The sequence below is a fragment of the Actinopolyspora mzabensis genome (assembly GCF_900101095.1).
In the GTDB taxonomy this organism is placed as follows: Bacteria; Actinomycetota; Actinomycetes; order Mycobacteriales; family Pseudonocardiaceae; genus Actinopolyspora; species Actinopolyspora mzabensis.
In genome coordinates this window covers 173,015-230,444 of the sequence record NZ_FNFM01000004.1, presented here as the reverse complement: position 1 = coordinate 230,444, position 57,430 = coordinate 173,015, and the positions used below count along the sequence as shown (strand labels likewise).

56 protein-coding genes and 2 riboswitches (2 of these 58 cut by a window edge) are annotated in these 57,430 nt (G+C 67.1%); of the genes, 20 read left to right on the top strand and 36 right to left on the bottom strand.

Going from position 1 to position 57,430, the window contains the following annotated elements; genetic code table 11:
- From BLR41_RS08230 to BLR41_RS08215, 4 genes are all read right to left on the bottom strand, one after another.
- Positions 1-219 carry the beginning of an alpha-ketoacid dehydrogenase subunit beta gene (locus tag BLR41_RS08230; protein WP_092627400.1) on the bottom strand. 774 nt of this gene lie to the left of the window's left edge, so the window shows 219 of its 993 coding nt (coding positions 1-219); it begins with the start codon at positions 217-219; its stop codon lies off the left edge, out of view.
- Positions 220-359: 140 nt separating this feature from the next.
- Positions 360-1,481: a pyruvate dehydrogenase (acetyl-transferring) E1 component subunit alpha gene (pdhA, locus tag BLR41_RS08225; RefSeq protein WP_092627399.1), complete on the bottom strand. Its 1,122-nt coding sequence runs from the start codon at positions 1,479-1,481 to the stop codon at positions 360-362.
- 149 nt (positions 1,482-1,630) lie between these two features.
- Positions 1,631-3,091: a dihydrolipoyl dehydrogenase gene (gene lpdA / locus BLR41_RS08220; RefSeq protein WP_092627398.1), complete on the bottom strand. Its 1,461-nt coding sequence runs from the start codon at positions 3,089-3,091 to the stop codon at positions 1,631-1,633.
- Between the two features lie 304 nt (positions 3,092-3,395).
- On the bottom strand, positions 3,396-4,640 hold the full coding sequence (locus BLR41_RS08215; protein WP_092627397.1) for a PucR family transcriptional regulator: 1,245 nt from the start codon (positions 4,638-4,640) through the stop codon (positions 3,396-3,398).
- Between the two features lie 277 nt (positions 4,641-4,917).
- Between BLR41_RS08215 and BLR41_RS08210 the strand changes: the two genes are divergently transcribed.
- From BLR41_RS08210 to BLR41_RS08185, 5 genes are all read left to right on the top strand, one after another.
- Positions 4,918-5,604 (top strand): GntR family transcriptional regulator, encoded by a 687-nt coding sequence (locus BLR41_RS08210; protein WP_092627396.1) that lies wholly within the window; start codon positions 4,918-4,920, stop codon positions 5,602-5,604.
- Between the two features lie 381 nt (positions 5,605-5,985).
- Positions 5,986-6,720: a DsbA family protein gene (locus tag BLR41_RS08205; protein WP_092627395.1), complete on the top strand. Its 735-nt coding sequence runs from the start codon at positions 5,986-5,988 to the stop codon at positions 6,718-6,720.
- Positions 6,717-7,364 (top strand): vitamin K epoxide reductase family protein, encoded by a 648-nt coding sequence (locus BLR41_RS08200; RefSeq protein WP_092627394.1) that lies wholly within the window; start codon positions 6,717-6,719, stop codon positions 7,362-7,364. The genes BLR41_RS08205 and BLR41_RS08200 overlap by 4 nt, the downstream gene beginning before the upstream one ends.
- 402 nt (positions 7,365-7,766) lie before the next feature.
- Positions 7,767-8,243: an ATP-binding protein gene (locus BLR41_RS08190; RefSeq protein WP_245694000.1), complete on the top strand. Its 477-nt coding sequence runs from the start codon at positions 7,767-7,769 to the stop codon at positions 8,241-8,243.
- A complete protein-coding gene (locus BLR41_RS08185) occupies positions 8,240-9,052 on the top strand; it encodes an RNA polymerase sigma factor SigF (protein WP_092627392.1) in 813 nt (270 codons plus the stop codon). Before BLR41_RS08190 ends, BLR41_RS08185 begins: the two co-directional genes overlap by 4 nt.
- 285 nt (positions 9,053-9,337) lie before the next feature.
- Here the strand turns inward: BLR41_RS08185 and BLR41_RS08180 are convergent, their stop codons facing one another.
- Together BLR41_RS08180 and BLR41_RS22425 are read right to left on the bottom strand one after the other, a co-directional pair.
- Positions 9,338-10,285, bottom strand: coding sequence for a M23 family metallopeptidase (locus BLR41_RS08180; protein ID WP_092627391.1), 948 nt, complete (start codon positions 10,283-10,285; stop codon positions 9,338-9,340).
- A 224-nt stretch (positions 10,286-10,509) separates the two neighbouring features.
- Positions 10,510-10,815, bottom strand: a complete 306-nt coding sequence (locus BLR41_RS22425; RefSeq protein WP_143013024.1) for a hypothetical protein — start codon at positions 10,813-10,815, stop codon at positions 10,510-10,512.
- Positions 10,816-11,003: 188 nt separating this feature from the next.
- Here BLR41_RS22425 and BLR41_RS08175 point away from each other — a divergent pair, with 188 nt between their 5' ends.
- The gene (locus tag BLR41_RS08175) at positions 11,004-11,474 is read left to right on the top strand and encodes a DUF6069 family protein (RefSeq protein WP_245693999.1); all 471 of its coding nucleotides are present in this window, start codon (positions 11,004-11,006) and stop codon (positions 11,472-11,474) included.
- A gap of 140 nt (positions 11,475-11,614) precedes the next feature.
- Here BLR41_RS08175 and BLR41_RS08170 read toward each other — a convergent pair whose 3' ends face one another.
- Complete coding sequence (locus BLR41_RS08170) at positions 11,615-12,784, bottom strand: NAD-dependent epimerase/dehydratase family protein (protein WP_092627389.1); 1,170 nt, start codon at positions 12,782-12,784, stop codon at positions 11,615-11,617.
- Positions 12,785-13,107: 323 nt separating this feature from the next.
- Between BLR41_RS08170 and BLR41_RS08165 the strand changes: the two genes are divergently transcribed.
- Positions 13,108-13,584 carry a GtrA family protein gene (locus BLR41_RS08165; RefSeq protein ID WP_092627388.1) on the top strand — a complete coding sequence of 159 codons (477 nt, stop codon included), beginning with the start codon at positions 13,108-13,110 and terminating at the stop codon, positions 13,582-13,584.
- On the opposite strand, the gene BLR41_RS23100 is transcribed toward BLR41_RS08165, so the two are convergent.
- The 10 genes from BLR41_RS23100 to BLR41_RS08125 all read right to left on the bottom strand — a co-directional run bounded on the left by BLR41_RS23100 (position 13,553) and on the right by BLR41_RS08125 (position 24,078).
- Entirely contained in the window at positions 13,553-14,398 is an 846-nt protein-coding gene (locus BLR41_RS23100) for a glycosyltransferase family 2 protein (protein ID WP_218120005.1), read from the bottom strand. The two genes, BLR41_RS08165 and BLR41_RS23100, sit on opposite strands and share 32 nt — an antisense overlap.
- A 28-nt stretch (positions 14,399-14,426) precedes the next feature.
- Positions 14,427-15,860, bottom strand: a complete 1,434-nt coding sequence (locus tag BLR41_RS23095) for a hypothetical protein (RefSeq protein WP_218120004.1) — start codon at positions 15,858-15,860, stop codon at positions 14,427-14,429.
- Positions 15,857-16,870 carry an NAD-dependent epimerase/dehydratase family protein gene (locus tag BLR41_RS08155; protein WP_092627387.1) on the bottom strand — a complete coding sequence of 338 codons (1,014 nt, stop codon included), beginning with the start codon at positions 16,868-16,870 and terminating at the stop codon, positions 15,857-15,859. The genes BLR41_RS23095 and BLR41_RS08155 overlap by 4 nt, the downstream gene beginning before the upstream one ends.
- A 197-nt stretch (positions 16,871-17,067) precedes the next feature.
- Entirely contained in the window at positions 17,068-17,517 is a 450-nt protein-coding gene (locus tag BLR41_RS08150; RefSeq protein ID WP_092627575.1) for an SRPBCC family protein, read from the bottom strand.
- A gap of 195 nt (positions 17,518-17,712) precedes the next feature.
- Positions 17,713-18,582 carry a phosphoenolpyruvate hydrolase family protein gene (locus BLR41_RS08145; RefSeq protein WP_092627386.1) on the bottom strand — a complete coding sequence of 290 codons (870 nt, stop codon included), beginning with the start codon at positions 18,580-18,582 and terminating at the stop codon, positions 17,713-17,715.
- Positions 18,575-19,777 carry a Tm-1-like ATP-binding domain-containing protein gene (locus tag BLR41_RS08140; protein ID WP_092627385.1) on the bottom strand — a complete coding sequence of 401 codons (1,203 nt, stop codon included), beginning with the start codon at positions 19,775-19,777 and terminating at the stop codon, positions 18,575-18,577. Before BLR41_RS08140 ends, BLR41_RS08145 begins: the two co-directional genes overlap by 8 nt.
- Positions 19,778-20,030: 253 nt before the next feature.
- Positions 20,031-20,192, bottom strand: coding sequence for a hypothetical protein (locus tag BLR41_RS22815; RefSeq protein ID WP_176797882.1), 162 nt, complete (start codon positions 20,190-20,192; stop codon positions 20,031-20,033).
- 188 nt (positions 20,193-20,380) lie between these two features.
- Entirely contained in the window at positions 20,381-21,559 is a 1,179-nt protein-coding gene (locus tag BLR41_RS08135) for an acyl-CoA dehydrogenase family protein (RefSeq protein ID WP_092627384.1), read from the bottom strand.
- A gap of 105 nt (positions 21,560-21,664) precedes the next feature.
- A complete protein-coding gene (gene fabG / locus BLR41_RS08130) occupies positions 21,665-22,432 on the bottom strand; it encodes a 3-oxoacyl-ACP reductase FabG (RefSeq protein WP_176797881.1) in 768 nt (255 codons plus the stop codon).
- 11 nt (positions 22,433-22,443) lie between these two features.
- Positions 22,444-24,078, bottom strand: coding sequence for an AMP-binding protein (locus BLR41_RS08125; protein ID WP_218120003.1), 1,635 nt, complete (start codon positions 24,076-24,078; stop codon positions 22,444-22,446).
- Positions 24,079-24,252: 174 nt separating this feature from the next.
- Here BLR41_RS08125 and BLR41_RS08120 point away from each other — a divergent pair, with 174 nt between their 5' ends.
- From BLR41_RS08120 to bioB, 4 genes are all read left to right on the top strand, one after another.
- A complete protein-coding gene (locus BLR41_RS08120) occupies positions 24,253-24,885 on the top strand; it encodes a TetR/AcrR family transcriptional regulator (RefSeq protein WP_092627382.1) in 633 nt (210 codons plus the stop codon).
- A 163-nt stretch (positions 24,886-25,048) separates the two neighbouring features.
- A riboswitch (glycine riboswitch) is annotated at positions 25,049-25,187 on the top strand.
- Positions 25,188-25,284, top strand: a riboswitch (glycine riboswitch).
- Between the two features lie 34 nt (positions 25,285-25,318).
- Entirely contained in the window at positions 25,319-26,422 is a 1,104-nt protein-coding gene (gcvT, locus tag BLR41_RS08115) for a glycine cleavage system aminomethyltransferase GcvT (protein ID WP_092627381.1), read from the top strand.
- Between the two features lie 50 nt (positions 26,423-26,472).
- Positions 26,473-27,753: a serine hydroxymethyltransferase gene (glyA, locus tag BLR41_RS08110; RefSeq protein WP_092627573.1), complete on the top strand. Its 1,281-nt coding sequence runs from the start codon at positions 26,473-26,475 to the stop codon at positions 27,751-27,753.
- 208 nt (positions 27,754-27,961) lie between these two features.
- Positions 27,962-29,023: a biotin synthase BioB gene (gene bioB / locus BLR41_RS08105; RefSeq protein WP_092627572.1), complete on the top strand. Its 1,062-nt coding sequence runs from the start codon at positions 27,962-27,964 to the stop codon at positions 29,021-29,023.
- 128 nt (positions 29,024-29,151) lie between these two features.
- Here bioB and BLR41_RS08100 read toward each other — a convergent pair whose 3' ends face one another.
- The 3 genes from BLR41_RS08100 to BLR41_RS08090 form a co-directional block, all read right to left on the bottom strand.
- Positions 29,152-29,829, bottom strand: coding sequence for a DedA family protein (locus tag BLR41_RS08100; protein WP_092627380.1), 678 nt, complete (start codon positions 29,827-29,829; stop codon positions 29,152-29,154).
- 205 nt (positions 29,830-30,034) lie between these two features.
- A complete protein-coding gene (gene dacB / locus BLR41_RS08095) occupies positions 30,035-31,627 on the bottom strand; it encodes a D-alanyl-D-alanine carboxypeptidase/D-alanyl-D-alanine endopeptidase (protein ID WP_245693997.1) in 1,593 nt (530 codons plus the stop codon).
- Between the two features lie 109 nt (positions 31,628-31,736).
- Positions 31,737-32,345: a LysE family translocator gene (locus tag BLR41_RS08090; RefSeq protein ID WP_092627379.1), complete on the bottom strand. Its 609-nt coding sequence runs from the start codon at positions 32,343-32,345 to the stop codon at positions 31,737-31,739.
- Between the two features lie 100 nt (positions 32,346-32,445).
- On the opposite strand from BLR41_RS08090, the gene BLR41_RS08085 reads away from it, so the two are divergent.
- A complete protein-coding gene (locus BLR41_RS08085) occupies positions 32,446-32,946 on the top strand; it encodes an Lrp/AsnC family transcriptional regulator (RefSeq protein ID WP_092627378.1) in 501 nt (166 codons plus the stop codon).
- Between the two features lie 120 nt (positions 32,947-33,066).
- Here BLR41_RS08085 and tesB read toward each other — a convergent pair whose 3' ends face one another.
- Together tesB and pyk are read right to left on the bottom strand one after the other, a co-directional pair.
- A complete protein-coding gene (gene tesB / locus BLR41_RS08080; RefSeq protein WP_176797880.1) occupies positions 33,067-34,011 on the bottom strand; it encodes an acyl-CoA thioesterase II in 945 nt (314 codons plus the stop codon).
- Positions 34,012-34,119: 108 nt separating this feature from the next.
- Complete coding sequence (pyk, locus tag BLR41_RS08075; RefSeq protein WP_092627569.1) at positions 34,120-35,541, bottom strand: pyruvate kinase; 1,422 nt, start codon at positions 35,539-35,541, stop codon at positions 34,120-34,122.
- A gap of 75 nt (positions 35,542-35,616) precedes the next feature.
- On the opposite strand from pyk, the gene BLR41_RS08070 reads away from it, so the two are divergent.
- Both BLR41_RS08070 and BLR41_RS08065 read left to right on the top strand, forming a co-directional pair.
- Positions 35,617-36,060: a VanZ family protein gene (locus tag BLR41_RS08070; RefSeq protein WP_176797879.1), complete on the top strand. Its 444-nt coding sequence runs from the start codon at positions 35,617-35,619 to the stop codon at positions 36,058-36,060.
- 20 nt (positions 36,061-36,080) lie between these two features.
- The gene (locus BLR41_RS08065) at positions 36,081-38,474 is read left to right on the top strand and encodes an ATP-binding protein (RefSeq protein WP_092627377.1); all 2,394 of its coding nucleotides are present in this window, start codon (positions 36,081-36,083) and stop codon (positions 38,472-38,474) included.
- A 41-nt stretch (positions 38,475-38,515) separates the two neighbouring features.
- On the opposite strand, the gene BLR41_RS08060 is transcribed toward BLR41_RS08065, so the two are convergent.
- A complete protein-coding gene (locus BLR41_RS08060; RefSeq protein ID WP_092627568.1) occupies positions 38,516-39,223 on the bottom strand; it encodes a FadR/GntR family transcriptional regulator in 708 nt (235 codons plus the stop codon).
- A 339-nt stretch (positions 39,224-39,562) separates the two neighbouring features.
- Here BLR41_RS08060 and BLR41_RS08050 point away from each other — a divergent pair, with 339 nt between their 5' ends.
- The 4 genes from BLR41_RS08050 to BLR41_RS08035 all read left to right on the top strand — a co-directional run bounded on the left by BLR41_RS08050 (position 39,563) and on the right by BLR41_RS08035 (position 45,296).
- Positions 39,563-41,857 carry a HelD family protein gene (locus tag BLR41_RS08050; RefSeq protein WP_092627567.1) on the top strand — a complete coding sequence of 765 codons (2,295 nt, stop codon included), beginning with the start codon at positions 39,563-39,565 and terminating at the stop codon, positions 41,855-41,857.
- 409 nt (positions 41,858-42,266) lie between these two features.
- Complete coding sequence (locus BLR41_RS08045) at positions 42,267-43,223, top strand: ABC transporter substrate-binding protein (RefSeq protein WP_092627375.1); 957 nt, start codon at positions 42,267-42,269, stop codon at positions 43,221-43,223.
- Between the two features lie 10 nt (positions 43,224-43,233).
- Positions 43,234-44,325, top strand: coding sequence for a FecCD family ABC transporter permease (locus BLR41_RS08040; RefSeq protein WP_092627374.1), 1,092 nt, complete (start codon positions 43,234-43,236; stop codon positions 44,323-44,325).
- A 173-nt stretch (positions 44,326-44,498) separates the two neighbouring features.
- Positions 44,499-45,296, top strand: coding sequence for an ABC transporter ATP-binding protein (locus BLR41_RS08035; RefSeq protein WP_092627373.1), 798 nt, complete (start codon positions 44,499-44,501; stop codon positions 45,294-45,296).
- Positions 45,297-45,391: 95 nt separating this feature from the next.
- Here the strand turns inward: BLR41_RS08035 and lgt are convergent, their stop codons facing one another.
- The 6 genes from lgt to BLR41_RS08005 all read right to left on the bottom strand — a co-directional run bounded on the left by lgt (position 45,392) and on the right by BLR41_RS08005 (position 52,090).
- A complete protein-coding gene (gene lgt / locus BLR41_RS08030) occupies positions 45,392-46,453 on the bottom strand; it encodes a prolipoprotein diacylglyceryl transferase (RefSeq protein ID WP_245693995.1) in 1,062 nt (353 codons plus the stop codon).
- 58 nt (positions 46,454-46,511) lie between these two features.
- Positions 46,512-47,321 (bottom strand): tryptophan synthase subunit alpha, encoded by an 810-nt coding sequence (trpA, locus tag BLR41_RS08025; protein ID WP_092627372.1) that lies wholly within the window; start codon positions 47,319-47,321, stop codon positions 46,512-46,514.
- On the bottom strand, positions 47,318-48,601 hold the full coding sequence (gene trpB / locus BLR41_RS08020) for a tryptophan synthase subunit beta (protein WP_092627371.1): 1,284 nt from the start codon (positions 48,599-48,601) through the stop codon (positions 47,318-47,320). The genes trpA and trpB overlap by 4 nt, the downstream gene beginning before the upstream one ends.
- Positions 48,602-48,609: 8 nt before the next feature.
- Entirely contained in the window at positions 48,610-49,422 is an 813-nt protein-coding gene (trpC, locus tag BLR41_RS08015; RefSeq protein WP_092627370.1) for an indole-3-glycerol phosphate synthase TrpC, read from the bottom strand.
- A 303-nt stretch (positions 49,423-49,725) separates the two neighbouring features.
- Complete coding sequence (locus BLR41_RS08010) at positions 49,726-50,346, bottom strand: Trp biosynthesis-associated membrane protein (protein WP_245693994.1); 621 nt, start codon at positions 50,344-50,346, stop codon at positions 49,726-49,728.
- 94 nt (positions 50,347-50,440) lie between these two features.
- Positions 50,441-52,090, bottom strand: coding sequence for an anthranilate synthase component I (locus tag BLR41_RS08005; protein WP_092627369.1), 1,650 nt, complete (start codon positions 52,088-52,090; stop codon positions 50,441-50,443).
- Between the two features lie 87 nt (positions 52,091-52,177).
- On the opposite strand from BLR41_RS08005, the gene BLR41_RS08000 reads away from it, so the two are divergent.
- Entirely contained in the window at positions 52,178-52,816 is a 639-nt protein-coding gene (locus tag BLR41_RS08000; protein ID WP_092627368.1) for a TetR/AcrR family transcriptional regulator, read from the top strand.
- A gap of 82 nt (positions 52,817-52,898) precedes the next feature.
- On the opposite strand, the gene hisI is transcribed toward BLR41_RS08000, so the two are convergent.
- From hisI to hisH, 5 genes are all read right to left on the bottom strand, one after another.
- Positions 52,899-53,285 carry a phosphoribosyl-AMP cyclohydrolase gene (hisI, locus tag BLR41_RS07995; protein ID WP_092627367.1) on the bottom strand — a complete coding sequence of 129 codons (387 nt, stop codon included), beginning with the start codon at positions 53,283-53,285 and terminating at the stop codon, positions 52,899-52,901.
- Positions 53,282-54,055 carry an imidazole glycerol phosphate synthase subunit HisF gene (gene hisF / locus BLR41_RS07990; protein ID WP_092627565.1) on the bottom strand — a complete coding sequence of 258 codons (774 nt, stop codon included), beginning with the start codon at positions 54,053-54,055 and terminating at the stop codon, positions 53,282-53,284. The genes hisI and hisF overlap by 4 nt, the downstream gene beginning before the upstream one ends.
- Before the next feature lie 128 nt (positions 54,056-54,183).
- Positions 54,184-54,918 carry a bifunctional 1-(5-phosphoribosyl)-5-((5-phosphoribosylamino)methylideneamino)imidazole-4-carboxamide isomerase/phosphoribosylanthranilate isomerase PriA gene (gene priA, locus BLR41_RS07985; RefSeq protein ID WP_092627366.1) on the bottom strand — a complete coding sequence of 245 codons (735 nt, stop codon included), beginning with the start codon at positions 54,916-54,918 and terminating at the stop codon, positions 54,184-54,186.
- Positions 54,919-54,995: 77 nt separating this feature from the next.
- The gene (locus tag BLR41_RS07980; RefSeq protein ID WP_245693993.1) at positions 54,996-55,211 is read right to left on the bottom strand and encodes a hypothetical protein; all 216 of its coding nucleotides are present in this window, start codon (positions 55,209-55,211) and stop codon (positions 54,996-54,998) included.
- On the bottom strand, positions 55,208-55,837 hold the full coding sequence (gene hisH / locus BLR41_RS07975) for an imidazole glycerol phosphate synthase subunit HisH (RefSeq protein ID WP_092627364.1): 630 nt from the start codon (positions 55,835-55,837) through the stop codon (positions 55,208-55,210). Before hisH ends, BLR41_RS07980 begins: the two co-directional genes overlap by 4 nt.
- 120 nt (positions 55,838-55,957) lie before the next feature.
- On the opposite strand from hisH, the gene soxR reads away from it, so the two are divergent.
- On the top strand, positions 55,958-56,419 hold the full coding sequence (gene soxR / locus BLR41_RS07970; protein WP_092627363.1) for a redox-sensitive transcriptional activator SoxR: 462 nt from the start codon (positions 55,958-55,960) through the stop codon (positions 56,417-56,419).
- Between the two features lie 5 nt (positions 56,420-56,424).
- On the opposite strand, the gene BLR41_RS07965 is transcribed toward soxR, so the two are convergent.
- Both BLR41_RS07965 and BLR41_RS07960 read right to left on the bottom strand, forming a co-directional pair.
- Entirely contained in the window at positions 56,425-57,123 is a 699-nt protein-coding gene (locus BLR41_RS07965) for a response regulator (protein WP_092627362.1), read from the bottom strand.
- 239 nt (positions 57,124-57,362) lie between these two features.
- On the bottom strand, positions 57,363-57,430 hold the end of the coding sequence (locus tag BLR41_RS07960; RefSeq protein WP_425426898.1) for a sensor histidine kinase. 1,579 nt of this gene lie beyond the right edge of the window; the window shows 68 of its 1,647 coding nt (coding positions 1,580-1,647); its start codon lies beyond the right edge, outside the window — the gene reads right to left on this strand; it ends in the stop codon at positions 57,363-57,365.

Below are 57,430 nucleotides of genomic sequence, written 5' to 3'. Positions count from 1 at the left end.
CAGCATCGCGGCTCCCACCGCGGCTCCGACAAAGCCCTCCTCCGCGATCGGAGTGTCGCGTACCCGCTTCTCGCCGAACTCCTCGAGCAGTCCCGCGGTGATCTTGTAGGAGCCCTCGAAGACTCCGATCTCTTCTCCGATCAGAAATACGTTCTCATCGGAGAGCATTTCCTCGCGCAGCGTGTCGTGCAGCGCTTGCCGGTAAGTGATGACGGCCAACGGTGTATCTCCTGGACGTGGTCGCGCCGTGGGGCCGCGAGCGCGGCCCCGGCGCCTCGTGGCGGGGTGTGGTTCGACGGATCCCTCCCGCGATGCTCGTCAACGGCGAGTTCGGTCGCGGGAGTCGGGAGCGGTTCCCGTCAGAAGACGGGATCGGCAGGCAGCCTCCGAGAGTCGTTGGCGACCGGGGTGGCGTAGGTGTAGTCGAACAGGGTGGCCGGGTCGGGGTGCGGGCTGTCGTCGGCGAAGGCGACGGCCGCGTCGACATCGGCCTGTACGGTGCGCTCGATCTCGGCGGCACCGTCCTCGTCGAGCACACCCGCCGAGATCAGCTGCGAGCGGAACGCGGCGACCGGATCGGCCTCGCGCGCCGCCTCGGCGTCCTCGGGACTGCGGTACTTGGCGGGGTCGACCACCGAATGGCCCTTCATCCGGTGGCTGACCGCCTCCAGCATCGCGGGCTGCCCGGTTTTCCTGGCGTGCTCGACCAGTCGCCCCGCGGCTTCCCGCACGGCCACCACGTCGTTGCCGTCGACGCGTTCCCCGTGCATCCGGTAGGCGACCGCCCGCTTGTACAGCTCGGACTCCGCGGAGGACATGTCCACCGTGGTTCCCATGCCGAGATAGTTGTTGACCACCACGAAGACCACGGGCAGGTTCCACAGCGCGGCGATGTTCATCGACTCGTGGAACGCGCCGATATTGGTGGTGCCATCACCCATCTGGCAGAGCACGACCTCGTCGCCACCACGGTAGTCGATGGCGAGGGCGGCTCCGGTGGCCAACGGGATCTGGCCACCGACGATCCCGTAACCACCGAGCAACCCGACCTCGGTGTCGAACATGTGCATGGAGCCGCCCAGCCCCTTGGAGGTGCCGGTGGTGCGGCCGTAGAGCTCGGCCATCACCTTGCCCGGTTCGATCCCCTTGGCGAGGGCGTAACCGTGCTCGCGGTAGTTGGTGAACAGGTAGTCGGACCGGCGCAGCGCGCTCATCAGCCCGACCACGGTGGCCTCCTCCCCCAGGTTGAGGTGACAGTAGCCACCGATCTTGGCCTGGGTGTAGCCCTGCGCCGCGCGTTCCTCGAAACGCCGGACGAGGCTCATCTGCCGGAAGTAGTCCCGCAGCGCCTCCGGGGACTCGGATGCCAGCGCGGTGTTCTCCTGACGCTGCTGCACCCGGTTGCCACCGGAACGAGTTCCGCTCCGACGGCCCTTCGAGCCGGAGGTTGCCGACTTGCTGCGGGTAGCGGTCTCCGCCATGAGAGATCCCCTTTTTCGAGTGGGTGTGTTGCGGCGCCACTTCGGGCCGAACAACGCGGTTCGTGGCGATGACGGTCGGACGCCGATGTCCTGATCGAAGGTCGCGTCCCAGTCGTCCGGGACGGGACCGCTTCCGAGAGCGCCGCGGTTCAGCGCCGGCGCGGCGGCGCGGTGTGCAGGGGCAACCCCAGTGCCGACATGGCGGATTCCATTCCGATCTCGCCCAGCGTCGGGTGAGCGTGGATCGTGTCGGCCAGCTCGTCGAGGGTGGCTTCGAGACTGATGGCCAGCGTTCCCTCGGTGATCAGATCACTCGCGGACGGGCCTATGACGTGTACACCGAGGATCTCGCCGTGCTTACTGCCCGCCACGATCTTCATGAATCCTTCCTCGTCCCCGGTGGTCTTGGACCTGCCCAGGGCCGCGAAGGGGAAGCGGCTCGTGACGACGTCGTGGCCGCGTTCCGTTGCGCCGGCTTCGGTGAGACCGACGCTGGCGATCTCCGGGTGGGTGAACGTAGCGGCCGGAACGACGCCGTAGTCGATGTGGGCCTCGTGCCCCGCGATGGTGTCGACGGCGACCACGCCCTGGTGCGAGGCGACGTGCGCCAGCAGTGCCTTGCCGGTGACGTCCCCGATCGCGTAGACGTGCTCGACATTGGTACGCAGTTTGTCGTCGACCGCCACGAAGCCACGTTCGTCGGTGGCCACGCCGGCGGCGTCGAGCCCGAGCGAGGCGGTGTTGGGCTTGCGCCCCACTCCCATGAGGACCACGTCGACGTCGAGCTGTTGCGTGTCGGAACCGTCCACGTGCACCCGCAGGTGTCCGTCGGCCTGTTCGATGGAAGAGACCGTGGATTCGGTGAGGACCCGTATCCCGCTCTTCTTCATGGAACGCCCGAGCGCCTTGCCGACCTCGGCGTCCTCGATCGGAACCAGGCTGGGAGCCATCTCCACCACGGTGACCTCGCTGCCGAAGGTGGCGAACATGCTCGCCCACTCAGCACCCACGGCACTTCCGCCGACCACGGCGATGCGCTTGGGGACCTCCTCCAGCCCGAAGGCCCCGTCGGAAGTGATCACTCCCGGAAGCTCGGAGCCCGGAACGGGCAACCGCGCGGGCACCGAGCCGGTCGCGATGAGTACGTCGCGACCGGTCACGCGTTCCACGGCCTGGCCACCCGCGGGTTCGGCCGCGTAACGCGGGCCGCCTTCGCCGAGCGGGGAATCCCCGTTGGGATGAACATCCACGGTGTTGGAGCCGGTGAACCGCGCGTGGCCGTCGATGACGGTCACACCGTTGGCCTTGAGCAGCCCGGCCACCCCGTCGGTGAGGTTCTTGACGACCCCGTCCTTACGACGTGCCACCGCCGGGAAGTCCAGCGTCACGTTCTCGGCGTGCACTCCGAAATCGGCGGAATGCAGCACCGTCTCGTAGACCTCGGCGGAGCGCAGCATCGCCTTCGTCGGGATGCAGCCCCAGTTCAGGCACACACCGCCCGCTTTCTCCTTCTCCACCAGGCCGACCGACAGACCGCGCTGCGCCGCACGGATCGCCGCGACGTAGCCACCGGGGCCGCCGCCCACCACCAGGAGGTCGAATTCCTGCACTTCGCTGTGCTTTTTTGCTCGTGCACCCACCGAGAAGCCTCGAACTGTCGCATCTCGAGTGTCGTGACCGGGACCACGACGGCGCCATGCCGCTACGCCCAGAGTTGACCCTCAGTCACTGTGCAACTCGCACATCTGCCCCACTATTCAGTGACATTTGAAACACAATTGAACACGTATAGTGAAAATTTGGCCGTTGTGCGAGCGAGGTCACGAACAGAAAACGAACGATGCCGAACGAGACGTAAAAAACGCGGCAATTTGTTCGCGACATCGGTTGACGACAACCGCCGCGCCTGTTCCGTCAGCGGTCGTTGCCACCCATCCGCAGTGCGGACAGCGCCAGCGACAGGGCCACGTACGAGTCACGACCGTGCAGCGGCCTGCCGATGAGCGTCGTGATCCGGTGCAACCGGTTCAACACCGTGTTGCGGTGGCAGTGCAGACGAACGGCGGCATTGGCCGTGGAGCAGTTCTCCTCCAGCCATGCGGCCAGGGTCTCCAACAGCATGTCCCGCTCCTTGGGCTGCAACGCGAGAATCTCCCCGAACTGGTCCTCGAGCAGCCGCCGTGCGAGATCGGGCGACTGGACGAGCAGAGCTTCCGGATAGCGTTGCTGCAGCGAGACGAGTTCGACGGCCCCGCGTTGTGACGTTCCCAGCGCCGTGAGGGCGAGTTCGTGAGCCATGCCCGTCTCTGCGAGGCCGATGACCAGCGGAGAAGCCGCGGCTCGCCCCCTGACGAGCTGCCGCAGGGCCGCCAGCGCGCTCGACTCGTCGTGCTGTTCCAGCGCGATCAGCCCCACCAGGGTGTCCGCCCGGACCTGCCAGACGGAGCGGATGTGCAACGCGGCGAGCGCGGCCTGCTGACCGCGCAGCGCGAAACTGCCGTCGGAAATCATCTCGGCCACCACCACGACGTAGGGGCCGGAGGTGGGCAGGTCGAGTTCCTTGGCGGTTCGCTGCGCGAAGGCGGTGTCGCGTGCCCGCCCGCTGAGCAGGTCCTCCACCAGGGCGTGCCTTCGTTGGTCGTCGTTGCGCAGCTGCTCCAGTTCGGTGTTGCGGTAGGAGGTGGACAGCGCCGAGGAGAGCGCGTCGATCACGGTCCACATCGTGGTGGCCCCGCCGAGAACGGCGTCCGGATCGACCTTGTCGGTGTGGGCCTGTTCGACCAGTGCCTCCCAGAGAATCCGACCGCCGATCCGAAAGGTCCGCAGCATCACCTCGAGCGGGACCCCCTGTTCGGCCCGTCGCCTGCCGATGGCCGAGGCCACCGAGTCGTCCTCGCTGCGGGGCACACGTCCGCTCAGCACGTGCAGCGCTCGGGCCAGATAGTTGGCGCACCCCTCCCACAGGTCCTCCCGGGGAACCGGACGGTAATCGGTCCATTCCGGATTGTCAGTGAATATCGCGTCCATGAGCCGTTGCGCGAGCCCGGGAACGTCGTCGAGGCGTTTCTCGGCCAGCGAACGCGTAATCTGCTCAGCGCGTCCCTCGGGGAGATTGTGGGTCAGTTCCCCGTGGACGCCACCTGTGAAGGGATCAGCCACCACGCTTCCAGACGATACGCCGTAATGGCGACCACGAGCTGGCCCCACAAGGACAGCGAAAGGGTTTCGGCCGGAATTCAGCAGCGCACAGCTTTGTTGCCCGCCGGAACGGCCCCCGGCTGCTTGCACCACGGCGGCACGGGGCCGTTCGCGGCCGTCACACGATGCGCGCAACGCCACATTCCCCGACAATTCGGTCCGCCCCCTGTTCGGGCCGAGTCCCGGTGGCACGGGCAACCGCAATCGATGCCACACCCGCGCGACGATCGGGAGTTCGATGGCCGCATCCGGATCACCACCACACGGGCGCAGACCCCAACTGCCTGAGGAGGTCGCGGTACACATCCGTGAGCAGATCATCACCGGTCAGGTTCCGGAGGGGGAGTACCTGCGGCTGGACCAGCTCGCCGAGGACCTGGGGATAAGCGTGACCCCGGTCCGCGAGGCGCTGATAGCCCTCTCCGCGGAAGGCTTCGTGGAGCTGGAACCGCGCCAGGGATTCGCGGTGGCACCACCGAGCAGGCAGGATCTCGAGGACATCTTCGAGTTGCGCGCTCTGCTCGCGGGCGGACTCGCCGGACGCTGTGCCAGCCGGATCACCGGGGAGCGGCTGCGGGAGCTGCGAGAACTGCAGCGCGAGCTGGCCCGGGTCCACGAGCTCGGCGACGGCGCCACGGCCACCGAGTTGCTCATCCGGTTCCACCGGGAACTCGGCAAGGCTTCCGGGGCGCGCAAGCTCGCGTGGTTCTTCGAACTGGCGAGTCGCTACGCGCCACGGGAACAGTCCCTTGCGGCCGCCGGATGGCCACGGGCATGTGTCCGGGACCACGACGCGGTGTTGCGGGCGCTGGAGAACGGCGAGCCAACAGCCGCCGAGGAAACGACGCGGGAGCACCTCCGCACGCTCGGACGCCTGCTGATAGAGCACCTCGACGCCCGGAATGCCTGGCCGGACCGACAGTGACCGCGCGGCCGTGACCGAACCGGCGAGGGGCGCGTCCGCGGCGCGCGGAGTTCCAGGTACCCGACGGGCGGGAGTGCGCGTCCCGCACCGGGGTCACGGTCACCCTGGGCGGCGCCGCGCACCGATTCATCGCCTGCACCGCGGGGAGCAAGGCGGCGTAAACCACGGAGCGTAGGGCAATTCACCCATACTTCACCACCGTCAGAGTGACAATACAGGCATGATGGTGGCGAATACCTGCCAGCGCACGGTTTCCCGAACACAGGGGTGATATCACGCACCCCGGTGCATTCCACGATCGTGTGAGTAGGGGAAACTCAACCAACGTCCGTGCGCGAGTACGCTCGCGCGGAAACCGACCGTCGAAGGTGTAGCAGGCCGATGCCCAAGACAACCAATCCGATGGCGAAGCGCAGCGGGGCTTCGACCAATATCATCCTGACCGCGATCGTGCTGGTCGTCGCGGTAGCAGTCATCGGTGGAGTGATGATCTTCGGAGGGGGCAACCAGACCGACGGGGCGTCCTCGAACAAGGTCGCCGCCTCCGTACTGCACCCCCAGGGCAGCCACCAGGTCGTCGAAGCGGGACAGGGCGCTCCCACGCTGGTCGAGTTCGTGGACTACCAGTGCCCCGCCTGCCACAACTTCTACCAGAACGTCACCAGCGAGCTGGAGAAGGAGTACGAGGGCAAGATCAATTTCGTGGTTCGGAACAACCCGCTGGACATGCACCCACTGGCGGTGCCCGCCGCGAAGGCGGCCGAAGCGGCCGCCATGCAGGACAAGTTCCAGCCGATGTACCACAAGTTGTTCGACAACTACTCCTCCTGGGCCACACCCGCGGACGGCGGCGGTGTCAGCAGTGACGAGCAGCGCGCACAGCAGCAGTTCACGAAGTTCGCCGAGCAGATCGGCCTGGACACCGAGCAGTTCCGCGAGGACATGAACTCCGACAAGGTCCAGCAGCGTGTCGACCAGGGTCTCGCCGACGGCCAGAAAGCCGGGGTGACCAGCACACCGACGTTCTTCCTGAACGGCGAGAAGGTCCAGTTCTCCCAGGGAGGAACACCGCTGCAGCACCTGCGTGACAAGCTCGACGGAGCGTTGGCCAAGTGACCGCGACCGCCGAACCGAACACACACGACGACTCCTCCGTCCCGCCCCAACCCGACCGGACACCGTTCGACAGGGGGCTGAGCTGGCTCTACCTGATCGGAGGCGGCCTCGGGTTCCTCGCCGCCTTCGCACTCAGCGTCGAGGAGTATCTCAGCCTGATCAATCCGAACTACGTGACCAGCTGCAGCATCAATCCGATCGTTTCCTGTGGCTCGGTCATGGAAAGCGATCAGGCGAAGGCGTTCGGCTTCCCCAATCCGTTGATCGGGGTAGCCGCGTTCGCGATCGTGACCACCACCGGTGTCGTCATGCTGGCCGGCTTCCGCCCACCGCGCTGGTACCGGATCGGAATGCAGCTCGGCACGATCTTCGGCGTGGCCTTCGTGCACTGGCTGATCTGGCAGAGCCTGTACGAGATCCAGGCGTTGTGCCCGTATTGCATGGTCGTCTGGGTGGTGACCATAGCCGTCTTCTGGTACACCACGCTGCACAACCTGGGGAACGGTCACATCCCCGCGGGACCGACAAAACCGGCGGTCACAGCGGTGAGCAAGGTACACAGCGTGGTACTGGTGCTGTGGTACCTGGTAATCGTCGGGATGATCCTGCAAGCTTTCTGGAGCTACTGGAGCACGCTGGTGTAGCTACGCGCCGGCTCTCCGCGAGAACGGACTCACCGGATCGCTCGAACACCTCGTGGGGGAACCGCCGCGGTGATCACCGATCGCCCCGCGGCGGTTCCCCCACTTGTTGTCCGAACGCACCCGCCTCGTCCGAATGCGCCCGCGGTCGACTCCGCCGGGCCACTCCGCGGGCGCCGCGGCGGACTTGCGCGTCCCCGACAGGTGGGACATCCGTTTGTCCCGTTCCGTTACCGGGTATGAGGCGGCTATGAGTGTTCAGGTCCGTTCGACATCACCGCGCACCCGAAGTGTGCGGCAACCGGCTGTCCCGCCGGGGCGAGCCACCCCCCGAGGTGACGGACGGTTTCCCCCCTTTGATTCGATGTGCGGTGGTCTCGCATGAGGTTGGAACGAGGAGTCCGCGTGTCAGCATCCCATCCGGATCGGAATCGGGCATCACCGGAAGACGCCGCACAGCACATCGAATCCGCCGAGGCGGGTGACGAATCCCGGGTGGTCGAAGTTCGAGTGGCCGCGGCCGCGACGCAGTTGCCCGTCATGCGCGCCGTGGCAGGTGATCTCGCCATGCGTGCCGATTTCGACGTCGACACCATCGCGGATCTGCGGCTGGCCGTGGACGAGGCCTGCTCGTCGCTGGTACGTCTCGCCGCCGAGCGGAGTCAGCTGTTGGGCAGGTTCCGAACCGAGGACGACAGACTGGAGTTCACGGCGGAGGTGACCAGCACCGATCCGTCCGGCCCGCGCAAGAACACGTTCAGTTGGCGCGTACTCGGCGCGCTTACCGACACCGTGGCATCCTCGGTTCAGGAATCCGACAGCCGCGACGACGGGCATGTCGTGCGGATCGAGCTGAGTAAGGGACGGATGGTCCACGAGTGACGCAGGCGGACTCCGAACACGCCTACCGAGGCCAGGACTACGAGGAGCTGGCCCCGCTATTCGTCGAGTTCGCGGACCTGGACAACGAGGATCGGCGTCGTGCGGAGCTGCGAGACAAGCTGGTCACGGCGCATCTCCCCATCGCACAGCACATCGCGCGGAGATTCAGCAACCGGGGTGAGTCCCAGGAGGACCTCATCCAGGTCGCCACGCTCGGCCTGATCAACGCGGTGGACAGGTTCGACCCACAGCGGGGTGTCGACTTCCTGTCCTACGCGGTGCCGACCATCATGGGCGAGGTGCGGCGACACTTCCGCGACACCGGCTGGACGGTACGGGTACCCCGACGACTGCAGGAACGTCACCTGTCCATCTCCTCGGCGATATCGACACTGTCCCAGGAGCTGGGCAGAGCACCCGTGCCAAGTGAGATCGCGGAGCATCTCGGCATCAGCCGGGACGAGGTGCACCAGGGGCTGGAAGCGGGAAACGCCTATCGGAGCAGTTCGCTCGACGAACTGCTCAGCGACACCGACGAGATACCGCTGGGAGACGCGATCGGCTCCCCGGACGCCGAACTCGACGAGGTGGAGAACCGGGAAGCGATTCGTCCGTTGCTGCACGAACTGGGTGAACGAGAACGGCGGATCGTGGTACTGCGCTTCTTCAAGTCCATGACGCAGACCCAGATCGCCGAACAGATCGGCATCTCGCAGATGCACGTCTCCCGACTGCTGGCCCGTACGCTGAGCTGGCTACGGGAACGACTCGAGGTCGAGGCGCCCCCCGAACCTGTGACGGATACCTGAACGGCGGTACCGCCGCGAAGCGTTCCGCAGGGCACCCGGCTTCCGGAAACCGCGGCACCCGGGTCACCCGACAGCCCGGGAGGAGCTCCGAGTTCGAAGAACCGGCTCCCGTCCCACGCGAAAGCCCCCGGGGTGTCCCCGCCGGTGAGGTCCACCGGCTGGAGACGCCTCCGGGGGCGGAGACTCGAAACCGCTGTTGGAGAGTTGCCGGGGATCCGGTGTCGGGGGTAACTCGGATCCCCGGCAACGACCTGGGGGCAGCGGCCCGTGAGCAGCGTTCCGGGGTCAGCCGAGGGCGTAGCCCAGCTGCTTCAACCACGGAATCGGGTTGATCTCCTGGGCACCGGGTCCGGTACGAACCTCGAAGTGCAGGTGCGGACCGGTGGACTGCCCGCGGCTGCCCACTGTCGCGATCTGCTGCCCGGCCTCCACGCGCTCGCCGACACTGACCTGCGAGCTGTGGATGTGTCCGTAAACGGTGACCCTGCCGTCATCGTGCTGGACCCGGACCCACAGGCCGAACCCGCTGGCGGGGCCGGAGCTGATGACGGTGCCCGCCTGAGGCGCGTAGATGGGTGTACCGGTGTCGGCGCCGATGTCGATGCCGGCATGGCTACCGCCGCGGCTGTGGTAGCCGGAGGTCAGAAAACCGCTCTGCACCAGCTTCTGGGGGGCTGCGGACTTCTCGGGCTTCGCGGACTTCGCGGACTTCTCGGAGGCCGCGGCCTTGTCCTTCGGCTGCTTCTCGTTGTTGTCGGACTTGTCTTGTTCGGCGGCCTTCCGCTCGAACTCCTTCTTCTTCTCGGCCTGCTCCTGAGCGGCCTTGCGCTGTTCGGCCTCGACCTTCTCGGCCTCGGCCTTCTCGCGTTGCTGCTGAACCTTCTCGCTCTTGTTCAGGTTCTGGCGCTCGGAACCGTCGTTCTGGGAGGCGCCGCCACGCAGCTGGACCGAGCCGGGGGCCTCGGGGGTGCCGTTGACCGCGGCGCTCAGCGGGCTCTGTTCGGCCACCGGGGCGACATCACGGTTCTGCGATTCCGAACCGTCTCCGTTCGTCGCCGCGACGAAGGGGGAGCCTACGGCGACGAACGCACCGGCGGCAACCACGCCCGCCAACACCTTGTTGCGAACCGGGGTTCGCGAGTCGCGGGAAAAAGAATTACGCAGGGATTGAGGCAGATAGGACTTGAGGGTGGAGGTCGTGGGACGGCCACCCTCGTCGTTCTTGTCGGCCATGTTCGCCTTTCCGTCTCGGGGAGGTCCGGCCACTGCCCGTCGGGGGTCGGGCTTACTCGTCGGGGGTCGAGTTCGTCGTGACCGAACCGTGACGTACCTGGTGCAACGTAGCTTTATGTATCCGAGACATCAAGCTTTCACCCTTTAGTTGCAGGGAAGAAGCACACATTCAACGCGATCAAACACACTGAGTATTCGACACTTGATTACCCTTCGATAACGGGTCAACCAAACGACCACTTGGCACCCCAGCCCGAGCGGGACCGAATCACTCCCCGCGGCCGACGGAGCGAAGCAGGAAACATCATTTCCACCGAATTCGCAGGTAAAAACGGAAGCAAGAAAAAGAAGAAGATCCCACAGAGGACCTGCCGGAGATCAAAAATCATGGAAAAAACGATCTGAAAAAGATCGCGAAACACTGAAACGTAGCCCGCTCGAACAATGATCGAACCCGTGGAAAAAATATCATCTTCACGAATCAACGGGACCACGGTGACGTCCGACACGCCAATATGACCCTCATTCACGAATAGCTATCCGTGACGACGGAGCACGTCGGCCCGTACACGTTGCGAGGTGACCCCCTACGCACGGATGTATGCTCGGCGAAGGCTGAACCACTCTTCGGAGTGAGGTAGAGACTCCTGCGTTGCGCTCCGGAGGGCCGTCCTCAAGCCTGGTCGGGTGATAACCGTTTCGACGGGGGAGGCTGGCCGTGTCCGAGGATTACACCCGCCCGCCCGAAGATCGAGGCGACAACGGCCGTACTTCGGTCAACGCCAGGCAACTGTGGACCGGCGGAGCCGCCACCGCACTCGTAGCCGCGCTCGTGGGGCTCGTGGCGGTGGTGGTCATGCGGGGTGTCCTGCGAATCCCCGTGCTCGGCCCTTCGCGCTACGGAACGCTGGGCGACGTCAGCACGGCCCGGCTGTGCCTGTTCGCCGCACTCGCCGCACTGCTGGCGACGGCCCTGGTACACCTACTGCTGGTGACCACACCGCGCCCGCACCTCTTCTTCGGCTGGATAGTAACGCTGGCCACCGTGGCCGTAGCCGTACGCCCATTCACCACGGATGCCGCACTGCAGACGCAGGTTGCCAGCTGTGCGCTGAACGTGGTGATCGGTCTGGCGATCGGAACGCTCGTGACAGGGGTGGCCGCCGGGGCCAGCAGGCCCCGACGTTGAACAACCGGCGGCTGAACCGGAGGGGAATCCGGTTCAGCCGCCGAAGCCAATCACCGGCTACGTACCCGCTTCTTCGAGCGGAGAGCGCAACCAGCGGCAGGGACGATCACCACCGCTGTCGAGTCGTCCGTTGCGGTGAATCAGCCTTCGGAGCGCATCGGGCTGGAGGCCGTGCGCCACTCGACGGTGGGACGCATCGCGCCCAGGTCCACCCGGTCCTTGAACTGCTCGGCGACGCCGAACAGCGAGTTGATCAGGGTGTTGGACAGCAGGTGCGGGTCCAGCCCGAGTTCCACCAGGCCCGTGTGCACCACGTTGTAGTAGTGCTGGTCCTGCTCCACACGTGGGTTGTCGAGGTACTCCACCTCGACGGAGCCGTGGTAGTTGTTGGCGACCGTCTTGGCGATCTCCTCGACCGAGAAGCTCTCGGTCATCTGGTTGAAGACCCGGAACTCACCCTTGTCGGCAGGGCTCTCGGCAGCGAGGCGGATGCACTCCACGGTGTCCCTGATGTCGATGACACCGCGTGTCTGGCTGCCGGTTCCGTAAACGGTGAGGGGGTGCCCGAGCACTGCCTGGATCACGAAACGGTTGAGCACCGTGCCGAAGATGGCATCGTAATCGAACCGGGTCGCCAACCGCGGGTCCCGCACGGTCTGCGGTGTTTCCTGCCCGTATACGACACCCTGGTTGAGATCGGTGGCACGCAGCCCCCAGATACGACAGGCGAACTCGATGTTGTGACTGTCGTGCACCTTGCTGAGGTGGTAGAAGGAGCCGGGTTTCTTCGGGTACAGCATCCGGTCGGTGCGCCCCTTGTGAGTGACTTCCAGCCAGCCCTCTTCGATATCGATGTTGGGCGTGCCGTACTCACCCATGGTGCCGAGCTTGACCAGGTGGATCTCCGGATCGACTTCCTGGATCGCGAACAGCACGTTGAGGTTGCCGACAACGTTGTTCTGCTGGGTGTAGACCGCGTGCTTGCGGTCGATCATCGAGTATGGGGCGGCTCGCTGTTCGGCGAAGTGCACGATGGTGTCGGGACGGAAGTCCCGGATCATCTCGACGGTGAAGTCGGCGTCGACGAGATCACCGTAGTACATCTTGATGTCCTGCCCGGAAACCTCCCGCCAGGCATCGACACGCACCTGCAGCGGCTCCGCCGGAACCAGACTGCGTACGCCCATTTCGTGGTCGTAGGCCCTACGGGCGAAGTTGTCTGCTACGGCCACCTCGTGACCGCAGTCGGACAGATGCAGAGCGGTCGGCCAACCAAGATAGCCGTCCCCACCGAGGACGAGGATTCGCACGCCTTCTTCTCCTCTACAAAATGTCGGCATCCTTCGGTGCTCGTGTGTAACGAGACCGTGGCTGCCATCTATCAGGGTCCGTTCCGCGGCACCCGTACCTTGGGGGTATCCACAGAATGTAATTCATCGAACACGCTGTGCGCGACTCAAGCCCTCACCACACTATCGTGTTCGATGTGAAAGGCTAACTGTTGCGGCGCAACAGCCAACCCCACCTCCACGAACGGCATGATCTCATCCGTCGGCCGGATGGCGAAGCCACTTCCGTACAGTTCGTGGAGCTCGTTTCGGACAACCACTCTTCCACCCGGAGGGAAGCAAACGTGGCCGCTACCCCGGAGCCGCCGTCGAAGTCCGGCGGCACAGGCCGGTACTGGAGACTGCTGCGTGGTTTCGCCGCGGTCTCCGCATTGGCGACCATCAGCAGTCAGCTCGTATTCGTCGTGTCCTACTGGATCGGCTCGGCATCGACCCTGTCCACCGTGCTGGGGTGGCTCGCCGGAGCGGTACCCAACTTCTTCCTGAATCGCAGGAACTGGGGAAGCACAGGCAACAGCCGGCTGGGCGGTGAACTGACACGGTTCGCGCTGGTCTCGGTGGCCACCTTCCTGATAGCGGCGGTCGCCACCAACTACACGGAGGAACTCGCCCACAATCTCTTCACCGATTCCGAGGTCCGCAGAGTCGCCCTCGTGTGGGGAGCTTACTTCGGCACCTACCTGCTGATGTTCGTGGTCAAGTTCTTCCTGCTCGACCGCGTGGTCTTCGCTACTCCCCGGCGGCGCGAGCAGGTTCGCTGACCTGCTCGTCCGCCGAGGAGGTCCCGGCGGCACCGGACAGTCGCCGGGCGCGACGCTCCCGGAGCCAGGTGCCCAGTACCACTCTGCTGTAGCGATAGCCGTAGAGCACGTTGTTGCCCTTCTTGCTGACACCGGCCACCCGCTGCCGCATGGTCATGGCCTGCTCCCGAACCCGGTAGCCGCGCGCCAGGACACCCACCAGAAGCTCGGACGACTGGTACTGCTGTTGTTCCAGCCGAACCGAGTTGGCCACCTCGACCCGCATCGCGCGGAATCCGAAAGACGTGTCGGTGATGCGCTGTCCGGTCATCATGCTGACCAGCCAGGCGAACACGTAGGTCCCCAGGCGACGCAGCAGCTGCGGATTCTCGCTGCTGCCCAACCTGCGCGAGCCGGTGACGAAGTCGGCCTCGTCGTCGACGATCGGACGCAATAACCGGGGAAGCTCGTCGATCTCGTACTGCCCGTCGGCATCCGTGGTTACCACGTAACTCGCACCGCGTTCTGCCGCGAGTCGGTAGCCGAGCCGCAGCGCGGCCCCCTGCCCCCGGTTGGTCCCGGCCACACAGGTGTAGGCGCCGTGCCTCACGGCGACGTCGGCGGTGTCGTCGGAGGCCCCGTCGACGACCACCAGGGTGTCCACGTCGAGATCGCAGCTGGAACCGGGGATACCCTCCAGCACGGCTGGTATGGCATCCCGCTCGTTGTAGGCGGCGATCAGCACCACCACCGGCGCGAACCGGTGATCCCCGTACCGCGCCGCGTAATCGGCCAATGCATCCTCATCGACCTCGTCCGGAAAGGTCGTCGGCATCTCGTGCTCCTTCGTGCCGTGATCTCGGCTACCGGTTCGTCGCGGAACCCTTCGTATCAATTCGACGGCCGGTAATGGCCGTGATCCCCAACGCACCCGCCAGTGGCAGCAGGACGAGTGCGGGTAGTTGATAACGCCAGGAGAACTCCATCGCCGCCGCGGTGAACAACACCGCGGTACCCAAGCCGCCGGAAAGCAGGCAGACGGCCCGGAGTCCACTCCGGCGGGCTCTCCCCACCCCAAGCATCGCCGCTACGGTGAGAACCAGAGCCAGCCCCAGAACGGTGCCAGGAGTGTAACCTCCCCCCAACTGGTATGCGCGCAGGAAGCCCGCCGCACGCTCGTTGACGGAGTAACTGCCCTGATCGTAGTATTCCAGCCAATCTCGCGTTACCCACTCATGGGTGTAGAGCGGATATTCGGTCTGGAACTGCCAGCGGGCCAGCGGAACATCACCGGGGGAGAGTGTTCGCATCGGCGCGAATCCCTTGGCGAAGTCCTTGGCGATACCCGCGAACACTTCGAAGGGCTGGTTGCGCAGTACCTTGAACGCCAGTGAGTGCTGTGCCTCGGAGTAACTGACCTCCTCGGGTAGTTCACCGGCGTCGACCTCGTTGTGGAAAAAGTGCATGTAGTAATCGATGCCCATGCGCTTACGCTCGGCCACCGGAGCTTCCGGGCAGACGGCTCGCTGAGCCGGTGTCAGTTCGAGCCGCTCGCAGTCGGCGACCATCGCGGTGCGCCCGAAGACGACGCTACCGGTGGAGCCACCGAGAGCGGGGTAGCCGGTCCAGTACATGTGGTACCCCGCGTAAGCGGAGAGCATGAACACGAAGCCTGCCACCAGCGCCAGGGCCGATCCCAGTCGTCGCCTCCAACCGTCCCTGGGACGCAGCCCGGCCGCAAGCAGCACGAAGACCGCCGCGGGTACCACCAGGGTGAGGCCGACCAGGCGCACCAGCACGGATCCGCCGAGCAACAGGCCACCCAGCAGAGCCAGGCGGGGCCCGGGAGTGCCCCACCAAGTCAGCAGGATGACCACGAGCAGCAGCAGCACCTGGAACAACAGGTCGGACATGATCAGGTGCTCGATCTGGAGCTGGTAGGCGTCCAGCAGCACCGGAGCCACCGCGAGCGCGGCCAACCACCGCCTGCATCCGAAACGCATCAGCAACGCGTAACTGGAAAGTGCCAGTGCCAACCCCAGCAGGTGCTGCACTATCGCCACGAGCCCCAGATCGCCGATCAGCAGAACCGGGCCGAGAAGCAACACCTCGTAACCGATGGGGTTGATGTTGCCGGGGAAAAAGACCCCGAGGTCCTTCAGGTATCGGAAGGAGTCGATGTAGAGCAGCGCAGGCCGGTACGCGATCTCCACGACGATCCGCAGCAGGACGCCGACGAACAGGAACAGCACCAGCAGCCAGTGCTGGCGGACTGTGCGCAACAGTCGAGTGGTCATGTCGTTACGGAGGCCCTGCCGTCAGCGTCACGGAAGTCATCCCACACCGTGCGCAACCCGTCGGTCAGCCGCACGTTGGGCGCGTACCCCAGTTCCCGCCTGGCCTTCTCGATCTCGACGATCACGGCGGGCATCTCGCCGTTCTTGGCGGGTACGTGCGTGACCGGCAATTCCTTGCCCGTGGCGGCGCGTACCGATTCGATGAGTTCCATGACCGAGATGGAGTTTCCGGAGCCGATCACCGCGGTTCCGTTGTACTGCTTGTCCCAGGAGGCCGTGATGGCCTGAACCACGTCGTCGATGTGCACGAAGTCGCGGCTCTGTGAACCGTCGCCGTAGACCTCCACGCCTTCGCCCGCCAGTGCCGCACGCATCAGCCTGGGGACGAAACTGTCCTTGTGGCTCATGCCGGGGCCGTAGATGTTCGTGAACCGCAGTGCGGTTGTCGCTATGCCGTAGGCGCCGCTGTAGCCGGACAGCAGCATCTCGCAGGCGGCCTTGGTCGAGCCGTAGGGAGTCAGCGGGCGCAGCGGGAGCCGCTCGGAGATGGTCCCGTAGCCGATGTCCCCGACCACCGCGTTGGTCGAGGCCAGCACGAAACGCCCGACACCACGCTGCCGTGCCAGTTCGAGCAGCCCCTGGGTGACCTCAAGGTTCTCGGCGAAAGTCTCCGCCGGTTTGTCCACGGAACGCAACACCGAGGTGATGGCGGCCAGATGGATGATCCCGGCACTGCCCTCCGGAACAGCCGCTTCCCGCACCTGCGGATCTGTCAGCTCGCCGGCCACGTGTGTGACCAGGTGACGATACTGCTCGGGTATCTCGGGAGTCACTCGATCGACGATCGTCACCGGGTTGCCACGTTGCACGAACGCCCTGACCACGGCTCTTCCGACGAAACCCGATCCGCCGGTGACGACGACGCGCTCGGCTCCGATTTCGGGATCTGCTGAATCTGCTGCGGACTGCACGAAGCTGCTTGGCACGCGTACGACTCTAACCGTTGGCATATTCGACGTGCGCCAGCCCGCCCATTACATATCCGGTCGCCATTTTCGCTGCGCAACAAAATACGTCCGGAGCGCCGAACGGCGGCCGAACTCATCGGTCACGTTCGGGACCGAACGGAGCGGCGGCAAACGAACCGGTGAGACACGAGAAACCGAGGGAAACGGTCGGGACGAGCCTCACACCGGCGGTCCCGGCGTCACTCCGCGCAGACCCGCCCCAGGGCGGCCAGCCCGGTGGCGAACACGTCCTCACGGAAAACACGATCGAGCTCGGCCGCCCGGTCGGTGTCCGGCTCGGGAGCGGGGTCGTAGGAAGCCCACCACTCGGCGAAGGTCGCGCCGGTGGTGGTAACCGGTGCCACGCGAACCATGGCGCGATAGTTCCGCACCTGGAACGGTCCTTCGAGCATCTCGTAACCGTAGGAACGTCGAAGCGAATCGAACGCGATCAGCCGTTCCCGTACCGTCGAACCGTCGGCCAGCCGGAGCTCCCGCACGGCACCCACCGCGAACGGGGACGAATCCTGTTCGAGTTCGCCCGCGATTATGGCCGGATGCCAGTCGGCCAGGGCTGCGAAATCACCAAAAACACGCCAAACACGATCCACCGGAGCTTGCACCAGGGCGCTGGAATACGACTCTGCCACGAACCAACACACTCCCTACCGCGGGCAACTGGAACTCGTAACAATTTTCGGCGGCACCGACCGGAACCGCTACCGGCACGGTCGGTGGTTTTGTCCGACACCCCGTCATTGAGACGTTCCCACCGATTCCCCTCGACACCACGCGCGGGCGTTCGGACTCGCACCACCACACGCCCCGGGAGGCGATCGAACACTTCAGCCGGAAGGCCACTGCTCCAGAAACTCGCCGGTCCGAGCGGTAATCGCCTGTTCGGTCGGTAGCCTCTCCATACTGCTGGCCCCGTAGAACCCGTGACAACGGCCGGTTCTCGAGAGCACGTAAGCCATGTCCGAAGGCGCGCTTATGGGACCGCCGTGACAGAGCACGAGAACATCGTCGCGAATCTCGGCGGCCGCCGCCGACCACTTCTCGATCGAGGCCACACATTCGTCCAGACTCAGCGCCGTCTCGGCTCCGATGCTTCCGCCAGTGGTGAGCCCCATGTGGCAAACGAGCACGTCGGCTCCCGCGCGCGTCATCGCCCGCGCGTCGTCCGAGGAGAAAACATAGGGCGTGGTGAGCAAATCCATTTCCCGGGCGGCGCGGATCATTTCCACTTCACGGTCGAAACCCATCCCCGTTTCCTCCAGATTCGCCCGGAACGCCCCATCGATGAGACCGACGGTGGGAAAGTTCTGCACTCCGGCGAATCCCAGGTCGCGCAGTTCCGCGAGAAACTTCTCCCGAATCATGAACGGGTCTGTTCCGTTCACGCCCGCCAGCACCGGGGTGTCTCGGACCACGGGCAACACCTCGCGCGCCATTTCCAGCACGATGTCGTTGGCGTTTCCGTAAGCGAGCATTCCCGCCAGCGACCCCCTGCCTGCCATGCGGTAACGCCCCGAGTTGTACAGCACGAGGAGATCGATCCCACCGGCCTCCTCCGACTTGGCGGACAGCCCCGTTCCCGCGCCCCCGCCGACTATCGGCACGCCACGCTCTACCTTGTCGTACAGCCGGCGCAGGATGCCCGCACGATCCGGCGGCCCCTCCCGGTAACCCGTGTCACGGCGCTGTTCACTCATCAGCCACCACCTCGTGGAACGCGTCCAGCAACGCCCGGACGAATCGCGAATCGTTGATGTTGTGCGGCAGTCGGACCAAACGCCGTTGTTCGTGCTGCACCACGTTGCGTTCGAGTGTGTCGAACAACACTTCGTCTGCTTCCGGGTCGTGGAAAGGATTGCCCGCGGCATCCAGCGCCGAGACTCCGCCCTCGGGAAGCAGGAACCTCACCCTGCCGGGTAAGGCGTTGAGCTTGTCGGCCAGGAACAGACCGATGGCCTCGCACTCCTCCGGAGTGGTACGCATCAGGGTCACCTGGGGGTTGTGCTCGTAGAGCAGCCGGTCACGGTATCGGGCCGGCACGGTGTCCGGGGCGCCGAAATTGACCATGTCCAGCGCGCCACAGGAGCCCACGTAGGGCAACCCAGCTCGGGCGGGCGCGTCGAGCCGTTCCCTGCCCGCGCTCATCACCCCACCGGAAACGAGATCGCAGACTTCGGTGGTGGTGATGTCCAGCAGCGCGTACAGCAGTCCGTCGTCCGCCAGTTTCTCCATCGCGCGCCCCCCGGTTCCGGTGGCGTGGAAAACCAGCGGGTCGTACTCGGTCGCGAGTTCCTCGGCCACGGCACTGACGCACGGAGTGGTCACGCCGAACATGGAAAGGCCGACGGCGTGCCTGTCGGCCACCTCCGGTGGAATCGCGTTCGCCGCCCCGTGCAAGGCGTGTGCGGCATTGGCCAGCACACGTCTCGATATCCGGTTCAGCCCGGCGACATCGGTGACGGCGGGCATCATCGTGATGTCGCTGGCGTCGACGTAGCCGGAAACGTCTCCGGAGGCGACCGTGGAGACCACGAACTTCGGAACGCCGACGGGCAACGCGCGCATCGCGGGCGTAACCAGCGCGGTGGCTCCCGACCCACCGGCGCCGAGGATCCCCACGACATCGTCGCGGCTGAGCAGGAACCGCCGAAACGCCTCCGACATCGCGGTAACCGCAGAACCCCGTTCTCCGGTGAACACGGCAGCACCACCGTGCGGATGATGCTCGGCCACCGACTCGGAAGGGATCGAGGCGGCCGCGGCGGAGCCGGCTCCCGCAGTACTCAGGTCCACGGTCACCACCGAAGATCCGTCGGCACGAAGCAGGTCGGCGACGTACCCGAGTTCGTCGCCCTTGGTGTCGAAGGTTCCGGCTACGTAGACACTGCCCAACTAACGCTCCGTGTCCAAATGGTGATCGTACGTGTGGCACCCTACTGGCTCTTCGTCCCGAGGAACAGTCCCTCCTCCGGAGGAGGCCGTCGACGGGGACCGATGCGCGGGAAACAGAACTGCCCGGCCGGGGGCCCGGCCGGGCAGTTCGACACGTATCCGACGTGCTCCATCCGTGGGACTTCGCCAACCGGGTTCGCCGGGGCGATCAGCGGAGCGGGCCTCTCGGGCTCACGTCCGGGCGGTCCACGGGTCAGTGGCTCCTGCCCCTGCCCTTGACCTTGTTCACGACCCGGTCGATCTTCTCCTTGTTCTTGGGGTCCTGGGCGTAACGCTTCGCCTGCGCGATCGCGCGCCTGCCCTGCGGACTCTTGGCGAGGGCGGCTACCTTGGCTACCTTCTTGAAGATCGACATGATCGTTCCTGCCATCTAGTCGGGGCCATCCGGCATCCAGAGTACCCACCGGAATCACGGGGTGAGACCGCCGTCACACCCGGCGATACGTGGCGCGAACCTCCCGGAAGACCCCGGCCCCGGCACGGAGCCGTGGGAACCGCGGTGCCGGAGTTCTTCCTCGGCACGGCGGTACTCTCCACCTGGCGTCAGCCCAGCACGCCCCGTATCGAGGCATGCCCCTTGAGCAGGTTTCGCGCCACGGTACGACGCTGGATCTCGTCGGTTCCCTCGAAGATGCGCAGCAGTCGCAGGTCCCGGTACCAGCGCTCGATGGGTAGTTCCCTGGTGTAGCCCATGCCGCCGTGGATCTGCATCACTCGATCCACGATCTCGTTGGCGCGGACACCGCCGTGCAGCTTGGCGATGGACTGCGCGTGACGGGAGTCCATGCCTTGGTCGACCTGCCAGGCGGCCTGCAGCACCAGCCAGCGCAACGCCTCGATCTCGACGGCTGAGTCCGCGACCATCCACTGGATGGCCTGCCGGTCCGCGATCGGAGCCCCGAAGGTCCTGCGGGACTGCGAGTACTCCGTGGCCATTTCCACCATGCGTTCACAGCCGCCCAGGGCGCGCGCGGGCAGCAGATACCTGCCCCGCCCGATCCACTGCATGGCGAGTCCGAAGCCGTGACCGACCTCGCCGAGCACGTTCTCCTCGGGCACCCGGACGCCGTCGAAGGTCAGTGCGGCGGGTTGCCGGTCCCACTCCCCCATGATGTCGATGGGTTCCGAGGTCCAGCCCATGTCTCGGTCTACCAGGAAACAGGTGACGCCACCGTCTGCCCCCTTCTCCTTGTCGGTGACGGCGAAGACCATGGCGAAGTCGGCGTCGATGCCACCGGTGATGAACGTCTTCTCACCGTCGATGACCCACTCCGCCCCCTCCTTGCGGGCAGTGGTGCGGATATTTTTCGCATCTGAGCCGGCGTCCGGTTCGGTGATCGCGAAGCAGGACTTCCTGGTCCCCTCGATCGTCGGGACCAGATAACGCTGTTTCTGCTCCTCGTTGCCGTAGTAGAGGATGTTGTCGGCGGCTCCTCCGAAGCTGAACGGCACGAACGTCCGACCGAGCTCCACCTCGACCAGGGCCGTCAGCACCGCTGACAGCCCCATACCGCCGTACTCCTCCGGGGTCTGAACCCCCCAGAAACCCGCCTGGCGGGCCTTGTCGCGCAGCTGTTGGGTCTCCTCCTTGGTCAGACCGCGCTCACCACGCCGTTCCCGGTCGAGAACCTGCTGTTCCAGCGGCATCAGCTCACGCTGAACGAAGTTGCGAACCCAGTCGCGAATATCGCGTTCGGTGTCCGAGAGTGCGAAATCAACCATGACAAGCCTTCCTCGGTGGCGGCGACGGCGATTTCGCGGGAAATCGCCGGGACTGTGGCGGGGACGGCGCACCGGCCGCACCGGTGCGCCGAGTGCGGAGCGGGCTCAGCCGAGCTTGCGACCGCCGTCGACATAGAGCGTCTGACCGGTGACGAAGGAGGACTGTTCACTGGTCAGAAAGCTCACCGCGTTGGCGATGTCGGCGGGCTGGCCGACACGGCGCACCGGTGTCTCGGCTGCCGCGCCTTCCTGCAGCTGCTCGAAGGTCATTCCGAGCCGTTCGGCCGTAGCCGCGGTCATGTCGGAGACGATGAAACCGGGCGCGATCGCGTTGACATTGATGCCGAACGGCCCCAGCTCGATCGCCAGGGTTTTGGTGAACCCCTGCACTCCCGCTTTCGCTGTGGAGTAGTTCGCCTGGCCGCGATTGCCGAGCGCGGACACGCTGGAAAGATTCACGATCTTGCCCCACCGCTGGGGGACCATCTGCTGCTGGGCGGCCTTGCTGCAAAGGAAGGCACCACGCAGGTGAACCCCCATGACGGCGTCCCAGTCCTGCTCGGACATCTTGAACAGCATGTTGTCCTTGGTGACCCCGGCGTTGTTGACCAGCACACCGACGGTTCCCAACTGCTCCGCGATCCGGGCGAAGGCACGTTCCACCGAGTCCGAGTCGGTGACGTCGGCCGCCACGGCCAGGGCCGACCCACCCGCGTCGGTGATACGCCGCACGGTTTCGGCGCAGGTGGACTCGTCGAGGTCCACTACCGCCACCGTGGCTCCGTCGGAAGCGAGCTTCTCGGCGATACCGGCGCCGATCCCCCTTCCGGCTCCGGTTACGACGGCCACTCGTTCGCTCAGTTGTTGAGCCACGTTGCACTCCTTCAGTTTCGGCTCGCGTGTTGTTCGTCCCGAATGATCCGGTCCCGCAACTCCCGTTTGAGCACCTTGTGGCTGGGCCCGAGCGGGAGTTCGTCGGTGAAGACCACTCGTCGTGGATACTTGTGCGCCGCCAGTCGTGTCGCGGCCCACTCGACCACCCGATCGCTAACCGACTGGTCGGTATCCCCTGCTGACAGTTTGGCATGCACCGCTACCGCACAGACCTCTTCGCCACGGGTGGGGTCCGGCAGCCCGACGACCGCCACCTGTGCCAGCTCGGGGTGCTCCAGCAGCAGCTCCTCGACCTCCCGCGGGTAGACGTTGTACCCGTTGCGAATGATCAGTTCCTTCTTGCGGTCGACGATGGACAGGAATCCGTCCTCGTCCCTGACCCCGATGTCGCCGGTACGGAACCAGCCGTCCACGAGCGCGGCACGGGTCGCCTCCGGATTCCCGAGGTACCCGGCGAACACGTTGTGCCCGCGTACGACGACCTCGCCGCGGGTGCCGCGGGGCAGCAGCTCGATCCGCTCGGAGTCCGGCTCGGCGATCTCGACCTCGACACCCCACAACGGATGTCCCACGGTGCCCGCCCGCGTCCCGATGGAGGGCTGATTGACCGTTGCGGTCGGTGAGGTCTCGGAGAGGCCGTAGCCCTCCAGGATCCGGGTGTCGAACCGCTCGTTGAAACGCTCCAGCACCGAAACCGGCAGTGCCGCCCCACCGGAGACGCACAGGCGCAGGCTTGGCAACCGCAGATCCGAGGGCGCGGCTTCCAACATCCGGCCGAACATCGTGGGCACCCCGTTGAACTGGGTGATTCCGTGCTCACGAATCAGTTGCAGTGCCTGTGCCGGATCGAAGGCGGGCTGCAGCACCAGGCAGGCCCCGGCACGGAACGTGGTGTTCATCGAGACCGTCTGGCCGAAAACGTGGAACAACGGCAGGCAGCCCAGCACCCGATCGCTCGAATCGGTGTCATTGGCATCGAACGCGTTGACCGTCGCGTTCATGACCATGTTCAGCTGGGTCAGCACGGCACCCTTGGGTTTGCCCGTGGTCCCGCTGGTGTAGAAGACGACCGCTTCGTCCTGCGGCGCGCGCGTCACGAAACCGGACAGCGGCTCGGTCTCGGCAGCCAGCTCGGTCAGCGAGGGCTCGTCGTACTTCCGCTGCCTGGGATCGACGTCCCCCACGGTCACCACGTTCGCACCGGTTCGTTCGGCACAGCCCCGGGCCAGCTCCAGTTGGCTGCTGTGCCCCAGGATCGTCCTCGCGCCCGAATCCGAGACCAGGTGGGCCGCTTCCGAAGCGACGAGCAACACCGGGACGGGCACCACGACCGCCCCGAGCACCTGCACCGCGTAATAGGCACGGACGAAGTCCACGACGTTCGGGGCAACCAGGGCGACCCGGTCGCCCGCGGTGACACCGAGATCCCGCAGTGCGGCGGCGTGGCGACGTACCTGCTCCCAGAGCTCGCCGTATTCGACTCGCTCCGGCCCCTCCAGAACGGCCGGGGCATCCGGAGTACGGCGGGCGGGTTCCGCGAGCACCGAGGCGAGTGAAAGCGAGGCGGATGAACCCGTGCCCATCGGCTGCTCCCCTGTCACAGTGTCCGGATGATTCGTGGTCATCAGCGACCTCCTCAATACGCCAGAAGCCGCTACCGCGTGCGGCACGCAGCACTGCGGCCGACAGCTTAACTAACGACGTTAGTTTTGTGAGACCCTAAAGTCGACGAGAACGTTTGACAAGACTCGAGAACAACGAACCGGACTCGTCCCCGAACAGGTCCCGGAGGTCGATTCTTGCCCAGACCGAGCACACCCCTGCTGTCGATGGAGCGCATCCGGGAGTCCGCGCTCGAGATCATCGACACCGCCGGGCTGGAGGCACTCTCGATGCGACGCCTGGCGGAACGGCTGGGAGTGCGGGCGGCTTCGCTGTACAACTACGTCCCCAACAAGGACGAGCTGCTGCACGATCTCGCCAACTCGATGATGGACCAGGTAGACGTCTCCGGCTTCGAGACGGACTGGATCACGGGCGTGACCGTCTGGGCCCGCTCCTATCGCCGGGCGTTGGTGGAGCACCCCAATCTGGTGCCGTTCCTCGCCTCGGGCCCCGCTCGCCGGGAAGCGGCACTGCGCCGGGCCGACGCGGTGCACGGCGGGCTGGTCGAGGCCGGTTGGCCGCAGCGCTACGCGACCATGATCGGGGCTTCCGTGAAGTATCTCGTGGTGGGCAGCGCGATGGGCTCGTTCGCGGGCGGATTCGTCGACGACGCCGAGATCTACGACGAGAGATTCCCCAACCTCGGTAAGGCACACCTGCTGCGCAGTCACGCGACGGAGATCGACAACGCCAGTTTCGAGCTGGCACTGCATGCCTTCACGGAAGGGCTGCGCAAACGTTACGCGGATCTCGACGAGATCCCCTGAGTGCCGCACCCTCCCTCGAGTTCCCGCAAAACGCGAACACCGATCGGCAACAGTGACCGCGCGCCACGCGCGCGGGGGAAATCCGGCCGCGGTCGGCTGCGCTGCTGTTGACTCGACAGCCGGGGCTACGTAGCGTTCACGCCACAATCGAAGAGTGCGCCCATGACGTCATGCGGGAGAGACTCCGCACTCGGCTCGCGGCATCGCTGCCCGGCCACGGCAATGGCCCCAACGTGCGCGCGGAGCGCCGAAGGAGCAACACTCCCCGACAAACTCTCAGGCCCGATCACCGCATGGCACCAGGCGATTCAGGAGGAAAGCAGGGGCCACTTGCCCCTCGCCCACGGTGCAAGCCGCACAGCGCGGTGAAACTCTCAGGCCAATGACTCCGGGGAGACGCCGACCAGGCGCCGACCTATCAGGAGTTCCCATCATGTCACCGTCCCGCAAGACACCACTGCACGAGACCCACCAGCAGCTTGGGGCCACCTTCACCGAGTTCGCGGGCTGGGAGATGCCGCTGCGCTACTCGGGTGACATCAACGAGCACAACGCGGTACGCGGCACGGCGGGCCTGTTCGATCTCACGCACATGGGCGAACTTCGCATCAGCGGCGCCCAGGCCGCCGAGGCGCTGGACTACGCGCTGGTGGCCAACGCTTCGGCGATCACCGTCGGGCGTGCGCGTTACACGATGATCTGTGACGAGGCGGGTGGCGTACTGGACGATCTGATCGTCTACCGCACCGGTGAGCGGGAGTTCCTCGTCGTCGCCAATGCCGCGAACGCAGCCGTCGTCTCGGCCGAGCTGGCCGATCGGGTACGCGGTTTCGACACCGAGTGCACCGACCTGTCCGACGAGTACGCCCTGATCGCGGTGCAGGGCCCGGTGGCCAAGGACATCCTGGCACCGCTGACCGAGATCGACCTGACAACGGTCAAGTACTTCGCTGGGTACCCCGGCAGGGTAGCCAATTGTGATGTTCTACTCGCTCGAACCGGCTATACCGGCGAAGACGGTTTCGAGCTGTTCACATCCGTCAACGACGCCGCTACGGTTTGGCAGGCGCTCAGCGAGGCGGGCGCCCCGCACGGGATAGAGCCCGCCGGCTTGGCATGCCGGGACACACTACGGTTGGAGGCCGGTATGCCGCTGCACGGTCACGAGCTCTCCACCGAGGTGACCCCGTTCGACGCCAATCTGGGGCGGGTGGTCCGGCTGGACAAGTCGGGAGATTTCGTGGGACGTGCCGCGCTCGCCGACGCCGCGGAGCGAACCGCGGAGCGCACACTGGTGGGGCTGCGCGGCACGGGCCGCCGCGCCCCACGCCACGGTTACCGGGTACTGGACGGTGCCGGCACCGACATCGGTGTCGTCACCAGCGGTGCGCCGTCGCCCACGCTGGGTTACCCGATCGCGATGGCTTATGTGGACCACGCCTGCGCGAAGACGGGAACCGAGTTACAAGTGGACATTCGCGGCAAGGCAGTCGCCGTGGAGGTCGTCGACCCGCCCTTCTACAGCCGGAACCGCTGAACGCGCCCGACCCGCTCCACCGAGAATCAGGAACACGGAGGTAAGTGATCATGCCGTCAGGCGATCTGTTCAACGAGAGGCTCGCATCGGTCGACCCCGAGGTGGCCAACGCGGTCGACGCGGAACTGCACCGCCAGCAGAACACGCTGGAGATGATCGCCTCGGAGAACTTCGCACCCCAGTCGGTGTTGGAGGCTCAGGGGTCGGTACTGACCAACAAATACGCCGAGGGCTACCCGGGCAAACGCTATTACGGCGGCTGCGAGCACGTCGACGTCATCGAGCGGCTCGCCATCGACCGGGTCAAGCAGCTGTTCGGGGCCTCCTACGCCAACGTGCAGCCGCACTCCGGCGCGCAGGCCAATGCGGCGGCGATGTTCGCGCTGCTCAAGCCGGGTGACACGATCCTGGGTCTGGACCTGGCCAACGGGGGTCACCTCACCCACGGGATGCGGCTGAACTTCTCCGGCAAGCTCTACAACGTGGTGCCGTACCGGGTCCGGGAGGACGACCACCTCGTCGACATGGACGAGGTCGCCCGACTCGCCCGGGAGAACAAGCCGCAGGTGATCATCGCGGGCTGGTCCGCCTACCCGCGGCAGCTGGACTTCAAGCGGTTCCGCGAGATCGCCGACGAGGTCGGTGCCTACCTCATGGTGGACATGGCCCACTTCGCCGGTCTGGTCGCGGCCGGGCTTCACCCCAACCCCGTGCCGCACGCCCATGTGGTGACCACCACCACCCACAAGACGTTGGGCGGTCCGCGTGCCGGTGTGATCCTCTCCTCCGACGAGGAGCTCGGCAAGAAGTTCAACTCGGCGGTGTTCCCCGGCCAGCAGGGCGGCCCGCTGGAACACGTGATCGCGGGCAAGGCGGTCGCGTTCAAGCTGGCCGCCGGTGAGGAGTTCGCCGATCGACAGCGCCGCACGTTGGAAGGCGCCCGAATCATCGCCGATCGACTGCAGGCCGCCGACGCCAAGGCCGCCGGGGTGCAGATCGTCTCCGGCGGCACGGATGTGCACCTGGTACTGGTGGACCTGCGCGACTCCGAGCTGGACGGGCAGCAGGCCGAGGACCGGATGCACGAGGTCGGTATCACGGTCAACCGCAACGCGGTGCCCAACGACCCTCGCCCCCCGATGGTCACCTCGGGACTGCGCATCGGTACCTCGGCACTGGCCACCCGCGGTTTCGCCGCCGAGGACTTCGCCGAGATCGCCGAGATCATCGCCACCGCGCTGCACTCCGAGTTCGACGAGTCGGTGAGCAAGAAGCTGCGCGGCCGCGTGGAGGCACTTGCGGCCAAGCACCCGCTGTACCCGAACCTGTGACGTATCGGGTGGGTCCGTGAGGACAGCCGCTCGCCACCGCGGCGTCCGTGCGCGGACCACGTGTCACGACCGTGCCGCGCTCCGGAAGTGTTCCGGGGTGCGGCACTTTTCACGGCACCAGCGGCCACATTCGGAACAACTCGGCGGGAGCGATGTTGTAGGTTTCGCGATCTTGTCGCGGCTCGCCCGGTCGACGAGTGTCGAGGGCATGACGATCACACTGGACGAGCTGGTCACGAAGGCGCTGCGTCGCGAGGCCCCGAGTCGCACGGCGGCCGAACGACTGCTGACCGAGGAGTTCGACGTTCTCGACGTGGTCGCGGCCGCGGGGCGGGTACGTCGGCACTTCTTCGGCAACAGGGTCAAACTCAACACCATCATCAACATGAAGAGTGGGCTGTGCCCGGAGGACTGCACCTACTGCTCGCAACGCCTGGGGTCGGACTCGGAGATCCTCAAGTACTCGTGGGTGAAGGCGGCAGAGGCGACGAGCGCGGCGAGCGAGGCCGCCGACGCCGGAGCGAAACGCATCTGTCTGGTCGCCAGTGGCCGCGGCCCCGGGCAACGTGACATCGACCGCATCGCCGAGACGATCGGGGCGATCAAGCAGCAGCGGCCCGAGGTGGAGATATGCGCCTGCCTCGGGCTGCTGGCGGCGGGGCAGGCCGAGCAGCTGCGAACGGCCGGCGCCCACGCCTACAGTCACAATCTCAACACCAACGAACAGCGCTACGCCGAGATCTGTTCCACCCACACCTTCGAGGACCGGGTGGAAACGGTGCGCAACGCCACCGGCGCCGGTCTCTCCCCATGTTCCGGGGCGATATTCGGAATGGGCGAGTCGGACGAGGACGTAGTGAGCCTCGCCTTCGAACTACGGGAGCTCGACCCGGACTCGGTGCCGATCAACTTCCTGATCCCGATGGAGGGGACACCGATGGCGGGCGAGTGGCGGCTGACTCCACAGCGGTGTCTGCGCATCCTGGCGCTGTACCGGTTCTTCTTCCCCGACGTGGAGGTTCGGCTCGCCGGAGGGCGGGAGATCCATCTGCGCAACGTGGAAGCCATGGCGCTGCAGCTGGCGAACTCGATCTTTCTCGGCGACTACCTGACCAGCGAGGGCAGAACCGGGGAGCAGGACCGGCAACTGATCGCCGACGCGGGATTCGTGATCGAGGGAGCTCGCGAGGGCACCCTGCCGCAGCAGCGCGAGGACCTGGTCAACATCCGCAGACGTGGTGTCGGCACCGACGTCGCGAGCAACGTCTGAGCGGACCTCTCCGCCGAGGTGTCGGGGGTCCGCTCGGTGGGCCCCCGCGCCGGACGCACCTCCGGCGAACGGATGTGGGGCGGACAGCAGCTCCCGGGCTCACCGACCGTGGGATCCCGGTGAACCGGTCACGCGGCTCGGTCGAGGTCGTCCAGTCCGGAAAGGTCATCGGTTACCCCTGTGCCGGCACCGGTTTTCCGCGCCTTGCGTCGCCGCCAGAGCCAGGTGGCCGTTCCGGACAGCACCAGCACCCCCACCACGGCCCAACCGGCTCCGCCGAGGATGTTTTCGACGTACTTGGCCGAGGCACCCGCCAACCAGCCGATGGCGACGTGCAACGTGGCCCACGCTCCGGCGCCCACCAGCGAAGCGGGCAAGAACCTGCCGTAGCCCAGCCCGGAGGAACCCGCCGCCGCGGGAGTGAGCGTACGCACCACGGGCAGGAACCTCGCCACCAACACCGCGCCCACGCCATAGCGCCGGAGCAGCGTTCCCGCGCGGTCCCAGTGCCGCTGCCCCAGCTTGCGTACCGCGGCGCTCTCCCGTAGCCGCCAACCGTAGCGACGTCCGAACAGAAAACCGATGTTGTCGCCGAGCGCTGCGAACAGCGCCACGGACCCGGACAAGGTCAGGAAGAACCCGAAGTCCGTCACGGCGGCCGAGGCGATCAGCAACCCGCTCTCCCCCGGCACCACGAACCCGATGCCCAGTGTGCACTCACCCAGTACCAGCGCTCCGACGACCACGACCAGCAGCGGGCGAGGTAACCCGGCGATCGCGGTCAGCAGTTCACTGACGACAGACACACACACTCCTAGAGCCGGGTAACATCGATCACGCTACCGTGTGACACCGATTACTTGAATCCGGAATCGACCTGAAACACCCCCGATCCCGCCCGAGGCTCCCGGGAGCGGATTCGTACGGGGGCGGGGGGGTGGTCACGGCCGGGCGGAACGGCGCCCGTCACGAGTCCTCCGGACCGAAACGCGATTCTCCCGCACCGTACCTTCAACAGCTCTTGCTCCAGGAGCACTCGAACATCGATTCGTCGGGGCGCGTCGACGGGATGTCGACAGCCGAGCCAGCGGAGCGATCCCGTTGGCCGGGATTCGGCACGGGTCCAGGCCGCCCCGTGCCGAGCCGGGCGAGCCGAACCGCCACGGCATCCTGCAGGTCACGAGGCGGTGCCGACAGGAATCCGTTGAACACCACGGAGAACACCAACGGGCGCTCGGTGCGAGTACGGACGTATCCGGACAGCGCGGTGACTCCGGTCATCGAACCGGTCTTGGCCGACACGTTGCCCTCGGCCGCGGTGCCGCGCATCCGGCCACCAAGCGTTCCGCCGGTCATCCGGTCCGGCGCACCGGCAAGCGGCAGTGCCCGCTTCCAGGCCTCGAACCACGGGCGGTCGCGGGCGGTGTCGAGCAACTCGGTCAGCTGGGCGGGCGAGACCGCGTTCAGCGTGGACAACCCCGACCCGTCCACCAGCCGGTACTTGGCGGGGTCGATTCCCAACCCCGCCAGTCCGGTCCGCACCACCCCGAGGCCCGCCCGCCAGCTCCCCTCGTCCCGCAGCACCCTGCCCATGGTCTTGACCAGTGTCTCGGCGTGACCGTTGTTGCTGAGCTTGAGGAAGGGCACCAGCAACCGCCGCAGCGGCATCGAACGGTGTTCGGCCATCACCCGAGCCCGCTCCGGTGTCTCGCCCTCACCGGATCCCTGGAAGGTGACACCGCGTTCGCGCAGGGCACGGCGAAAGACGTCCAGCGCGTACGTGGTGGGATCGGCGACGGTGCTCAGGGCTCGCTCGGTGCCGGACCCCGCCGGTATTCCGCCGCTGACGATCACGCGGTCGGTGCCGTGCGCACGACGGACGGACAGCTCACCCGTGGCGTCCGCGGCGAGCGTACGGGCGCGGTTGACTATCTCGACCGCTTCGGTGGCAGGCCGTGTACTCACCCGCACCGGCATTCCCGGCCGGGTCGGGCGCAGTCGAACCAGCACTGTACCCGCATCGTAGTCACTGTTCGGCGTGACCGTCAGTGCCGAGATCGGAGGTGCGTAGTAGTAGGGCTCGTCGACGGCCATCCAACCGTTGGCGAGAGCGCGGTCGTCGAAGTAGGAGTCGTCGGCCAGCACGTCCCCCCGAACGACCCGAACCCCGGAGTCGGCGACCCGGTCGGCGAGCGCACGGTAGTCCGCGGCCGACATCGTCGGGTCACCACCACCGCGCAGGTAGAGATCACCGAGCAGTACGTTCCCCCGGCGCCTGCCCGAGGTCAGCACGCGGGTGTCGAACCGGAACTCGGGACCGAGCGCCTCCAGCGCCGCGGCCGAGGAGAACAGCTTGGCATTGGAGGCGGGAATCAGACGTCGGTCCGGTGCCCGCCGGTAGAGGATCCGGTGGGTCACCGGATCGCGCACCACCACTCCGACCGAAGCACCGGCCAATCGAGGATCCGCGAGGATCCGGTCCAGATCCGCACGCAGCTCCTCCTCCGCCCGGGGGCTCCGCTGGCGCGGCACCACGGGATCGGCCGCCCCGGGCACGGCGAAAAGCATCACGAAACCGGTCAACAACGCCAGGACACGCCGCACCGCCACTCCTCCGGGCCGCTCGCACTCGTCATCACTGATCGAGAGGAACGATGATCCCGATCAACCGAGCACGTGTCGACACCGTGGTGAACGCGGGCGTGTCGCGGGCTCACGCCAGCGCTATCGAACTCGCCATCACCAGCAGCGCGCCTCCGCAGCACCGCTCGAAGACGCGTTTGCGCCTGGGCACGGACAGGAAGGCCGACAACCATCCCACCGAGGGGACGACGATGAGCCACCAGGCCGCGAACGAGGCGACAGCGGCGGCGCTGAGCAGCAACGCCTGTCTCATGGGATCACCGGCGGGATCCATCGCCTGCGGCAACAGCGTCAGAAAGGTGAGCAGCACCTTCGGGTTGAGCACATCGACCAGCAACCCCCGCAGGAAAACCGCGCGTCCCGAGGTCGGAGCCGCCTCCTCGCCCGCAACGGCTGTGGAACCGGCCCGCCGCAGGATTCGAACGCTCATCAGGACCAGGTAACCGATACCGAGCACCTTGATCACGAACAACGCCGCGGGGAACGCGATCACCAGGGCCGAGAGGCCGACGGTGGCCGCGGTGGCGTGAATGAGCAACCCGCAGGTCACTCCCGCCGCGGCCAGCCATCCCCAGCGGGCCCCGGTCGCGGCGCTACGCGTCACCATCACGAAGTCCGGCCCCGGAACCAGAATGATCACCAGCAGGGCGAGCAGGAACGACCCCCAAGCGATGTGCACTGCGAACTCCTCGCGCTCGAACCGACAATTCTTCGAAAGCTGGGGCTATAGTGGGTTAATCGTTCGTGTTCGATCCAGCTACGACACAGAAAGTTCGGTTATGACGAGTTCAGCGGAACTGGATTCGGTGGATTGGCGAATCCTGGAGGAGTTGCAGAACGACGCGACCTTGGCCAACCGGACGTTGGCCGAGCGGATCGGCCTCGCCGCGTCGAGCTGCCTGCAGCGAGTACGCAGACTCCGGGAACAGGGTGTGATCACCGGGTCGCACATCGACGTGGATCCGGCAGCCACCGGGCTCACGCTGGAGGCGGTGGTCTCGATCAACGTACGTCCGCACACCCGGGCTGTGGTCGAATCCTTCCGCGAGTTCGTGATGGCCCAGCCCGAAACACGGTCCCTACTGCACGTGAGCGGGCAGGCCGACTTCCTGCTTCACCTCGCGGTGACGGACAGCGCGCATCTGCAGAGTTTCCTGGTGGACAAGCTCTCGGCACGTACCGAGGTACGCCACTTCACCACCTCGGTGGTGCTGGAGCAGGTGCACACCCGCGCGTTGACACCGCCGCGCTCACCGCGACCCGCGCGGCGACGCGGCTGAACGGCATGTGCAAGCGGGGAACGGGTGCTCGGGGTGTGTATACCCGGCGCGCCGTTCCCCGACGCACGAGTGGGCGGGAGTGAATACCGGAGCCGAGCACGCCGTTCGTGCCCGCTCCGATCAATCAGCGACGCGCAGCAGACCTTCCTGCACCACCGTGGCCAGCAGGGAGCCGTCCCGCGAGAAGAAGTTCCCGGTGGCCAGCCCCCGCCCCCCCGAGGCGCTGGGAGAGCTGCAGTCGTAGAGGAACCACTCGTCGGCGCGGAACCGCCGGTGGAACCACATCGCGTGGTCGAGACTGGCGCCGTGGACCTCGTCCACGCCCCAGTAGACGCCGTGTCTGGCCAGCACCGAGTCCAGCAGGGTCAGGTCGGAGGCGTAGGCGAGCAGGCAGACGTGCAGCAGGTCGTCGTCGGGAAGACCGCCGTCGGCCCGCATCCACACTCTGCTGCGCGCGTCCCTGGGTCCGTCCTGCCTGCTCAACCACGGCGGTTCGGTAACGTGCCGCATGTCGATGGGTCGGGGCAGATTCGCCATGCCGCCCACTTCACCGGCCAGCAGGCCGAGACGCTCACCGTAGGTGGGCAGCTCCTCCGGGGCGGGGACCTCCGGCATGGGTTCCGCGTGGTCCATCCCCCGTTCCTCGACCTGGAACGAGGCGGACAGCGAGAAGATCGTCTTGCCGTGCTGTACCGCGATGACGCGGCGGGTGGTGAACGAGCGACCGTCCCGGGTGCGATCCACCTCGTAGACGATCGGGACACTCGGATCCCCCGGCCGCAGGAAATAGGCGTGCAGCGAATGGACCCGGCGCTCGGGGGGCACGGTTCTACCCGCGGCGACGAGGGCCTGCCCCGCTACCTGACCCCCGAAAACGCGGACCGGGGACTCCGCCGGGCTGACGCCACGAAAGATGTTCTCCTCGATCGGCTCGAGGTCGAGCAATGCCACAAGTCGATCCAGCACCGGCTGTCCGTGTGGCATACCACTGGCATCCACCGGAACGGACGACTGGCTGCCGGTCCCCGCCGGATCGGCGGCAGCGGCTCGTGCCGCTCGGGTCACTTCGGACTCCTCGTGTCGGTGTTGGCACACGCCGCCTCTCCCGCGCAGCGGAATGCCGGAGCACGGCGATTCGTACCGTGGATCCGGTTCCGCCGCGACCGGGAGAAGTCAGACGTGATCCTCCTCGCCGAGACGGTGCACCCGGATCAGGTTGGTCGATCCGACGGTTCCGGGCGGGGAGCCCGCGACGATGACGACCATGTCGCCACTGCCGGAACGTCCGATCGACAGCATCGCCTGATCCACCTGGCGCACCATCTGGTCAGTGGTATCCACACTAGGCACCAGGAAGGTCTCCGTCCCCCAAGTGAGAGCGAGCTGACTACGGACGGACTCCTCAGGGGTGAACGCGAACAGCGGCAACCTGGTGTGCAACCGCGCCAGCCGACGGACGGTGTCACCGGACTGGGTGAAGGCAACCAGCGCCTTGGCACTGAGTCGTTCGCCGATGTCCCTGGCGGCGTAGGAGATCACACCACGCTTGGTCCGCGGCACGTGGCTCAGTTCCGGCGGCTCCGAGGAACCGGCTTCCACGGCCTCCACGATGCGGGCCATGGTTTCGACCGTCTCCACGGGATAGTCCCCGACGCTGGTCTCACCGGAAAGCATGACGGCATCGGTACCGTCCAGCACGGCGTTGGCGACGTCCGAGGCCTCGGCCCTGGTCGGACGGGGATTGCCGATCATGGAATCGAGCATCTGGGTCGCCACGATGACCGGCTTGGCGTTCTCCCTGGCGATACCGATCGCCCGCTTCTGCACCAACGGCACGTGTTCCAGCGGCAGCTCGACGCCGAGATCTCCCCTGGCGACCATGACACCGTCGAAGGCGAGCACGATGGCCTCGAGATTGTCCACCGCCTCGGGTTTCTCCAGCTTGGCGATCACCGGAACACGGTGCCCGACCCGGTCCATGACCTGGTGGACGATGTCGATGTCGGCGGGAGTACGCACGAACGACAGCGCGATGAAATCCACGCCCATCCGCATCGCGAACTCCAGGTCCTCGACGTCCTTGTCGGACATGGCGGGAACCGAGACGTCCATCCCAGGCAGCGAAAGACCCTTGTGATCGGAAACGGGGCCGCCCTCGACGACCTCGCAGACCACGTCGGTCTCCTCGACCGCCGTGACCGTCAACCCGACCTTCCCGTCGTCGACCAGGATCTGGTCGCCGACCTTGGCGTCTCCGATCAACCCCTCGTAAGTGGTGGAGACCCGGTCGTGGTTACCGACCACGTCGTCCACAGTGATCCGGACGACCTCACCGGTACGCCACTCGACCTCCCCCTCGGCGAAGGTTCCCAGTCGGATCTTCGGCCCCTGCAGGTCACCCAGGATCCCCACGGCGCGTCCGGATTCGGCCGTCTCCGCACGCACCATGTCGTAAACCCGACGGTGGTCGTCGTGGCTACCGTGGCTGAAGTTCAGCCGAGCGACATTCATGCCGGCGCTTACGAGCTCGGCCACCTTCTCCGGACTGGCGGTGGCCGGCCCCATAGTACAAACGATTTTGGCTCGTCGACTCACGGTGCAACAGCCTAGTCCGTCGACTCCCGGGCGCAGTATGCCACCGTCGAGGTCAACCAACATCCGAGAGGCCGCATGCTGGATCCTTTCAGTCCCCGTACACACCGCGCGTTGTTCGTAGTGAGCTGCGTGGCGAGCCTGGTGATTCTTTTCACTCCGCCGGCGGGGGTTCCCGACTCCCCACCCGGCACCGACAAGCTGGTACATCTGGCGCTGTTCGCGGTGATGACGGTGACCGGCCGAGCGGCCCGGGTCGACCCCCGACTGCTGCTGCCGTGCCTGGCGGGCTACGCGCCGCTCTCCGAGGCGTTGCAACAGCTACTGCCCGTACATCGCGACGCGGACGTGCTGGACACGCTCGCGGATCTGTCCGGGATCGCCGTGGGACACGCGCTGGTCGTAGCGTCCCGGCGGATCACCCGTGGCACGAAGCCCCGAAACTCACACGTTCGTGTGAGTAAACATCGATCCAGGTCACAGCCCTGCCCCGTGAACCACGAGCCCGGTTCGAGGGACTGAACGGAGGTATTCTCGGCGGTGTGGACTCCACCGCACGGGCCCGCTCACGCGCTGCCGGCGGCAATCTCCCGGCAGAAGTAACGAGCTTCGTCGGCAGGCGTCGCGAGATCACACTCACCAAACGACTGCTGGCCGAGTCGAGGATTGTGACCCTGACCGGCCCCGGCGGCATCGGCAAGAGCCGTCTGGCGCTTCGAGTCGCCGCCAACATGAGCCGTTCGTTCCGGGACAAGACCTGGCAGGTCGAACTGGGTGAGCTGCACGATCCGGACCTGGTCGCGACCGCCGTGATCGAGCAGCTCCACGTCGCCGAAACGTCGACGGGCACCCAACTCGACAACCTGGTGGAACACTTCCGGGAGCGCGAAGCGCTCGTTGTGCTGGACAACTGCGAGCACCTGGTACAGGCCTGCGCCGAACTCGTGGACACGTTGATCCCTTCGTGCCCCGGGCTTCGCGTACTGGCCACCAGCAGGCAGTCGCTCGGCGCGGCCGGGGAAAGCACGCTGGTCGTGCCGCCGCTGCAAACCCCCGACCCGGAACAACTGCCCGCCTCGGAGGCGTACGAACAGTACGCGGCGGTACGGCTGTTCCTCGACCGGGCCCGTGCCGTCCTTCCGGAGTTCGAGGTCACCGCGGACAACGCCCCGGTGCTGATGCGGTTGTGCCACCGGCTCGACGGGAATCCGCTGGCGATAGAACTGGCCGTGGTGCGACTACGCTCCCTGGCCCCGCGACAACTGGAGGAGCGGCTCGACGAACGCTACGAACTGCTCAGCGGGGGCCGCACCGGCGCGCCGCAGCGACAGCAGACGCTGCGGGCACTGATCGACTGGAGCTACGACCTGTGCACCGAGCCCGAACGCAGGGCATGGGCACACGTGTCGGTGTTCTCGGGCAGTTTCGACCTGGAAGCCGCGGAGTACGTGATCGACGGCACCGCGGAACGATCCAGGGCGGCCTCACTGGTGCACGCTCTGGTGGACAAGTCGATCCTGCTGCGCGAACCGGACGACGGGCCCAGCCGCTTCGTGCTGCCGCACACGCTCCGCGAGTACGGCCTCGAAAAACTGTGGGCAGCGGGTGACCGGCCCGAGGCCGAGGCGCGGCACCGCCAGTGGTACGTCGGCACGGTATGGCGCTTCGCCGCGGAATGGTTGGGCGCCGAGCAGGTCGAGTGGGTGCGACGACTGCGCTCGGAGCAGGCGAACCTGCGAGCGGCGCTGCGTTCGATGACCGAGCACGGCGGTGAGAGTTCCGAGGAACAGCAGGCGGACGAACGAACCTCCGTACCCCACGGCCCAGCCGTCGCACTACGACTGGCCACCACGCTGGGACGTTACTGGCAACTACGGGGAGCGCACTCCGAGGCCCGCTACTGGCTGGACCGCACACTGGCACTGACCGGGACTCGGCAGGCGCCCCGCGAGCGGGCCGCCGCGTTGGCCTCCAGCGCCTGGTTCACCCTGCTGCACGGCGACGTGTCCGGAGCACGCCGCTCACTGGACACCGCGACCGCCACGCTCGAGGGACACGATGCGCCGCTGGAGCGTGCCCACCTGACACGAACCTACGGGATGGCCGCCCTGTTCGACGGGGATCCGGGCTCCGCGATCAGGCTGCTCGAAACCGCGCTGGAAGTCTTCCGGCGCGGGGCCGAGAAGGAGGGGGAACTGTTCACACTGATCGGGCTGGGGGTGGCGCGCGCAGTCAACGGCAGCGAGCGGGACGGGTTGGAGCTGCTCGACGACGCGTTGGCGATCACCACCGGACGCGGTGAGGTGTACTGGCGTTCCTGGACGCTGTGGGCGATCGGCTATATCAAGACGATCACCGGCAGAACCGACAGGGCCGAACCGGCGTTGAAGGAAGCACTGAACCTGCAGCGACGCCTGGACAATCGGCTCGCGATCGCGTTCAGCCTGGACACGCTGGCCTGGGTCGCACACCTACGGGGCAACGACAGACGCGCGGCCAGGTTGTTCGGCGCGGCGGGAGGAGCCTGGGAGTCCGCGCACTCCACCCCGAACCTCTACGCCGATTTCGCCGAGCGGCACCGTACCCAGCTGGTCGCCACCAGGGAGGCACTGGGTGACGAGACCTACAACGAATCCTTCGACAGGGGGTACCACTGGCAGCACGACACCGCGCTCGACTTCGCGCTGGAAGTCAAACAGCGCTCCCGGGAAACCCAGCGGGAGAACGTACACCCGATGCCGCTGACCAGCCGGGAACGCGAGATCGCCCAGTTGGTGGCGCAGGGGCGCACGAACAAGGAGATCGCCGAACAACTGGTCATCGCCCTGCGCACCGTGGAGGGACACGTGCAGCACATCCTGACCAAGCTGGATTTCACCTCCCGGGCCCAGATCGCGGGGTGGGTAGCCGGAATGCGTTCCGAACAGGGGGAGTAGCGGGAGCTCCGCGCTCCCCTCCCTGGTCATTCGAGCAGTGCTCACTCACTTCCCTCGGTGGATTCCAGGAACCTGAGCGTGCCGTGCAGCGCCTCGGCAACCAGCTCACGCATCGCCGTTTCCGCCCGGCCGTACCGCCCCTCCTCGATGCACCGTGCGATCTCGCCGTGCAGCCCGACGGCCAGCGGTTCGGGATGCGCGGGCATCAGCCCCTGCTCGGTGCGCCACCGCAGCACTTCCCGCACCACTTCGTTCAGCTGCGCGAACATCTCGTTGCCGGAAGCCCGCAGCACCAGTGAGTGGAAGGCCACGTCTGCCTCCAGGAAACCTTCCAGGTCCCCAGCCTCGGCCAGTTCGTTCATCCGCTCAGCTATGCGGAGCAGCTCGGTCACGTCCTCGGCGTGAGCGCGTTGGGCGGCCGCACCGGCAGCCACCGGCTCCACAGCCGTACGCAGTTCGACGAGCGTCTTGACCTGGTTGGCGCGGTCGGTTTCCAACAACCAGCGAATCAGCTTGGGGTCGAAGGTGTTCCACTCCTCGCGGGGCCGAACCACGATGCCCACACGCTGGCGCCCCACCACGAGACGGATCGAAGCCAACGTACGCACCACTTCGCGCACCACGGTGCGCGAGATACCGAAACGCTGTTCGAGATCCTCGCCACGCAACACGCTGCCCGGAGGATGAACGCCCGCACTGATCTCCCTCCCCAGTATCTCGACGATCTCCCCGTGCAGTCCTCCGCTCATGCCGGCTCCGTTCACAGCCACACGTGCCCCGAACACCACTTTCGGCGACCCCCGTCCGGGGGCGCCGGAAAACGACAGCACCGGGCACGGATGTGGCACCTCCACATTCCAGGCGCCGAGAATATCCGTCCGCCTGCTCCGGCACGGGGACGGAGGTGACCGCAACGGCGCGACGGTGGGCACGCTCCACGATCAACTGCACCCGATGGTCGCGTCGTTTCCGGGGTACACTCGTTCGTCGGGCCTGTTGGCGGGCCGCGGTGTCGCGAAGCACACCGCAGCGCCCGGGAAGCCCACGCCCGTCCTGTTCCAACGCGCATGACCGCACGAGGTGGAGTCGTGTCCGAAACCCGAGCCGATCGGGAACTTGACCACGCCGACAGCGTCGCCGCCGAGCAGCGGTACGTCTCGATGCTCTACGACAAGCTCGACGAACTGCGGCGGTACAACAGCAAACGTCTCGCCGAGACGCTGCGGGAGACCGGCGGCACTCCGCAGGCCCGCACCGAGCGGGACATTTCCACCAAGATGCACATCGACAAGCTCTCGCAACTCAGCGCGGTGGAGAACGGGCTGTGCTTCGGCAGGCTCGACCTGGACAGCGAAGAACGGTTCCACATCGGCAGGCTCGGCCTGTTCGACGAGGAGAACGAGTACGCGCCGTTGCTGATCGACTGGCGCGCCCCCGCCGCACGGCCGTTCTACCTGGCCACGGCGGCATCCCGCGACGGGGTGATAAGGCGTAGGCACATCCGCACCACGAGGCGCACGGTCACGGATCTGGAGGACGAGGTCCTCGACCTGGACTCCGCCGAACAGGGCAGCCACCTGGGACTGGCGGGCGAGGCGACATTGCTGGCGGCGCTGGACGAACGCCGTACCGGCCAGATGGGCGACATCGTCGCGACCATCCAGGCCGAGCAGGACAACATCATCCGCAGCGGCATGAACGGCGTTCTGGTGGTGCAGGGCGGCCCCGGCACCGGCAAGACAGCGGTGGCACTGCACCGAGCCGCGTATCTGCTCTACACCTACCGGCAGCAACTGACCAAGCGCGGGGTGCTGGTGGTGGGCCCCAACAAGACCTTCCTGCGCTACATCGGCCAAGTGCTGCCCTCCCTCGGCGAGACCGGTGTGCTGCTGTCCACTGTCGGAGAGCTGTATCCGGGTGTGGTGGCCACAGCGACGGACACTGCCACCGCCGCCGAGCTCAAGGGGCGTACGGAGATGGTCTCGGTACTCAACAACGCCGTGCGGGACCGCCAACAGGTACCGCGCAAGTACATCGAGGTGACTTTCGACCGCGAGCCGCTCCACATCGACAAGAGCACCTGTAGCCAGGCACGTACCAAAGCCCGGCGAGCACGCAAACCGCACAACGAGGCCAGGAAGATCTTCCGGCGCGAGATGTTCTCGGCACTGGCGCTGCAGGTGGCCGACCGGCTGGGGCGGGATCTGCTCGACCAGCGCGACATCGACGACATCGCGGCGGAGCTGCGGGCGGACAGTCAGGTGTGCGAGGTACTCGAACAGCTGTGGCCGGAGATCGAACCCACCACCCTGCTGGACGAGCTGCTGAGCTCACCGGAACGCATGAAGAAGGCCGCGCGCAGGTACTTCGACGAGTCACAGCGCCAGGCGATGCTGCGGGAACCGGGCTCGGAGTGGACGCCCGCCGACGCTCCGCTGCTCGACGAGCTGGCCGAGCTGCTGGGTGAGGACGACTCGGAGCAGCAGCAGGCACAGCTGCGACAGGAGCGGGAGGAACTCGCCTACGCCGAGGGCGTGCTGCACATCATGGAGCAGGACGAGGAGATCATGGATCCCGAACGACTACGGGTCTCCGACGTACTCGACGCCGACCTGCTCGCGGACCGCAATCGCACCAACAGCGAGCTCACAGCTGCCGAGCGAGCGGCCGGAGACCGCACCTGGACCTTCGGGCACGTGATCGTCGACGAGGCGCAGGAACTGTCGGCGATGGCGTGGCGAGTGATCATGCGACGTTGCCCGAGCCGCTCGATGACCGTGGTGGGTGACATCGCTCAGACCGGATCGGCGGCGGGCGCCTCGTCCTGGCACGACGTGCTCGGGCCGTACGTGGCGCGCCGGTGGCGCCTGGAGGAGCTCACCATCAACTACCGGACGCCGAGCGAGATCATGTCGATGGCGACCCCCCTGCTCGCCGAGATGGACGTGGACCTGTCCGTGCCGACCTCGGTGCGCAGCACGGGCATCGAGCCGTCCCTGGAGCGGGCCTCGAAGGATGAAGGCGCCGCACGAACCGCGCGACTGGCCGCCGAGGAACTCGAAGCCGTCGAGGGCGGTCACGTGGCGGTACTCTGCCCACCCGACCGTCGGGAGGAATTCGGGGACGAGATCTCCGCACTGATACCTCGGGCCGCGGTGGGTCCCCGGCCCGAGGGTCTGGAAGCACCGGTGATGGTCCTCAGCGTCGATCAGGCCAAGGGACTGGAGTTCGACAGCGTGATCGTGGCCGACCCCGCGGGCATCCTCGAGCAGTCCCCTCGGGGGGTCAACGACATCTACGTGGCGCTCACCCGAACCACGACCAGGCTCAGTGTCGTGCATCACGGCGACCTGCCGACCCCGTTGGAAGCTCCCGAAAACTGAACCACAGTTCGTGATTTCCGAGTTCGGGGGACCGATGGGCCCGATCCAAGGTCGATCGGAGCACTCGAAGGGTGGCGGACCGCTACGGCACTTCGTCGGTTCGCACAACGGAGTCAGGTGATTCCCGGGGCGGCACGCAACGGACGATACTGCCTCCGCCGGAGGCGGGATGGTATCTTTCCTGTTCAGGAAGCCACGCCCGAACACGAGGGCGCGGCTTTCGTGATGTCGTACGAGCGGGAGCCGCTGTGGGTGCGCTTCGGCCGCGGCGACCGTGCGTCTCCGAAAGGGGCCTCGGGCCCGCAGGGAACATCTCGACACGACATCGACGACAGCCGTTCCCGGTGCAGGACCGCGGCGTCGCCCACCCGGCGGGCGCCGCGGAGCACCGACCGAAACCGAGGACATCATGAGTCGGACAACCGGATTCCGCCGCGGGGCGCCCCTACTGCTCGCACTGGTGGCGCTCCTGGCGGGGATCACCTCGTGTGCGCAGCGCCCGGCCTCCGAAGAACCGGTCCAGCAGGGCAACGATCCGGCTTCGGCGTTTCCGGTACGCGTGAAGCTTTCGGGGCAGGAACCGGTGACGCTGCCCGAGCAGCCGAAGCGCATCGTCTCGTTGAGCCCCACCGCCACCGAGATGCTCTACGCGGTCGGGGCGGGCAACCGGGTGGTGGCCGTGGACAAGTACTCCACCTACCCGGAGCGGGCGCCGCGCAAGGAGATCTCCGCCCTGAACGTCGGAGCAGGCACCGTCTCGGAGTACCGGCCCGATCTCGTGATCGCCCAGGCGGGCAGTGCCGGTGAACTGGCCGAGGGGCTGCGTGAGCTCGACATTCCGGTACTGTTGACTCCCTCGGCGAAGGATCTCTCGGCAGCCTACCGCCAGATGAAGGCGCTCGGACGCGCCACCGGCCACAGCGAGGAGGCCGCCGACACGGTCCGACGGGTTCGTTCCGAAATCGGCAAGCTGGTGCGAGAGGCTCCCGAACTCGAACAGCCGCTGACCTACTACCACGAGGTCGGCCCCGATTACTTCACCGCGACCTCGAAGAGTTTCGTGGGCAGCGTCTACGAGAAGTTCGGGCTGGACAACATCGCCGACTCAGCCGGGGGCAAGTTCCCCCAGCTGTCCGAGGAGAAGATCCTGCGGGCGGACCCGGACATGATCTTTCTCGCCGACACCGGGACGGCCGGTGTGACCAAGGGAGCTGTGGCCGAGCGTCCGGGCTGGCAGACGATGACCGCGGTGAAACAGGGGAACGTCTACGAGTTGAACGAGGACGTGGCCAGCAGGTGGGGCCCGCGCGTGGTGGAACTCGCCCGCTCGATCAGTGAAGCGATCGACGATACCAGGCAGGGCTGACACTCCTCCGATGCGCGATTCGCGAACCCTGCCCGCCCACACGCTCGGAGCTTCCGCGAGCTCTTCGCGGCGACATCGACGACCGCGCGGCAGCACGCTGCGGCCGAGTCACCTGCTGATCGGTATCGCGGCGCTCGCCGTGCTGACGCTGGTCTCGGTACTGACCGGAGCCGCGGAACTGGGGTGGCAACGGGTGCTCGCCGAGCTCGGCGCCCAACTCACCGGTGGTGTCTCGCCGTTGTCCGAACGTGAGGCGGCGATACTGTGGCAGTTACGCGTGCCTCGAGTGGTGCTGGCCGTTCTCGTCGGAGCCGCCCTGGCCGTCTCCGGCGCGGCGTTCCAGGGCGTGTTCCGCAATCCGCTGGCCGATCCCTATTTGCTGGGAGCGGCCTCCGGCGCGGGGCTGAGCGTGACCATCGTGGTGACGGCGATACCGCAGGTCACTCTCGGCAGCACCGGACTGGCGCAGGTGGCCGCGTTCCTCGGGGCGCTGGGCGGGGTCGGGCTGACCTGGCTGATCGGACGTTCTGCCGGGCCGGACACGGCCACGCTGGTACTGGCAGGCGTGGCGGTGAGTGCGTTTCTCACCGCCGCACAGACCTTCGTCCAACAGCTGCGCGTGGAATCGCTGCAACGGATCTACATGTGGCTGCTGGGCAGGTTGAGCACCAGCGGATGGTACGAGGTGCTGACGGTACTGCCCGGGCTGTTTCTGGCCACGGTGGTGCTGTGCGCCTGCGGACGGTTACTGGACCTGCTGGGCACGGGTGACGAGGAAGCAGCGGCGCTGGGGATTCGACCGGGCAGGGTACGCGCCCTGATCCTGGTGGCCGCTTCACTGGCCACCGCCTCAGCGGTGTCGGTGGCCGGGCTGATCGGTTTCGTGGGGTTGGTCGTTCCGCATCTGGTGCGGCTGGCTCTCGGTGGCAGTTACCGGGTGATCGTGCCGGTCTCCCTGCTGTTCGGCGGGGCCTTCCTGGTCGGGGCCGACATGCTGGCCCGGACTGTCATGGCTCCCGCCGAGCTGCCGATCGGTGTGATCACCGCGTTCACCGGTGCGCCATTCTTCGCGCTGTTGCTGCACACCAGCCGACGGCGATGACCCCGATCGTGCCCCGACCGAAGTGATCCCGACGGTCGGGAACGCCGCCGCGGGGGCAGCACCCGACTCATCGAGGGGATCGGCGGTGCCCCCGCCAGGATGAAGGCACTCGGCGGCACCGAGCGATGCGCCTCGGAAACGTCAACCGGACATCAACCAGGAAAGCTGTTCGCATGAGTCTCGTGGAACTCGAGGGGCTGAGCGCGGGATACCGCGGCAGTCCCGTGCTGTCGGACATCTCGGCAACGATCGGTGCGGGCGGCTGGCTCGGTGTGATCGGACCGAACGGTTCCGGCAAGTCCACGCTGCTCAAGGCGGTACTCGGACTGGTGCACCACGGCGGAACCGTAACGGTGGACGGTCGGCATGTCAGCGGACTCCGCCAGCGTGAGCGGGCGAAGCTGCTCGGCTACGCCCCGCAGCTGCCGCAACTACCGGTCGGCATAACCGTCACCGACTACGTGCTGCTGGGGCGTACGCCCTACACCGGCCTGCTGGGACGGGAGAGCACCGGGGATCTCGACATCGTCGTGGAGGTGCTGGAACGGCTCGACCTGCTCGATCTCGCGGAGCGAGCGCTGTCCGAGCTTTCCGGGGGCGAGCGGCAACGCGCGGTCCTGGCACGCGCGCTGGCACAGCGCACCGGGGTGCTACTGCTCGACGAACCCACCACCGGACTGGACGTGGGACACGCGCAGGCGCTGTTGGACCTGGTCGACGAGCTGCGCCACGAGCGCGGCACAACCGTGGTGACCACCCTGCACGACCTGACCATGGCCGGGCAGTACGCCGAACGCCTGCTGCTGCTCGACCACGGCAGGGTGAGCGCCGAGGGCACTCCGGGGGAAGTACTGACCACCGACGTACTGGGGCGGCACTACTCGGCGCGGGTTTCCGTCCTGCCGTTACCGGACGGCTCACCGAGCGTCACCCCCGTGCGGGAAGCGGTACGCCGCCCGCTGGAAGGGTGAGACGGAAGCTCCGGGAAGGAACGGGGCGACCCCTGTTCGGCCACGCGCGTCACCGGCGGGCCCGGTTCCGGCGCTGCGGCCGCCCGGAACCGCCGCTAACGTTGCCCGTCGTCGGTTCCGGGATCGCCCTGCCGCCGCGTGTTCCCGGAGGTTTCGGAATCCCCGCCGGAGTCGGGCTGCCGCTCTTCGGGACTCTCCCGGGAGTCGTCCGCCGGTGTCGTCACGTCGGCGGGCGTGTCGGGAGATGTAACTCCGTAGTCCGGGTCCCCGGGTAACGGCTTGCCCAGCAATCGCTCGGGTTCCTCCCTGGAACGCCGGACCAGCAACAGGTAGACGACCGCCCCGAGGAAGACCAGGGCCGAGACATAGACGTTGACCCGGATGCCGAGGTCGAACGGAGTGGAAGCCGGATCGGTACGCATCATCTCGATCCAGAACCGGCCCGCCGTGTAACCGGCCACGTACAGCGCGAACACCCTGCCGTGCCCCAGCCGGAACCTGCGGTCGGCCCAGACGAGCAGCAGTGCGACCAACAGGTTCCATAACAGCTCGTAGAGGAAGGTCGGGTGGACCACTTCGACGGGGACGTCGCTGACCGCCACACCGGTCACCGGATTCGGCTCGCGCTGGTATATCTCCAACCCCCACGGCAGGTCGGTCGGCCCGCCGTAGAGCTCCTGGTTGAAGTAGTTGCCCAGCCTGCCGATCGCCTGCGCGACCACCAACCCCGGGGCGACGGCGTCGGCGAAGGCGGGCAGCGGCACACCACGCCTCCTGCAACCGATCCAGGCACCGACGGCGCCCAGTGCCACGGCCCCCCAAATGCCGAGACCGCCCTGCCAGATCTTGAAGACGTCCCACCACGGATTGGGACTGTCCGGGCCGAAGTAACGCCAGTAATCGGTGATCACGTGGTAGACCCTGCCGCCGACCAGGCCGAACGGCACGGCGAAGACCGCGATGTCGGTGACGGCGCCCTTGCGCCCTCCACGGGCGACCCATCGCCGTTCCGCCCAGAGGATCGCGACGACGATCCCCGCGATGATGCACAGGGCGTAAGCACGGAGGGGAATCGGCCCGACGTACCACACGCCCTGCGGCGGGCTGGGTATGTTGGCCAGATGGGTGGTCGCCGAGGCGGGTAGCGCGACAGTCACGCGACCACCGTAACGGGCGGCGGGACCAGGACCGCCACTGGCTCCTCGATCGGTTCCCTCACGGGGCCGGGGTGGAACTCTTCCCGACACCACGCCCGAGTTCGGCCGCGAACTCCGCGACTCCGGCCGCGCCGTCCTGCCCGGCACGGTCGATGAAGGCGGAGCCGACGATCACGCCGTCGGCGAACTCCGCCACCTCGGCAGCGTGCCCGGCGGTGCGCACCCCCAGCCCCACTCCGACCGGCAGCTCGGTGTGCGCGCGGGTGCGTCGCACGAGCTCCCGGGCGGAACCGGAGACCGAGTCCCGCGCACCGGTGACCCCCATCACGGAGGCGGCGTACAGGAAACCCGATCCGGCTCCGGCGGTCATCGCCACCCTGCGTTCGGTGGAGGACGGCGCGACCAGGAAGATCCGGTCGAGCCGGTGCTGCCGTGCCGCCGCCAGCCACTCGTCGGCCTCGTCGGGCACCAGGTCCGGAGTGATCACACCGAGTCCGCCCGCGGCCGCGAGGTCCCGGGCGAAGGCATCGGGACCGTAGCGGTGTACCGGATTCCAGTAGGTCATCACCACCGGAGCGGCTCCCGTCTCGGCGACCGCCGAGACGATGTCGAACAACTGGCGCACCCGGAACCCGTTGCGCAGGGCTTCGCCGCTGGCGGCCTGGATGGTGGGGCCGTCCATGACCGGATCCGAATAGGGAATGCCGATCTCGACGACATCGCAGCCGGGGGTGTCACCGTCCCCGCGCACCATGGCGCGGAACAACTCGACGCTGTCGGGGACGGTGGGAAACCCCGCGGGCAGATAACCGATCAGGGCCGCGCTTCGCCGTGTGGCGCAGTCGCGGAATACCTCGTGCAGACTCACCGCTGGTCCCCTCCCGTGATCCCGGCCTCGGGCACGAGACCGAAGTACTGCGCGGCGGTGTCCATGTCCTTGTCACCCCGCCCGGAAAGATTGACCACGAGCACGGCCTCCGGGCCGAGTTCCGCACCCAGTCGGAGGGCACCGGCCAACGCGTGCGCCGACTCGATGGCCGGGATGATGCCCTCGGTGCGGGAGAGCAGCCGGAACGCGTGCATCGCCTCGTCGTCGGTGACGGCGCGGTACTCCGCACGCCCGGTGTCGGCCAGCCAGGCGTGCTCGGGCCCCACACCGGGATAGTCCAGCCCCGCGGATATCGAGTACGCCTCGGCGATCTGGCCGTCCTCGTCCTGCAGCAGATAGGACCTGGCACCGTGCAGCGTTCCGGGCGTTCCGCTGGTGAGCGCGGCACCGTGCTCACCGCTGTCGAGGCCGTGCCCACCGGCCTCCATGCCCACCAGCCGCACCTCGGGGTCGTCGATGAAGCCGTGGAAGATCCCGATCGCGTTGGAGCCCCCGCCCACGCAGGCGACCACAGCCTCGGGCAGCCTGCCGGTGTGCCGCAGTACCTGCTCCCTGCTCTCCTCGCCGATGACCCGGTGCAGATTGCGGACCAGCAGGGGGAACGGATGGGCACCGGCCGCGGTGCCGAGCAGGTAGTGCGTGTCGGCCACGTTGGCCACCCAGTCGCGGAGCGCTTCGTTGATCGCGTCCTTGAGGGTGGCCGAACCGGTGTCGACGGGACGTACCTCGGCTCCGAGCAGTCGCATCCGAGCCACGTTGAGGGCCTGCCGCTCGGTGTCGGTCGCCCCCATGTACACGACGCAGTCCAGATCGAGCAGCGCACAGGCCGTGGCGGTGGCGACGCCGTGCTGACCCGCCCCGGTCTCGGCGATCACGCGGCGTTTGCCCATCCGCTTGACCAGCAGGGCCTGCCCCAGCACGTTGTTGATCTTGTGGGATCCGGTGTGGTTGAGGTCCTCCCGCTTGAGGAACACCCGAGCACCGCCCGCGTGGGCCCCGAAACGTTCGACCTCGGTCAACGGGGAGGGCCTGCCCGCGTAGTCACGCAACAGTCGTTCGAGCTCGGCGACGAACTCCGGATCGTTACGAGCCTTCTCGTACTCCTCGGCCAGCTCGTCCTGTGCCGCTATCAGGGCCTCGGGCATGAAGCGGCCCCCGTAGGAACCGAAGTGCCCACCGGGATCCGGGTCGTGCCCGTGCGGGTCGGCCTCCCCCGGAGTCGCGGCTTGCCGCGAGGCATCGGAGTCTCGTGCTGTCATCCGGCTTCCTATCCGCGGCTGGGACGCGGGCAGGCGGGATGCGATCCCGCCGTGACCAACTGTGTCAACGCCGCACGTGGATTGTCACTGCTGACCAGCCCCTCGCCCACCAGCACCGCGTCGGCGCCGGAACCGGCGTAGGCCATCAGATCGCTCGGCCCCCGCACACCGGATTCCGCGATCTTGATTACCCCGGCGGGCAGCCCCGGAGCGATGCGACCGAAGACGTCGCGGTCGACCTCCAGGGTGTGCAGGTCACGCGCGTTGATTCCGATGATCTTGCCACCGGCCGCGAGCGCGCGATCGGCCTCCTCCGCGGTGTGCACCTCGACCAGGGCCATCATGCCGAGTGATTCCACCCGGTCCAGCAACGCTTCGAGAGCGTTCTGCTCCAGGGCCGCCACGATGAGCAACACCATGTCGGCACCGTGCGCACGGGCCTCGTGCACCTGGTAGGGACTGACGATGAAGTCCTTCCGCAGCAGCGGTGCGTTCACCCGGGCACGTACCGCGTCCAGGTCCCGCAGCGAGCCACCGAAACGACGCTGCTCGGTGAGCACACTGATGATGCGGGCACCCGACTCGTAGTATCCGGCGGCGAGATCGGCGGGCTCGGCGATGTCGGCCAGCTCCCCCTTGGAGGGACTGCGCCGCTTCACCTCCGCGATCACCCCGACACCCGGTTCGTGCAGTGCCGCCCAGACGTCCTTGGGTGGTTGTGCGGCCGCCGAAAGCTGCTTGATCTCCTCGAACGGGACCTCCGCCTCGCGGGCGGCCAGATCCTGCCGAACATCGTCGATGATCGTGTCCAAAACACTCACGAGGCCACCTCGCACAGGGCCGGCCGGACACTTACTCGCAGGTGGCAATACGCGCGGATCGTCCTATCGCGCTCGATCACGACACTCCCCTTCCCCGCCGTGCCGGTCGCGGTACCGATGCTAAACCCGTTCAGTGTGAACCCCGCCGCAGGGGGCGGAACAATGTCCCAGCGCATCAAGGACCTTGGTCCCTGGTCGACGCGCACTCGCGTGGCAGGGAGGACCCTGCGCCGGGAAAAACACAGTTCCGTGGCGGACTCGGAGCACACCCTCCCCGAGCCGTGACCGGCCCTCGGCCGGGAATCAACCGTTCTCGTCTCCGTCACCCGCCTCGGTGGGGTCACGCCCTTCGTCCAGATCCTCCCAGAGACGCCGGTCCGGATCACGGGTTTCCCGCGCTTCGGCGGGTGCGGAGTACTTGGACCCCATGGCAGGCATCCGCCGTGCGGCGAACACCACCGCCAAGCCGCACAGCAGGAGCACGAGCGCCGCACAGCCCATCAGCGCGGGGCCGTAGGGCAGCACCCCCCGCACCTCCAGCGGCTCGCTGCCCGGCGCGGCGCCGGGCACCTCGGAGACACCGCGGGGGCCTGCCCACCAGTCGAACAGGCGCCATCCCAGCAGAACCGCCTCGAGGACGACGATGAGGCCGATCAACCGACGCAGCAGACCACCGGTCGCCAGCACGGCGGCGATCGCCGCCAGGGTGGCCAGCGCTAGTGGAGTGAGCTCGGGGCGGATCACCTCACCGGTCACGCGCGCCACGTCCGTCCCGGAGAACGGTGTTCGGTAACGCTGCCGGAGCCACACCAGTGAACTCGCCGCCCACAGTCCGACGGCGACGGCAAGCATGCCGATGACGCACGAGACCAGCAACCGGCGGCCCGCCGCGCTCCGCCCGGTCGACTCCTGTCGGTTGGTCAAGCCGGTTTCACACTCCCGTCTCGGGATCCGGTGTTCGGTGTCTCGGGAAGCCGGATCTCCCGCGGATCCGGTGTCCGGGGTGGGGTGGAAGACCTCACTTCGGAAGCGGCCCTCCCGTACCCGGGAACGCGGTGTCGACTCGGAGCTCGTCGGCGTGACCGTCGGACGTGCCGTCACCGATCCGGGCGGCCGGGTCCTCCGTCTGCGGGTCCTCCGTCGGGCGGCGGAGTGTCCCCGCGGTGGCTACGGCGTTGAGTACCGCCCTGGCCTTGTTCAGGCACTCCTGGTCCTCGGCTGCCGGGTCCGAGTCGGCGACGATACCGCCGCCCGCCTGAACATAGGCGGTGCCGTGCCGCAGCAGCGCGGTACGGATGGCGATGGCCGTGTCGGCGTTGCCCGCGAAATCGAAGTAGCCGACCACGCCGCCGTACTGCGCACGCCGCGTCGGCTCCAACTCCTCGATTATCCGCATGGCACGCGGCTTGGGCGCTCCGGACAGCGTGCCCGCTGGAAAGCAGGCGGTCACCGCGTCGAGCGCATTCTGGCCCTCCGCGAGCTCACCGGTGACCGAGGAGACGATGTGCATGACGTGGCTGTAGCGCTCCACTCGGAAGAACTCCACGGGGTGCACCGAGCCGGGACGACAGACCCTGCCCAGATCGTTACGAGCCAGATCGACGAGCATGAGGTGCTCGGCACGCTCCTTCTCGTCGTTGATGAGCTCCTTTTCGAGGGCCACGTCCTCGTCCTCGTCGGCGCCCCGCCACCTGGTCCCGGCGATGGGATAGGTGGTGGCGTTGCCGTCCCTCACCTTGACCAACGACTCGGGGCTGGATCCCACGATGTCGAACGGCTGGTCGTCGACGGGATCGGGCAGCCGAAGCAGGTACATGTAGGGACTCGGATTGGTCGTGCGCAGTATCCGGTAGATGTCCAGCGCCTGCGCGTCGGTTTGCATCTCGAAGCGCTGCGAGATGACCACCTGGAACGCCTCGCCCTCGTGGATCGCCTCCTTGGCACGTCGCACCGCCTCCCGGTGGCGCTCGGACTCGCGGTAGCGGGTGAACTCCGGCTCCGGCCGGGAAAAGGTCGCCACGGTGGAGGGCGCGGGAGCGTGCAACCGTCGCGTCATCTCGTCGAGCCTGGCTACGGCGTCGTCGTAGGCCGCGTCCACTCGCTCGGGGCTGTCGTCCCAGTTGACCGCGTTGGCGATCAACGTGACGGTTCCCTCGTGATGATCCAGCGCGGCGAGATCGGTGGCGAAGAGCATCACCATCTCCGGGATACCGAGATCGTCCTCGGTATCCTCCGGGATGAGTTCGAACCTGCGAACGGTGTCGTAGCCGAGATAGCCGACCATTCCGCCGGTCAGCGGCGGCAGCCCGGGCAACGGGTCGGTGTGCAGCAGCCGGAGGGTCTCACGCAGCGTCACCATAGGATCCCCGTCGGTGGGTAGCCCCGCGGGCGGTGTCCCCAGCCACTGCGATTCACCGTCACGCACCGTGAGAGCAGCGGCGCTGTGCACTCCCACGAAGGACCAGCGCGACCAGGAACGCCCGTTCTCGGCGGATTCGAACAGGAACGTTCCGGACTCGTTGCGCGCCAATTTGCGATACAGCCCGAGCGGCGTCTCGTCATCCGCGAGCAGTCGCCGCACGACCGGGATTACCCGGCGCCCCACTGCGAGCTCACGGAATTCGGCTCGCGATGGGCTGCTAGTGCCGATGTCACCGTCGCCGACCATGAGGTCATTCTCGCAGGCCGCCCGCGGCGGCTTACCGCGACTGACCGGAAGTTGCGGAAGCCGCGCCCCGGCAGTGAGGATGAGATCGTGCGATCGGACAACCACGGCCACGAGGAGACCCGGCTACGACGGGGCAGACGTGGCGGTGATCGGAGCACCAGGGGTGAATTACTCGACGCGGCCCGCGCCGCGTTCATCGAGAACGGCTACGAAGGCGCCACCGTGCGGGGCATCGCCAGCCGCGCGGGTGTGGACCCCGCGATGGTGCGGCACTGGTTCGGTGGCAAGGAGGGACTGTTCACCGCGGCGGTGGCCATACCGATCGAACCGGGAAAGCTGCTGCCGCTGCTGCTGGACGGCCCTGACGAGCAACTGGCGGAGCGGATGCTGGGGATGTTCCTGTCCGTGTGGGACGAGGCGGGAGGCGGCGAGTTCACCGCGCTGATACGCAGTATGTCCGTGCGGGAGAGCGCGATGCGCATGTTGCGGGAGTTCCTCAGCACCGCGCTGTTCGGCAGGCTGCTTCGTGAGCTGGGCTCCGACGAACCCGAGCTGCGTGCCTCGTTGTGCGGATCACAGATGGTGGGTCTGGGCATGATGCGCTACGTGGTACGCATGGAACCGCTGGCCGGCGCCGACCACGAGACCGTGGTGGCCACCATCGCCCCCAACCTGCAGCGTTACCTGACCGGACCGTTGCGGCCGGGCCCTTCGCGAACTTCTTGACGGGCCCGTCCCGGCCCCCTTGACCGCTCCCCCGGAGCGGATACCGATAACCGCCCGTCCGCGCGAGCCCGGTGGCGAGTGCTCACTCGAGAGCGGTCCGAGCCTCGGGGCGCAGCAGCACGTCGGCCTCGAAGCAGTCGGGGGCGCCCGTGTGGCAGGCGGCGCCGTGCTGCTCCACGAGCAGCAGCACGGTGTCACCGTCGCAGTCGAGCCGGACCTCGCGCACGTACTGCGTGTGGCCGGACGACTCGCCCTTGACCCAGTGCCTGGCGCGACTACGCGAATAGTAGGTGGCACGCCTGTAGCGCAGCGTGAGGCGCAACGCCTCGTCATCCATCCAGGCCATCATCAGCACCTGACCGGTGTCGTGCTGCTGGGCCACGGCGGCGATCAACCCGTCCCCGTTGCGCTTGAGTCTCGCGGCGATCGCCGGGTCGAGGGCCTCCTCCTGGTTTGCCGATGAGGTCATCGGACCGTGATCCCCTCCGCTCGCATGGCGTTCTTGACTTGCCCGATGGTCAGTTCACCGAAGTGGAAAACGCTGGCGGCCAGCACGGCATCCGCCCCGGCGTGCACGGCGGGTGCGAAGTGCCCCACCTCTCCCGCGCCACCGCTGGCGATCAGCGGAACCCGGACGGCGGCACGCACGGCACGGATCATCTCCAGGTCGAACCCCGCCTTGGTGCCGTCCGCGTCCATGGAGTTGAGCAGTATCTCGCCGACGCCCAGTCGTTCGGCTCGGACCGCCCACTCCACCGCGCAGATACCGGTTCCCCTGCGACCGCCGTGCGTGGTGACCTCGAACCCGGAAGCGGTGGCCGTACCACCGGACGGAACCCTCCTCGCGTCGACGGACAGCACCACGCACTGTGCGCCGAACCGGCGCGACGCCGTGCGGAGAAGTTCCGGATCCGCGATCGCCGCGGTGTTGAGGCTGACCTTGTCCGCCCCGGCGCGAAGCAGCCGGTCCATGTCCTCGGGACCGCGCACCCCACCTCCCACCGTCAGCGGAATGAAAACCTGGTCGGCCGTGCCACGAACCACGTCGTAGGTGGTTTCCCGATCGGCGGAGGAGGCCGTGACGTCGAGGAAGGTGAGTTCGTCGGCCCACTCGCCGTCGTAGCGACGGGCCAGCTCCACCGGATCCCCCGCGTCGACCAACCCGGTGAAGTTGACTCCCTTGACCACTCTCCCCTCGTCGACGTCCAGACAGGGGATCACACGCACAGCGACCGCCATGCCACCAGCATAAGTGTCCGCCGACGGAGCGGTTCGCCGGCTTCGGTGATCGGCTTCGGTGATCGGACGCGGAGGGCCGCGGAGCCCGCACGGCGCGGCGATCTCACGTGAGCTCGCCGCGCCCGTGCTCATCCCCCGACGGCTTCCAGCGCCTCGGGGAGGGTGAAGTTACCCGCGTACAGCGCCTTGCCCACGATCGAGCCCTCGAGCCCGAACGGCTCCAACCCGGCGAGCGCCACCAGGTCATCCACAGTGGACACCCCGCCGGAGGCCACCACCGGCGCGGACGTGTGATCGCAGACGGCACGGAGCAACGACAGGTTCGGCCCGCCCAGCGTGCCGTCCTTGCTGACGTCGGTAACCACGTAGCGACAGCAGCCGGCGGCGTCCAATCTGTCGAGCACCTGCCACAGATCCCCGCCGTCGCGTGTCCAACCGCGCGCTGCCAGCCGGTGTCCCTGCTCGCCGATCCGCACGTCCAGGCCGACCGCGACGCGCTGACCGTGCTCGGCGACCACTCTCGCGGTCCACTCCGGATCCTCCAGGGCTGCCGTGCCGAGGTTCACCCTGGCGCAACCGGTCTCCAGCGCGGCACGCAACGAATCGTCGTCCCGGATACCGCCGGAGAGCTCGACGTTGACGTCCAGTTTCGCCACCACTTCGGCGAGCAGTTCCCGGTTCGCACCACGCCCGAAAGCGGCGTCCAGATCCACGAGGTGAACCCACTCCGCCCCTGCCCGCTGCCACGCCAACGCGGCTTGCAACGGATCCCCGTAGGAGGTCTCGGTGCCCGCGGCACCCTGCACGAGGCGTACGGCCTGCCCATCGGCGACGTCAACAGCGGGAAGCAACGTGAAAGTCACGTCCCAAGCCTACGACGAGCGGACCACGAACACGCCGCCGCCCGTGCCGGGGCCCGCGTCGGCCGAACCGGCCGCGCTCAGCGTCGCCCCCGCGAACGGCTACCCGAGTACAGTGCGGCTCCCACCGGAACGGCAAGCACCAGCAGGGCCACGGAGATCACCAGCCAACCGGACACCCCTGCCGCCAGCAGATACGTGGCGGAGAACCCGACGACCATGCCGAAGCACAGCACGAACGCAACCACTCTGGCGGCACCACCGGGACGCATCAACCCGTACCGACGGGGGCTCACAGCGTTTCCAGCCAGTTACGCAACAGGGCACTGCCCGCGGCACCGGACTTCTCGGGGTGGAACTGGGTGGCCATCAGGGCGCCGTCCTCCACCGCGGCCAGGAACGGCTCGCCGTGTTCGGCCCACACCGACCTCCGCTGGCCGTTCGTCCCTCCGGCGGGCTCCTCCCAGCCACGGGCGGCGAAGGAATGCACGAAGTAGAACCTGGTGTCGGGGTCCATCCCCGCGAACAGCACGCTGTCGGAGGGCGCGGTCACCGTGTTCCAGCCCATGTGGGGCAGCACCTCGGCCCGCAACGGTTCCACGGCACCCGGCCACCGGCCGACCCCCTCGGCGGACACGCCGTGCTCGACCCCTCGTTGGAACAGGATCTGCATCCCGACACAGATCCCGAGCACGGGCCGGTTCTCGGCCAGTCGCCGGTCGACGAGTTCGTCCCCACCGACCTCGAGCAATCCGCGCATGCAGGCGGAGAAGGCACCGACGCCGGGAACGACGAGACCGTCGGCTTCCATCGCCGCACGATGATCGTCGGTCACCTCGACTCGCGCACCCGCGTGTTCCAGGGCACGCTCGGCCGAACGAAGATTGCCGGATCCGTAGTCCAGTACGACGACTCGTGGCACGCGACCAGCCTACCCGCTCCCGGAACGGTCGCGTGCCGGGACGGCGGCGGCGGCCGTGGGCGCTGCACGCTCGATCGAATTCGCGTAGTTGACCTCTCCCGCACTCGTTATGCTGGCGGAGTGTCGAAATCCGCCGCCAAACTGACCATCGGTGAACTCGCCGAACGCAGTGGAATAGCGACCACGGCACTTCGGTTCTACGAAGACCGCGGACTGATCAGGTCGACGCGCACGAGCGGCAACCAACGGCGCTACGAGCGAAGCGTGCTGCGACGACTGGCGTTCATCCGCGCCGCCCAGCGCGTCGGGCTGAGTCTGGAGGACATCGCGGACGCGCTGCGGACCCTGCCGGACGACCACGCTCCGAGCAGGGCGGACTGGGCGAAACTGTCGGAACGTTGGCGCGACGAACTCGACGCCCGCATCGACGGACTGCAACGGCTGCGGGACCGGCTCACCGGCTGCATCGGCTGCGGCTGTCTGTCGCTGAAAACCTGCTCGCTGCAAAATCCCGACGACTGGATGGCTGCCAGCGGCCCCGCAGCACCACGGCTCCGGCCGAAAGCCGACGGCGGGCTCTGAACGGTTCACGGAACCGCTCCGTCCGCGTCGTCGAGGTCGGCACGGTAGATCAGCTCGGGGCGTCCGACACCACCGTGCCTCGGGGAACGCCGCGCCATGTCGCGCTCGACCAGGTACTCCAGATACCTGCGCGCCGTCACCCGGGAAACACCGGCCAGTTTTCCCACCGTCCCGGCTGAGGCACCGTTCCCGCTCTCGCGCAGTGCCGACGCCACGGACGTCAGCGTCTGTTCGTCCATCCCCTTGGGCAGTTCCTGGCGCTCGTGGTCGCGCAGCGTGGCGAACACGCGGTCGATCTCGTGCTGCCCGTTGACGGCCCCGCCACGGGAGAACTCGTCCCGGAACCGCGCGTAGTTACGCAGCTTGTCCCGCATGGCCGCGAAGGTGAACGGCTTGAGCAGGTACTGCACGACGCCGCTGGAGACCGACTCACGGACCCGCTCGAGATCACGCGTCGAGGTGACCGCCATGACGTCGGTCCCGCTGCCCCGGGTACGCAGCATCCTGCTGACCCGCAGTCCGTCCATGTCGGGCAGTCGCAGGTCGAGCAGCACGAGGTCCACAGCGGTGTGCGTCAGGAAACGCAGCGCCTCCTGACCGGTGCGGACCCGGCCGACCACCCGGAAACCGGCAACACTGTTGGCACAGGTCTCGTGTGCCTCACCGGCCACCTCGTCGTCCTCGACCACCAGTACCGAAATCATCCGAATTCCTCACCGTTACGACACTTTCCGCCGGGCGACGCGACCGCACAACCGCGCCACCGGGGGACCGCAAGGCTGTCCGATTCCCCACCCCGGCAACGGCAGCGGGAAGCATGCCACACGAGCACACCGGTTGTCGTGCGGTTCACCGGCGGGCGGCGTTGTCCGTTCGGGTTCCGCGGGAGCGTTATCGACGGGGCCCTGCCCGCTCTGTTCTGGTGGGCCCTCCCTGGCGGGTCTCACGTGTCACCCGGCTCGTCGGGCCGGGAGTGCTCCAGCGGCAGTCGCACGGTGAAGACCGCTCCCC

What these genes read in the sequence shown, in the direction of transcription:
- pdhA (WP_092627399.1), bottom strand. Translation starts at nt 1,481, where the DNA reads ATGGCGGAGACCGCTACCCGCAGCAAGTCGGCAACCTCCGGCTCGAAG.
- BLR41_RS08210 (WP_092627396.1), top strand. Translation starts at nt 4,918, where the DNA reads ATGGCCGCATCCGGATCACCACCACACGGGCGCAGACCCCAACTGCCT.
- BLR41_RS08205 (WP_092627395.1), top strand. Translation starts at nt 5,986, where the DNA reads ATGCCCAAGACAACCAATCCGATGGCGAAGCGCAGCGGGGCTTCGACC.
- BLR41_RS08180 (WP_092627391.1), bottom strand. Translation starts at nt 10,285, where the DNA reads ATGGCCGACAAGAACGACGAGGGTGGCCGTCCCACGACCTCCACCCTC.
- BLR41_RS23100 (WP_218120005.1), bottom strand. Translation starts at nt 14,398, where the DNA reads ATGCCGACGACCTTTCCGGACGAGGTCGATGAGGATGCATTGGCCGAT.
- BLR41_RS23095 (WP_218120004.1), bottom strand. Translation starts at nt 15,860, where the DNA reads ATGACCACTCGACTGTTGCGCACAGTCCGCCAGCACTGGCTGCTGGTG.
- BLR41_RS08155 (WP_092627387.1), bottom strand. Translation starts at nt 16,870, where the DNA reads ATGCCAACGGTTAGAGTCGTACGCGTGCCAAGCAGCTTCGTGCAGTCC.
- BLR41_RS08145 (WP_092627386.1), bottom strand. Translation starts at nt 18,582, where the DNA reads ATGAGTGAACAGCGCCGTGACACGGGTTACCGGGAGGGGCCGCCGGAT.
- BLR41_RS22815 (WP_176797882.1), bottom strand. Translation starts at nt 20,192, where the DNA reads ATGTCGATCTTCAAGAAGGTAGCCAAGGTAGCCGCCCTCGCCAAGAGT.
- BLR41_RS08135 (WP_092627384.1), bottom strand. Translation starts at nt 21,559, where the DNA reads ATGGTTGATTTCGCACTCTCGGACACCGAACGCGATATTCGCGACTGG.
- BLR41_RS08125 (WP_218120003.1), bottom strand. Translation starts at nt 24,078, where the DNA reads ATGACCACGAATCATCCGGACACTGTGACAGGGGAGCAGCCGATGGGC.
- gcvT (WP_092627381.1), top strand. Translation starts at nt 25,319, where the DNA reads ATGTCACCGTCCCGCAAGACACCACTGCACGAGACCCACCAGCAGCTT.
- glyA (WP_092627573.1), top strand. Translation starts at nt 26,473, where the DNA reads ATGCCGTCAGGCGATCTGTTCAACGAGAGGCTCGCATCGGTCGACCCC.
- bioB (WP_092627572.1), top strand. Translation starts at nt 27,962, where the DNA reads ATGACGATCACACTGGACGAGCTGGTCACGAAGGCGCTGCGTCGCGAG.
- BLR41_RS08085 (WP_092627378.1), top strand. Translation starts at nt 32,446, where the DNA reads ATGACGAGTTCAGCGGAACTGGATTCGGTGGATTGGCGAATCCTGGAG.
- BLR41_RS08070 (WP_176797879.1), top strand. Translation starts at nt 35,617, where the DNA reads ATGCTGGATCCTTTCAGTCCCCGTACACACCGCGCGTTGTTCGTAGTG.
- BLR41_RS08060 (WP_092627568.1), bottom strand. Translation starts at nt 39,223, where the DNA reads ATGAGCGGAGGACTGCACGGGGAGATCGTCGAGATACTGGGGAGGGAG.
- BLR41_RS08045 (WP_092627375.1), top strand. Translation starts at nt 42,267, where the DNA reads ATGAGTCGGACAACCGGATTCCGCCGCGGGGCGCCCCTACTGCTCGCA.
- BLR41_RS08040 (WP_092627374.1), top strand. Translation starts at nt 43,234, where the DNA reads ATGCGCGATTCGCGAACCCTGCCCGCCCACACGCTCGGAGCTTCCGCG.
- BLR41_RS08035 (WP_092627373.1), top strand. Translation starts at nt 44,499, where the DNA reads ATGAGTCTCGTGGAACTCGAGGGGCTGAGCGCGGGATACCGCGGCAGT.
- trpB (WP_092627371.1), bottom strand. Translation starts at nt 48,601, where the DNA reads ATGACAGCACGAGACTCCGATGCCTCGCGGCAAGCCGCGACTCCGGGG.
- BLR41_RS08005 (WP_092627369.1), bottom strand. Translation starts at nt 52,090, where the DNA reads ATGGTCGGCGACGGTGACATCGGCACTAGCAGCCCATCGCGAGCCGAA.
- hisI (WP_092627367.1), bottom strand. Translation starts at nt 53,285, where the DNA reads ATGACCTCATCGGCAAACCAGGAGGAGGCCCTCGACCCGGCGATCGCC.
- hisF (WP_092627565.1), bottom strand. Translation starts at nt 54,055, where the DNA reads ATGGCGGTCGCTGTGCGTGTGATCCCCTGTCTGGACGTCGACGAGGGG.
- BLR41_RS07965 (WP_092627362.1), bottom strand. Translation starts at nt 57,123, where the DNA reads ATGATTTCGGTACTGGTGGTCGAGGACGACGAGGTGGCCGGTGAGGCA.